This is a genomic window from Anoxybacteroides tepidamans (genome assembly GCF_014201465.1).
GTDB classification, from domain to species: domain Bacteria; phylum Bacillota; class Bacilli; order Bacillales; family Anoxybacillaceae; genus Anoxybacteroides; species Anoxybacteroides tepidamans.
Window position 1 is genome coordinate 1 of the sequence record NZ_JACHEP010000006.1, and the last position, 57,671, is coordinate 57,671.

Here is a 57,671-nt window from a genome sequence, read left to right on the forward strand (position 1 = left end):
GAAAGTGCTCTTGCATGGGGATTCTCCTTTCGAATGTTGGATCGCACTTTCATTCTACAGGAGATCCACAAGCAAGGGCTATTTTTATGCTTACTTGATTTTATCTAGCACCACGAGTTAAAAATTATTTTTTCATTATCCTCCCTTAGTAATGTAGAAAACCGCTTATCCGAAACCCTGTTCATTTTTGGGGTATTTTAAGAAAATTGTACCAAAGACTCAACATATTTCTATGTTTATTAATAAAAAGTTTAACAAGTTCTGTTATGGTTAACAAAAAGGAAGAAGCGATGATGAATAAAAATTTTCGTTTCACGCTGTTGACTTTTTTTCATTATTTAAGCTATGATATTATATTGAACGGTTACTCTTATCCCGAGTTGGTGGAGGGACAGGCCCGATGAAACCCAGCAACCGTCACAACAATTGTACATGTGAAATGGTGCTAACCTGTGGCAAGGCAGAGCCCTTGAACGATAAGAGTGAAAGGCGCGATATGAATGCAATCACCTTTCCTCGCGGTTGAAGGAAAGGTTTTTTCGTTGATAGAAGTGGGAAAATGAGTGCCGTATCAATTCAGCGACAAGGGGCACAAGGCTCGGCCTCTCGATCATGAACAGAAAAAAGAGGAGGAAATCGACCAAATGTCAGCAAAACGCCGTTTATTTACTTCTGAATCTGTAACAGAAGGCCATCCTGATAAAATTTGTGACCAAATTTCCGATGCGATTTTAGACGCTATTTTAGCGAAAGATCCAAATGCGCGCGTCGCATGTGAAACGAGCGTAACGACTGGTTTAGTGTTAGTCAGTGGAGAAATCACGACATCCACATACGTAGATATTCCGAAAATCGTTCGTGAAACGGTTCGCGAAATTGGCTATACTCGCGCGAAATTTGGATTTGACGCTGATACGTGCGCGGTGCTAACATCCATTGACGAACAATCTCCAGATATTGCAATGGGCGTTGATAAAGCGTTGGAAGCACGCGAAGGTGAGATGACTGACGAAGAAATTGAAGCGATCGGTGCCGGCGACCAAGGTTTAATGTTCGGATTCGCTTGCAATGAAACGAAAGAACTTATGCCGCTTCCAATTTCATTAGCGCATAAACTAGCGCGCCGTTTAGCAGAAGTTCGCAAAGAAGATATTTTGCCTTACTTGCGTCCAGACGGAAAAACACAAGTGACGGTCGAATACGATGAAAACGGCAAACCGGTCCGCATCGATACGATCGTTGTGTCAACACAGCATCATCCGGAAATTACGCAAGACCAAATTGTGCGCAACATTAAAGAGCATGTCATTAAGCCGGTTGTTCCAGCAGAATTGATCGACGAAAACACGAAGTACTTCATCAACCCGACAGGCCGTTTCGTCATTGGCGGTCCACAAGGCGATGCGGGCTTAACAGGCCGTAAAATTATTGTCGATACGTACGGCGGCTACGCTCGTCACGGCGGCGGTGCATTCTCTGGAAAAGACCCGACGAAAGTGGACCGTTCGGCAGCGTATGCGGCGCGTTATGTAGCGAAAAACATTGTTGCTGCTGGTCTTGCAGATAAATGCGAAGTGCAATTAGCATACGCAATCGGCGTGGCGAAACCAGTATCGATTTCGATCGACACGTTCGGAACAGGCAAAGTGTCAGAAGATATTTTAATTGAAGTAGTACGCAATAACTTTGACCTTCGTCCAGCGGGAATTATTAAAATGCTAGATTTGCGCCGGCCGATCTACAAACAAACAGCAGCTTACGGTCATTTTGGCCGTACGGATATCGATCTTCCATGGGAGCGCACGGACAAGGCAGAAGCGTTAAAAGAACAAGCGCTTGCGTTGGCGGAGTAATGGGGATCAAAAGAGAGTTACATGTTGTAGCTCTCTTTCTTTTTTCATAGGAAAGGTGAAACGAATGGGAGAAATTTTCGACTAATATATAATAATCAATGGCTAAAATAAATGTAATGTTTCAATATCCAAATGTATGATATAATTTTTCAAGTTGAATACAAAGATGAAGTAGGTGAACGGCATGTGCGGTTTTATTGGGTGTGTTCATGACCAACCGAAAGCGATTGACGAACAATGGAAACAAACATTTGCAGAAATGAATAATATGATTACGCATCGCGGGCCTGACGATGACGGATATTTTTTTGACGATCACGTTAACTTCGGATTCAGACGGCTCAGCATTATTGATTTAGAAGCAGGGCATCAGCCATTGTCGTATGAAAACGAACGATATTGGATCATTTTTAACGGAGAAATTTATAACTACATTGAATTGCGCGAAGAACTGTTGCAACAAGGGTATGAATTTGCGACCCATTCGGATACAGAAGTGATTATCGCCCTTTACAGCCATGAAAATGAAAAAGCGGTCGAAAAGCTGCGCGGCATGTTTGCCTTCGTCATTTGGGACAAAGAAGAAAAGACGATTTTTGCGGCGCGCGACCCGTTCGGCATTAAACCATTTTTCTATATGGAACAAGACGGACGAACGTTTTTTGCGTCTGAGAAAAAAAGTATTTTACATGCTCTTGAAAATGATTTGCTAGATTATGCCGCTTTGCAGCATTATTTAACGTTCCAATATGTGCCTGAGCCGTTGACGATGTCGGTTGGGATTCAAAAACTAGAGCCCGGTCATTATATCAAAAAGAAAGTGGGTGAACCGTTAACGATTCACCGTTATTGGAAAGCGAATTTTCAGCCAGTCGTTCAATCGGAAGATGAGCTAGTGAAAGAAATTCGCGATGTCTTGTTTGATTCAGTGAAAGTGCATATGCGCAGCGATGTACCGGTTGGGTCGTTTTTATCAGGAGGCATCGACTCATCGCTGATCGCTTCGATTGCGAAGCAGTTTCATCCGAATATTAAAACGTTCTCGGTCGGTTTTGAAAGGGAAGGGTTTAGTGAAATTGATGTAGCAAAAGAAACGGCCGCAAAACTTGGCGTCGAAAATATTAGTTACGTCATTTCTCCGCAAGAATATATGGATGAATTGCCGAAAATTATGTGGCATATGGATGATCCGCTCGCAGACCCTGCGGCAGTGCCACTTTATTTCGTGGCCCGCGAAGCGAGAAAGCATGTCACCGTTGTTCTATCCGGAGAAGGGGCGGACGAGCTGTTTGGCGGCTATAACATTTATCGTGAGCCGCAATCGCTTGAAATGTTTGAACGGATGCCGAATGCAGCCAAATCGGCTTTGCGCGTGATCGCTCGCATGCTTCCAGAAGGTGTGAAAGGAAAAAGCTTTATTGAGCGCGGTCTCACCCCGATGGAAGAGCGATACATCGGTAACGCGAAAATGTACAGCGAAGAAGAAAAGCGGGAATTGTTGAAAAACTATCAAAACGGATTACACTATATGACTATTACCCATTCACTGTATCAAGAAACGCCCCACTACCCGCCGGTTAATCGAATGCAATATGTCGATATTCATACATGGCTGCGCGGCGATATTTTATTAAAGGCGGATAAAATGACGATGGCGCATTCGCTCGAGTTGCGCGTGCCGTTTTTAGATAAAGAAGTATTTGCTGTGGCAGCAAAGATTGCGCCGGAATGGAAAACGGCTCACAACACAACAAAATATATTTTACGAAAAGCGGCGGAAGGCATTGTTCCCGATCATGTATTGCACCGGAAAAAGCTAGGCTTTCCGGTTCCGATTCGCCATTGGTTAAAAAACGAGATGCATGATTGGGCGAAAACGATCATCAAAGAAAGCGATACAGATCATTTATTCCATAAAGACATGCTATACCGCCTTCTTGATGAACATTGTGCAGGCAAAGCCGATCATAGCCGGAAAATTTGGACGGTGCTCATCTTTTTAATTTGGCATCAAGTGTATGTCGAGAAAAAGTATGATTTTTCTTATTTATATAAAAAAGACGAGCAGCCGTTATCAATCTAATTTGATTGATACGTAATCGCTTGTCTTCCCATTTGCACCCAAGCGTCTAAAAAATCGGCCTTGGGTGCTTTTTTATTTTTTTCGCCTGTGAGCGGATCGTTAAAATAAATATAGTCGTTGTCGTATCCGGTAATCACGACCGAGTGTTCATAATACGTAATTTTAATCGGTCCGCTTGGCGTATTCCATTCATGAAACGTTGATTTTGGAAGTTTTCGGAATGTGCTGTTTGTAATAATCCATATCGGCGAGCCGTTGGAAAGATATTTTTGCAATTCTCTAAAGTCGCTTCCAGTTAGATTGACAATTCGGTGCGGCAAATATTGTTTGGCCAGTTCTTCAATGGGTTCATGGTATACCCCAAGTCCTGGAGTCGTCAACGAATACATATCGCCGACAAACCCGTTATGAGGGTTCCCAAAATACACTTTTCCGTTGCGGCGCTGAAATAGCGTCGGGTCTTTTTTGACTTGTTTGGCGAGTGTCACTTTATCCACTTGCATCCCTGCATCTTCAAGAAGCATTGCTAAACTCGTTACTTCGCAGCCGCGCGGCAGTTCCGGCAGCTGTTGAATGAGTGGAACATCAAGCAACACAAATGGCTTAATTTTCCCGTCTACAAAGGAAGATACGACTTGGCGTAGCTGCGCCTCTTTTTTTATAAAATCTAATTTTCCCCATTGTTCGATCGCGCTTTCAATTTGTTGTTGCCACAAGAGCGGGACGACTAAAATCGTCAAGCAAAAGGAAACGACAGCAGCTTTCCACATCGATTTAAACCAATAAATGATACCGACGCCCATGAGAATGGCGATTAATAGGAAAAGCACATGAACCGACATACAGCTAACTCCCTATTTTATAAATTCCCTACCTTATCATATCATATAGCCAGTGAAAAATATTGCAAACGGGAAGTGTTTATTGCCGTTTTTGGAGCGATTTATAATATTTCCCTTTTTCGACGTATTCGCGGCGGATGCGTGCCATTTCTTTTTCGTCTTCTTCCGTCAGCTCGCGAATCACTTTGGCCGGACGCCCGAAGGCAAGGGTGCGCGGCGGTATTTTTTTCCCTTGAGGAACGAGACTGCCGGCGCCGACAAATGCGCCTTCGCCAATTTCGGCTCCGTCTAAAATAATCGACCCCATACCGATTAATGCGTTTTTTCTAATAATAGAACTGTGTAAAATAACTTGATGACCGACTGTTACATCGTCTTCAATAATAAGTGGATGATTTGGGCTTTGGTGCAAAACCGAGTTATCTTGAATATTGACGCGGTTGCCGATGATAGTTGGCGCCACATCACCGCGAATGACCGTATTAAACCAAATACTCGTTTCTTCGCCGATCGTAACGTCGCCTGTGATGGTGACATAATCGGCAATAAATGCCGATTCAGCAATTTTTGGATATTTGTCTTTATAAGGGTAAATCATTGCTTTCTTCCTTCCTTTTGAAGTATGTATTATAAGTGTACAAACTTTTTTTATATTCGTAAATGCGATGGGGGGATTTTTAAATGTGGAAATGGGAAGCGGACGGTGCGAAAGGAGTTGTGGTCATCGTTCATGGAGCGGCGGAACATCATGGACGTTACAGATGGCTTATGGAAATGTTTCGTTTAAGCGGCTTTCATGTTGTGATGGGGGATTTGCCGGGACAAGGAACGACGACAAGAAGAAAAAGAGGACATATTCAGTCGTTTGATGAATATATCAATGAAGTAGCGGATTGGGTCGCAGCGGCGAAAGAATTTCAACTGCCGATCTTTCTTCTTGGCCATAGCATGGGCGGTCTTGTCGTGATTCGAACGTTGCAGGAAAAACGCCTTCCGGTAGACGGAGTGATTCTTTCTTCGCCGTGTTTAGGATTAGTGACATATCCGTCGAAAGGGTTAGATTTATTATCAAAAGTATTAAACTATGTTGCACCATCGATGTTGTTCGATTCAGGGTTGTCTGTAGAAATGGCGACAAGAAATGAAGAAGTTCGCGAAATGGACAAAAATGATTCCCTGTATGTGACAAAAGTGTCTGTTCGCTGGTATCGTGAACTTGTCAAAGCGATGCAGCTGGCATATCGAAATATTAGCAAATTTCCCGACATTCCGTTGTTGCTCATGCAAGGCGGAGACGATAAAATTGTTGATAAAGCCGTTGTAAAAGAATGGTTTGATCAGTTACCAATATCGGAAAAAGTGTATAAAGAGTGGAACAAGTTGTACCATGAAATTTTTAATGAACCGGAACGAGATCATGTGTTTTTGTATGCGAAAACGTTTTTAGATACACAGTTGCAATTACAACGATAAAAGGTGTGGCGTAATGCCTTTAAAAAAACGGAAGTGATTGTAACAAATGTAGCTGAGGTGAGCTTGTTGAACATCCCTACACATCCTATTAGTTTAATGAAAAATGTATATCGCAATGTGCTTCCGATTGTGCATCGTGAATTGGCCTATTGGAAGCAAAAAGCCGAAGCTATTCCGGATGACGAATTGCGGAAACAGGCGCTTGCTAGCATTCAGTCAAAAATGTTTCATTGCGAAGGTGGAGCGATTCTGTCACTGCTAGCGGAAGCGGATATGGAATCATGCATTCGTTTCATAGTCGCTTATCAAACGATTAGCGATTATCTCGATAATTTATGTGACCGCAGCACATCGCTTGACCCTCTTGATTTTCGTACATTACATAGCTCAATGCCAGATGCTTTATGCATCGATGCAACTCCTTCCAACTATTATCGTTATCGTGAAGAACAAAACGATGGCGGTTATCTTTACGAGCTTGTTCGTACATGTCAAGAAGTATTAAAGCAAGTGAAGCATTATGAAATCATTGCTCCGTTTTTGCAAGAGTTAGCGGGATATTATTGCGATTTGCAAGTGCATAAACATGTGCGAGTAGATGAACGTGTTCCGCGGTTGGAGCAATGGTTTAAGCAATATAAAGATCATCTTCCACCAATGGAATGGTATGAATTTTCGGCATGCTCCGGCTCCACGCTAGGTATTTTTTGTTTGGTTGCTTATGCGTTTACGGAATCATTTAATGAGGAAATGGCGTTGAAAGTGCGTAACGGTTATTTCCCATACATTCAAGGCTTACATATTTTGCTTGATTATTTCATTGACCAAGAAGAAGACCGCTTAGGTGGAGATTTAAACTTTTGTTTTTACTATCCGCATCATTCTTCGTTTATCGAACGATTGCGTCATTTTATGGAAGAAGCGGATAAGCATGTCCTTGGGCTGCCGAATGAGCAATTTCATCGTTTAATCAATCGCGGTTTACTTGGCTTGTATTTATCCGATGACAAAGTACAGCAACAAAAAGACATCAAGAAACTAGCAAAGCATTTAATCAAATTCGGCGGGAAAATTTCTTACTTTTTCTATTGGAACGGCCTGATATACCGAATATGGCGAAAAATGTATCCATTGTTTAGAAAATGAAAAAGCCTTTTGCCAAAAAGCAAAAGGCTTTCAGAGTGTTGTCGTTTATAATCGTCCCCCTGTCTATTAATTTTTTATAACCATCATTGATTCATTAATGCTTAACATACTGAAGGCTTGCAGCAAAGAACAGTTCTAGCACTTCAATTTTTATATAAATACAACTGGGAGGTTTAACTTATGGCGGACGAAAAAGTAGACTCCCTATTTTTTCGACTGTCGGAGGCAAGTGTGTGACTTGCCTTCGTCACGCCTTCGCGTGACAGAGGACCGAACAACCAACCGCTTCCAGACAAATGCATTTGTCTGGAAGCGGTGTTGTTCGGTCACCCGACAGTCGAAACATACCGATTACTCCATAAAAGACGAAAACGTTAAAGTTCCAAATTGCATTTATATAGTTGTGTGGGGGCGATATTGGTTTAATTGCATTCTACAATGACCGCTTCGGTTGACAGCTCATTGCTAACAGGTACATATCCTGATGTTCATCGTTTTGAAGAAGAGGCACTTTCAAATGTTTCCCCAGTTGTATTAAAGCGATACGAGGCATACCAATAACTTCATTAAAAAACACACGAGTGTTGATTATCCATTATTTTACTTGTGGAATTGTATGGCGAAACACAAGCTTTTCTGCCTCATCCCTCGAACGAGAACGCCGGCGGGCAAATGTCATTTGCCCGCAAAGCGTTCATTGTTCGAGGAGGGCATGCGTACAGCATGCCCAGTCGGCAAACGGCACGTTTGCCGACTCCGGCAGAAAAGCTAGGAATAGAGCGATGACAACTGGTTTTTATTGGTTAATCAACACGCCTGATCTTTTTTCAATCGCTACGATAAACGGGGGATTGTTAATTTGATTAATAAATTCGTAACGAAGTACGTGGGCTTTTTGTTGATCTAATGTTCGGACGTACTCAAGCAATACATCACGTTCAACCGCTCCTTCGGGATGTCCATGATAGATGACAAGGACGATAATGCCTTCAGGAGCCATGATTTGTAAAAGCTGATCAACGGCGCGAATCGTCGAATCCGGCTTTGTGACAATGCGCTTATCCCCTCCAGGCAAATAGCCTAGGTTAAAAATCGCTCCTGTAATTTTTCCATGATAATGTTCTGGAATTTTTTTTATAAGTTCGTCGTGACTTGCGTGAAATAATGTCACTTGTTCGAATGAATCATGTTCTTTTAAACGCTTAGCTGTATTTTCAATGGCTTCTGTTTGAATGTCAAAGCCAAATACATGCCCTGTCTTCCCGACACGTTTCGCTAAATAAAGGGTATCATGTCCGTTTCCTATCGTCGCGTCAACGGCGATATCACCTTCTTGGACAGCTAAATCCATCAGTATGCGAGCAAAAGGAAGAATGCGTGTCAACTTCACTTTTGTATCACTTCTTTTTTGTAATATTTTCCTTGATAACTATCACGGCGTTCCAGTTCCGCATCAATAGCATTTAACACTTCCCATTTATTGACGCTCCACATCGGTCCGATCATTAAGTCGATCGGACCGTCTCCTGTAATACGATGAACAATCATTTCCGGAGGAAGGATTTCCAGTTGGTCACATACGAGATTGACATATTCCTCGAATGATAAAAATTTTAACATTCCTTTTTCGTATTGTTTCACCATAGGCGTGCCTTTTAACAAATGCAATAAATGAATTTTAATTCCTTGCACATCAAGGTTTGCGACTGTTCTTGCGGTTTCCATCATCATGTCATAGTCTTCAAGCGGCAGTCCGTTAATAATATGAGAGCAGACGCGAATACCGTGTTTGCGAAGTTTGTTTACACCATCCACATAACATTCAAAGTCGTGGGCGCGGTTGATCAAAAGTGCGGTCCGTTCATGAACGGTTTGCAAACCGAGTTCAACCCATAAATAGGTGCGCTCGTTCAACTCGGCCAAGTATTCCACGACATCGTCGGGAAGGCAGTCAGGGCGTGTGGCAATCGACAAACCGACGACGCCATCTAGCTTTAAGACGGTTTCGTATTTTTCACGCAACACTTCCACTGGCGCATGTGTATTTGTGAACGCTTGAAAATAAGCTAAATATTTGCCGTCTTTCCATTTGGCGTGCATTTTTTCTTTAATTTCATTGAACTGGGTGACTAAATCATCCGCGCGATTGCCGGCAAAGTCGCCAGACCCGGCGGCACTGCAAAACGTGCAGCCGCCATATGCGACTGTGCCGTCACGGTTTGGGCAATCAAAGCCGCCGTCTAGCGCCACTTTAAACACTTTATGTCCGAACGTTTGCCGCAAGTGGTAATTCCATGTATGGTACCGTTTGTTGTCGTTTGTATATGGAAAAGGGTTCATATTTATCACCTTTTGCTTACATAGTTGTCATTTTATATAAATACAACTGGGAGGTTTAACTTATGGCGGATGAAAAAGTAGACTCCCTATTTTTTCGACTGTCGGCCGCAAGTCTGTGACTTGCCTTCGTCACGCCTTCGCGTGACAGAGGACCGAACAACCAACCGCTTCACAGACAAATGCATTTGTCTGGAAGCGGTGTTGTTCGGTCACCCGACAGTCGAAACATACCGATTACTCCATAAAAGCCGAAAACGTTAAAGTTCCAAATTGCATTTATATAGCATTGTAGCACGATTCGTGAGAAAAATCGACCGTTTCCAATCATTAGAGTCATAATGGGAAAATGAAATGTACACATTAAAAATTGAAAACGATTATTTTTCAGCTGGAGGGAATAAGATGGCGACGCGGCAATCGGTTGATGAATTTTTGCAGCATTGTGAAGATGTGATCCGGTATGCAAAAGAACAATACACGGAAGCACAAAGACAAGAGCACTATAACGACGAGGCGTATACAAATGCACAACAGATGCTAGAGGATGCGGTGAACAATTTAGCCCATTTGGCGTTAAGCTGCAATGCCCAGCAGCGCGAGCAGCTTCATCGCATGCGCTTGCAGCTGGAACAATTACAAAATGACATGATTTTGTTAGAGCACTAAGGGAGGCGGACTATGAAAAAACGTTCGAAGCAAAACAATCCGGAACAAAAAACGAGAAATGGGATCAACAACGCCGATGACTTTGATCCGGTGAAACAGGCGAAAAAAGCGTACGAACAAACAGGCGGACAGCCGCAAAAATCGAAGCTGCATGTGGAATAGGAAAAATTATCAATGCTTGAATCAACATCCCCTAGTTTTTGAAATGACCAAAGACTAGGGGATGAATTTTTATTTTTAATGGAAAGTTTTTAGTATTTTATCACGAGTATTGATTATCCATTATTTTACTTAAAAATACAGAATTGCTTGCCGACTCCGGCAGAAAAGCTAGGAATAGAGTCATCTAAACTGGTTTTTATTGGTTAATGAACGCGCCTAGTATTAAAAAATGATCTTGATTCTTTCCCCTACTTGCAACGAACGAATAAATTTTTTAAAATATAAAATATAAAAATATTGGCAAATAACGGTGAAAAGGAATAGTAGTGAACGAAACGGACTGCAGAGAGTTGACGGTTGGTGCGAGTCAGCCGAAGTTTGTTCACGAACTCTCCTTGGAGTTGCGGATGTGAACGGCTTGGCGCCTAGTAATGTTCGCCGTGAATCTGCGTTAAGGAGTTGAGTGAGCACGCGCTTTTGGTGTGCTAAATTGGGTGGTACCGCGGGAATGTAGCCTCTCGTCCCTTTATGAAGGGCGTGAGGTTTTTTGTTTAGTTTTTTGTCAACGCTTGTGAACTAGAAAGAGAAGGATAGGAGGAAAGTGAATGAGTTTCAATCATCGCGAGATTGAAAAGAAATGGCAGAAATATTGGGAAGAAAACAAAACGTTCAAAACGACGGAAGATGACGGAAAACGGAAATTTTACGCGCTAGACATGTTTCCGTATCCGTCCGGTGCCGGTCTTCACGTCGGCCATCCGGAAGGATACACCGCAACGGATATTTTGGCGCGCATGAAACGCATGCAAGGATATAATGTGCTTCATCCGATGGGGTGGGATGCGTTCGGTTTGCCGGCGGAGCAATATGCGCTCGATACTGGGAACGACCCGGCGGAGTTTACCGAAAAAAATATTAACAACTTCCGCCGCCAAATTAAATCGTTAGGCTTTTCTTACGACTGGGATCGCGAAGTAAATACGACCGATCCGAATTACTACAAATGGACGCAATGGATTTTCTTAAAATTGTATGAAAAAGGATTAGCGTATATGGACGAAGTGCCGGTAAACTGGTGCCCGGCATTAGGGACGGTGCTAGCGAACGAAGAAGTTATCGACGGAAAAAGTGAACGCGGGGGACACCCAGTCATCCGCAAGCCAATGAAACAATGGATGCTTCGCATTACCGCATATGCAGACCGCCTGCTTGAAGATTTAGAAGAGCTTGACTGGCCAGAAAGCATTAAAGAAATGCAGCGCAACTGGATCGGTCGCTCAGAAGGGGCGCACATTCATTTTAAAGTTGACGGCCATGATGAAACATTTACGGTCTTTACGACCCGTCCGGATACGTTATTCGGCGCGACTTACGCGGTGCTGGCTCCTGAGCATCCGCTCGTCGAAAAAATTACAACGCCTGAGCAAAAAGGGGCGGTAGAAGCATATTTACAACAAATTCAAAGCAAAAGCGATCTTGAACGCACCGATTTAGCAAAAGAAAAAACAGGGGTGTTTACAGGCGCGTATGCGGTCAACCCGGTTAACGGCGAAAAATTGCCGATTTGGATTGCCGATTATGTGCTCATGGGCTACGGAACAGGCGCGATTATGGCCGTGCCGGCGCATGACGAGCGCGACTATGAATTTGCGAAAAAATTCAATTTGCCGATTAAGGAAGTCGTTGCCGGCGGCGACATTACAAAAGAAGCGTACACAGGCGACGGGGAGCATGTCAATTCCGATTTTTTAAACGGATTAAATAAAGAAGAAGCGATGAAAAAGATGATCGAATGGCTCGAAGCGAACGGAAAAGGGGAAAAGAAAGTATCGTACCGATTGCGCGACTGGCTGTTTAGCCGCCAGCGCTACTGGGGCGAGCCGATTCCGATTATCCACTGGGAAGACGGTACGATGACGCCGGTACCGGAAGAAGAACTTCCGCTCGTCCTTCCGAAGACGGATGAAATTAAACCGTCCGGAACAGGCGAATCGCCGCTTGCGAATATTGAAGAATGGGTGAATGTTGTCGACCCGAAAACTGGGAAAAAAGGACGCCGGGAAACGAACACGATGCCGCAATGGGCGGGAAGTTGCTGGTACTACTTACGCTACATCGATCCGCACAACAGTGAGCAGCTTGCTGATCCGGAAAAATTGAAAAAATGGCTTCCGGTTGACATTTACATCGGCGGGGCGGAACATGCCGTTCTTCATTTGTTATATGCGCGTTTCTGGCATAAATTTTTATACGACATCGGCGTTGTGCCGACAAAAGAGCCGTTCCAAAAGCTGTTTAACCAAGGTATGATTCTTGGCGAAAACAACGAAAAAATGAGTAAATCAAAAGGAAACGTTGTCAATCCGGACGATATTATCGAAAGCCATGGTGCCGATACGTTGCGGCTTTATGAAATGTTTATGGGTCCGCTTGAAGCATCGATCGCGTGGTCGACGAAAGGATTGGACGGTGCGCGCCGCTTTTTAGACCGCGTCTGGCGCTTATTTGTCGAAGAAAACGGCGAATTAAATCCAAAAATCGTTGACAATCCAGAAACAGATACGCTTGAGCGCGTCTACCATCAAACGGTGAAAAAAGTAACGGAAGATTATGAAGCAATCCGTTTCAATACTGCCATTTCACAATTAATGGTATTTATTAATGAAGCGTATAAAGCGCCTGTATTGCCAAAATCATATATGGAAGGCTTCGTCAAATTGTTGTCGCCAGTTTGCCCGCATATTGCCGAAGAATTATGGGAAAAACTTGGCCATAACAATACGATTGCATATGAAGCTTGGCCGGCGTACGATGAAGCAAAACTTGTGGAAGATGAAATCGAAATCGTCGTGCAAGTGAACGGCAAAGTGCGCGCGAAATTGCATGTGCCGGCTGATGCGTCAAAAGAACAACTGGAGCAAATCGCGATGGAAGATGTAAAAATTAAAGAACAAATTGAAGGAAAAACGGTGCGCAAAGTTATTGCCGTGCCAGGAAAATTAGTCAACATTGTCGCAAACTAAAAAAGTCCGATCAGTGGGGATTATGATGAGAAAGGGGATTCGACTGTGGGAATAATGAAAGAAATCACCGCTGAAGAACTGAAAAAGAAACTGGAGAGCGGAGAGAAGCTCAACTTAATCGATGTGCGCGAAGATGAAGAAGTAGCGCACGGCATGATTCCAGGAGCGAAGCATATTAAAATGGGGGATATCCCAAATCGATTAGATGAGTTCAATCAAGACGAAGAATATATTTTCATTTGCCGCTCCGGAGCCCGCAGCGGAAATGTGTGCTACTATTTGCAGGAAATGGGCTATAAAGTATGCAACATGGCCGGCGGCATGCTCGCTTGGGACGGGGATATCGTACAAAAATAAAACACGAAGCTTTTATAGCTTCGTGTTTTTAGTTGAAAGGAATTTTTGACATAAAGAAAGAAATATATTTCCAAGGGGGAGAGGGGAATGTACAAAGTTAAAGTTTTTGATGAAGAGCATGAAAAAGATTTAGAAGCGTCGGTCAATAAGTTTTTATCGGGATTGAAAGAAGGGCAGCTGATCGACATTAAGTACGATGTCGCTTTAATGGAATCAGAAGGCGAACAAATTTATTGCTTTTCGGCGATGGTCATTTATCGAGCCTAGCTGAAAAATAGCTAGGCTCGATTATTCAATGCATATTTCGCTGCATTTATTCCAGCAAGGCGGCCGGTCACGAGCGCAGCAGTAATATTATAGCCGCCGGTGTAGCCGTGGATGTCTAAAATTTCGCCGCAAAAATAGAGCCCCTCCATCAGTTTCGAGGCCATTTCTTTCGGATGAATTTCTTTCACCGACACGCCGCCGCCGGTGACGAACGCTTTTTCAAGGGGCAATGTGCCATGAACGTAAAACGTAAACTGTTTGCAGCCGGAAACAAAGGCGCGTAGCTTTTCATGTGAGAGCGTGCTTGCCGCCGTTTGCGGGTCAATCCCGTTTTTCTCTAACAGAAACAATAAGTATCGTTCCGGAAGCAACCCTTTTAGCACATTTTTAATCGCTTTTTTCGGCTCTGCTTTCATTAAGGTTATAATGCGTTGAAAAATCTCTTCGCCATTTTGATCAGGAAGCGCGTCAATGCTCATTACTACTGCTGGTGATTTTTTTAATTCTTTCACGACAAACTGGCTGCAGCGAAGCGCCGCTGGGCCTGAGATGCCAAAATGAGTAAAAATCATATCCATTCGATGTGTGACGATCGTCTTTCCTCTTTGATTCAGCACGCTCAGCGCCACATCGCGCAACGAGAGCCCTTGTAATATCCGCTTGTGAATGAACGGCTCCTTTGATGTAATGGGCACTTCTGTTGCAAATAACTCCGTCACGGTATGCCCAGCTTTTTCCGCCCATGCGTAGCCATCCCCTGTCGAGCCGGTATGCGGCACCGATTTGCCGCCGACGGCCACGACGACGCTATGCGCAAATATGAACTCCCCAGTCTTCAATGTAACACCGGCCGTTTTTCCATTTTCATATTCAACATCAGCAACAGGACTGTTTAGACGAATATGTACGTTTAGTCTTTTTAATTCGTTAAGCAACGCACGAACAACCGATTGAGCGTTGTCTGTCACTGGAAACATCCGGCCGTGATCTTCTTCTTTCAGCTGAACGCCAAGACGTTCAAAAAAATGAATAATGTCTTCATTATTGAAGATGGAAAATGCACTATATAAAAAACGACCATTTCCGGGAATATGCTTAATGATTTCATCTATCGGCAACCGATTCGTGACATTGCAGCGCCCACCTCCGGAAATTGCGAGCTTGCGCCCAAGCTTGTCTCCTTTATCGATAAGAAGTACTTTCGCTTTTTGTTCCGCTGCCGCAATCGCTGCCATTAGTCCAGACGGACCGCCGCCAATGACGATCACATCATATTTCATTTGCTCCACCAACCTTTCTTTCTCTATTATAGTCAAGAGAAGAAAATTTCTCGACTTTATCGCGAATGTGATAAAATACAGTAGTTGTGAAAAGTTGCATTCTAGGGAAGGGATGTTATGTCATCTTCAAAATTGTTGCGTGGAACGTTTATTTTGACGTTAGGTATCATGATGTCGCGCATTCTCGGGTTAGTGTACGTATTCCCGTTTTATCAGCTTGTTGGGAAGCAAGGCGGCGCGCTTTATGCATACGGGTATGTACCTTATCAAATTTTTATTAGTCTTGCTACGGCAGGGGTACCGCTGGCGGTATCGAAATTTGTATCGAAATATAATGCGCTGGGGGAGTATCGCACCGGCTACCGGTTATTCCGTTCGGGACTATTGTTAATGACGATAACAGGTATCGTATCGTGTATGGTTCTTTATACGATCGCTCCATGGATTGCTCCGTTCGTCATTGAGGAGCAAACGAAAGGGAATTCCATCGCTGATGTCGTGACCGTTATTCGTGCGGTTAGTTTTGCTTTGATCATCGTGCCGGTAATGAGCTTAATCCGCGGCTTTTTTCAAGGCCATGAATCAATGGGACCGACCGCTCTGTCGCAAGTCGTCGAACAGCTTGTCCGCATCATTTTTTTGCTTGTTGGCTGTTACATCGTGTTGCGCATGCTCGAAGGTTCGTTAGTGACGGCGATTAGTGTGGCTACATTTGCCGCTTTTGTTGGGGCATTAGGGGGACTTGTTGTCTTAATTTGGTATTGGTGGAAGCGGAAAGCGTACTTAAACGATCTGCTGGCGCAAGACCGCGGCCAGCTTCATCCTCCTTTAAAAGAAATGTATAAGGAGTTAATTATGTACGCTGCTCCTTTCGTGTTTGTCGGATTGGCGACTCCGCTTTATCAACTTATTGACCAATTTACATTTAACCGGGCGATGGCGAGCATCGGACTTGAAAAAATTTCCGAAGAAGCGTACTCGATTTTTAACGTATGGGGGCAAAAGCTCGTTATTATTCCGGTGACGCTGGCGACATCATTTGGGCTGACGCTCATTCCGACGATTACGAAAGCGTATGTCGCCGGCGACCGGAAGTCGCTGCGAAAATATTTGAACCAAACATTCCAAGTCGTCATGTTTTTAACATTGCCTGCGGTGGTGGGAATGGCGCTTTTAGCAGAACCGGTATATGCGGCGTTTTACAGCTACGATCCGCTTGGCGAACAAGTGCTGCGCTGGTATGCGCCGGCGGCGATTTTATTTGCGCTATTTTCCGTGACAGCCGCAGTATTGCAAGGAATTAACCAACAGCGTTTCACGGTTATTAGTTTAACACTCGGGTTATTCGTGAAACTTTCGCTCAATACATTTTTGATTACAAAGTTCGCCACCGTCGGCGCGGTATTAGCGACAACGTTCGGCTATTTTGTTTCCGTGCTGTTTAATTTGTCAATTATCAAAAAATATACGAACTATCGATACAATTTTGTGATTCGACGCACCGTTTTAATAAGCATTTTTACAACGATCATGTCGATATGTGTAGCGATTGTGTTATATGTATGTGAATGGCTTTTCGATTATCAAGGGGGAAGGATGGAATCGATGGTGGTTGTTGTGATCAGTGCGATCGTTGGTGCCGGTGTGTATTTCTTTATGAGTGAACGTACTGGATTGCTCGCCTCTTTATTTGGCAACCGCTTTGCCTTTTTGCAAAGAAAAAAGCGAAGAAGGGGGTATCGTGACCAACCTTCTTCTCATTAGTTGTTTAAATTCCGTCTGTATAAGGGATGCCAAGCTGCCGTTCGACGCGCTGGAGACGGCGGTTAAGGCGATTGATTCGTTCCGCTTGCCGTTCAAGCGTTCTTTCAATGTGATTTAAACGTTGTTCAATGTTTCCTGAATAAGGGTACCCACTTGGATAACCTCCTGGTAAACTTCCAGGATATCCGCTAGGGGTGCCGCCCGGATAGCTTGGTAAACCTCCAGGATATTGTGAAGTACTAGGTTGTTGACGATAATCGTTCATGGGCAAATCTCCTTTCTGTTTTTTCCTAAGCATTGTATGTGACTTGAGGAAAATGCGGACTAGACAGACGCCCAACTTACAAAATTTTCGTAAGGGGGAGTTATATTGAGTTTGCGAATTGATAAAATGCTCGCGAATATGGGATACGGGACGCGCAAAGAAGTAAAAAAACTATTGAAATCCGGCGTCGTAAAAATTGACGATGTAATCGTGAAAGACCCGAAAACACAAGTTGATCCGACTAAACAAGTCGTGACGGTATGGGGAGAAGAAGTCGAGTATAAAGAATTTATTTATCTCATGATGAATAAGCCGCCCGGAGTGATTTCAGCGACAGAAGATATGGTGGAAGAAACGGTGATTGATTTATTGGAGGAAGAAGACCGCATCTTTGAACCATTTCCAGTTGGTCGACTAGACAAAGATACAGAAGGGCTTTTATTGATCACAAACGACGGACAGCTGGCCCATCAATTGCTGTCGCCGAAAAAGCATGTGCCCAAAACGTATTTTGCGATCATTGACGGGGAAGTGACAGAAGCGGATGTTGAAGCATTTCGCCGCGGCGTTATTCTTGATGACGGCTATGAAACGAAACCGGCGGAATTGGCTATTTTAAAATCCGGTATTCGTTCCGATGTGGAAGTAATAATTACAGAAGGAAAATTCCACCAAATTAAACGAATGTTCCAAGCAGTCGGAAAGCGGGTCATTTATTTAAAACGTATTCAAATGGGTCCTCTTTCACTTGATCCGTCGCTTGAACTCGGGGAGTATCGTGAATTAACAGATGAGGAAGTAGAATGTTTGAAAAACTTTTCGTTATTTGACACAAAAAAAGGGAACCTTTAAACGAGGTTCCTTCTCTATTTCTAAAATACACATTCCATTTTATGGCATATCGAGGCCAACCGTTTGTCTTATAACCTCTCACCTTTCTCTCTAATGACCAACTAAGAGGACATTCTCACCTTCTTATTCGTTGTCGTCCATTTGCCTTTGCTAGGGCTGCGAACTAGGTCATTATATGCTAACACGTTTAAATCGCGCTGAATCGTTCTTGGAGTGATACCGAATTCATCGACGAGTTCTTGCGTCGTCACGGTGCCTCTTTCGCTGATAAACATGTAAACAGACTTAATACGTGTTAGCATCCGATGAGTTGAAGGTTTCAAAAGACCACTCCCTATCCTTACATCATTCGCATGGCACAACATCATCGCTGCTTCTAAGATGAGAGATTATTTTTAGTTGTTTCTTTTGATTACTATTTTACACGAAAAGGGACAGAAAATGCTACATCTTTGCGTACATTTACGAAATATTGCAACATTTTTAATCTGTTTGTAACAAACGACATTATACGACCTTTTGACTTTTTTTTGTTGTCTATGGTACGTTGGCAAAGGAGAAAATCGAGAAGGAGTGAACGTATATGAACATGAACTGGATGGAAGAAGTGCTGAAGAGAAAAGAAAATCTCATTCACGATACACAACAATTTTTGCAAATTCCGAGCGTGCTCGATGAGGAAAGCGCAACCGAGAAAGCGCCGTTTGGGAAAGCAATCGATGAAGCGCTGCAGTTTTTGCTTAAGCGGGGACAAGAAGAAGGGTTTGTGGCGAAAAATGTGGACGGATTCGCTGGACATTTAGAAATGGGACAAGGAGAAGAATTAGTCGGAATTTTATGTCATGTTGACGTTGTCCCGCCGGGAGACGGTTGGACGAGTGATCCTTTTGCGGCTGACATTCGCGAGGGGAAAATATATGCCCGTGGTGCGCTCGATGACAAAGGGCCGACGATGGCGGTGTTTTATGCGATGAAAATCGTGAAAGAGCTCGGGTTGCCTCTTAACAAGCGCGTGCGTATGATTATCGGAACGGATGAAGAAAGCGAATGGCGTTGTGTCGACCATTATTTTCAACACGAAGAAATGCCGACAATGGGGTTTGCGCCGGATGCCGATTTCCCGATCATTTACGCGGAAAAAGGGATCGTTGATATTGATTTGAAGCAAGTGTCGGACGCTGCCAATGAAAAAGGTGACATTCACCTTCAATCGTTTAACGCAGGACGAAGATATAATATGGTGCCTGATTTCGCCGCGGCGGTATTGAAGGCTGGAAAAGATCGGCTTCTTGACGTCAACCGGCGGTTTCTTCAATTTTTAACGTCAAATGATTTAAAAGGAAAAGCGCTTATGCATGAAGATAATATGACGCTTCAGCTGGAAGGACTTTCCGCCCATGCGATGGAACCGGATCACGGAAAAAACGCAGGACTGTTATTGGCAAGCTTTTTAGCAAGTATGCCGCTTCACTCGCAAGCGCAATCGTTCGTTCAATTTCTTGATCGTTATTTTAGCGGCGATTCCCGCGGAAAAAAGCTTGGAGTGGCCCATTCCGACAATATTACAGGCGATGTAACGATCAATGTCGGCATTGTTTCGTATTGCGAAGAAGAGGGCGGAAAAATCGGGATCAATTTGCGTTATCCAGTGACTAATGATATCGCAAAAACGAAGCAAATCATCGAGCAAGTTGCGGCGCAGCACGGATTTACGCTTGATCATTTTAGCGATTCGAAACCGCATCATGTCGACCGGGATCATATTCTCATTCAAACGTTGCAGCGCGTATATGAAGAGCAAACAGGAGAACGCGCCGAGCTTCTGTCGATCGGCGGCGGGACATATGCCCGTTCTTTGCAAGCAGGTGTAGCGTTTGGTCCGCTTTTTCCAGGGAGACCGGACGTTGCCCATCAAAAAGACGAATATATCATCATTGATGATTTGCTGAAAGCTACCGCCATTTATGCCCAAGCAATTTATGAACTTGCGAAGTGAAAATTTTTCCAAAATATATTACAATCGAATAGAGGGCCGCTCGATGTCGGGGCGGTGTTTTTTCTGAAATGGAAAGGACGTGGGGACAGCATGGAAGTGGTAGTACGTCGCGGAGAATCGCCGCTGAAAACAATCTTTCCGCTCTTTTATTTTTTTACGTTTTTTGGATTCGGTTCGCTTTTTCCGCTTTTATCGGTGTATTTAAAAAATGAAGTGGGCCTTTCAGGTGCACAAATCGGCACCATTATGTCGATTAGCCCGATCGTCATGATTTTTGTCCAGCCGCTTTGGGGAATGATTAGCGATTATACAAGAAAGCCTGTGACAGTGCTGGCAGTGGCGCTTGTCGGCACCGCTTTCATCGGCCTGATTTATGCTTCTGTTCACCAATATATATGGATTGTGGCAGCCTCTGCGCTGTTAGCGTTTATGCAAAGCGCGATCGTTCCGCTTTCTGATAGCATTACCTTAAATTATGTGCAAAAGACAGAAGGAAACTATGGCTCGATTCGTTTATGGGGAGCGATCGGTTTTGCGGTATCGGTGTTTGTCGGTGGTTGGCTGTCCGAAAAATTTTCTCTTGTCATCATTTTTTATGTATTCGCGTTCATTTTGTTGCTATCGGCGGGGCTTGCTTGGAAGTTGCCGCGCGAAAGCCGGCCGATGAGAGTCGAAATCGGACAAGGAATGGCACAATTGTTTAAAATCCCGACGTTTGTTTTATTTTTAGCTGTGACGTTTCTTGTGTTTGGGCCCATTTATGCGAACAATTTTTACTTCGGTGTGTTTGTGAAAGAAATGGGCGGGACGCTGACAGGAGTAGGACTTGCTTTTTTATTAGCGGCTGGAAGCGAAGCACCGTTTATGAAAATTGCCGATGGCTTGATTCGTCGTTATGGAATGCTTTCTATTTTAGGGTTTGCAGCAGCGATTTCTACTCTCCGTTGGTTTTTTTACTATTTTGAACCGCCGCTTGCGCTCATTTATGCGACAACGGTTGCCCAAGGATTTTCGGTTGGATTGTTTATTCCGGCGGCGCTGCAATATGTGCGGGACATTTCTCCCGATGGCGTGAGAGTGACAGCCGTTTCTCTATATTCAGCGGTCGGCAACGGGCTAGGGAGTTGGTTTTGCACATTTGTCGGCGGATATATTTTAGAGCGCGGTCATGTTGGGGATGTTTACTTATTTTTCAGCTTATTGACATTTGTCGGGCTCGCCATTTTAGGCATGATTGTGATGATCAATCGGAAAAATGCGCGGGATATCTCGTAAAGGCGTATCTTTTTATAAAAATCCATTTGAATTTAGAAAGAAGGGGAACAATGAAAAAAACTCATTATTTTATTGCTGTTCCGTTAGCGGATGAAGTAAAGGAGAAGCTTGTGCAATGGAAAAACGAAGTAGCGCCGCATTTTCCATTTCGTACATGGGTGCATCAAGAAGATTATCATATTACATTGGCGTTTTTAGGAGAAGCTTCTTCCAGTCAGCGTCAAGCTGTTTGCGAAGCGATGGCAATGATCGGGAAAAATCACGCTCCTTTTTCATTGACGCTAGAAGGAATTAGGTTTTTCGGCAATTCGTCCGCACCGCGCATTTTATGGCAAGGGGTGAAGCGGGAAGAAGCGTTGTTTGCACTTCAGCGCGACGTATACGAAGCGTGTGTGCGGATCGGATTTCGGTTAGATGTGCGCCCGTTTACTCCGCATATTACAATCGCTCGCAAATGGGAAGGCGAAAAAAGGTTTCGCTTGGAAGAGATGCGGAACATTGTTGAAGGAAGTTTTGATGTTCATGAAATCGTGCTTTATCAAACGCATCTCGACCGGGTACCGAAATATGAGGTGATCGCTTCAGTCTCGCTTAGTAAATGAAAATAGCAGCCGTTGTGGCAAACTTTCGCTGCTTTCTTTTGCCCGTTGTTTGTTGTTGTTTTATATTATAAAGAAAGAAAGACTAATTTCGGGGGTCACGGTTGTGGGACAACTCATTAAGCTGCAAGATTATATTTCAAGATACGAAACGGATGTATATCGCTATGCAAGTGAATTTATTCGCCTTAAGAAAAAACAATGGGAAAGAATTAAAGAAGAATGGGAAAGCGGGGAAGTGAACGTGTACGCTCCTTCTGATTCTACATGGGAATGGATGGAAGAAAATCGTTCTTTGTTTCAAACGGTTAAAGGGTGGTTGAAGCGTTCAAAGGGGAAAAACGAAGAGGAGAAAAGCGAGAACGTGCTTCATAACGAAGACCGCTTTTTTTCATCGTTGTTTGTGACGGAGCCGAAAACGGTGGACGAATTGAAATTGTTATTTCTCGAAAAAGTATTCCAGCTGCAAATGAAATGGGCGAGCTCGACGTTAAAGCATGAATCGATCGTGGATAAAAAATTTTATTATGAAGAAACGCTTAAATATTTTCTACAACGGTTTCCGGATACGTATTTATGTTTATATAAGCCTGTATTTTTAGTAAAAAATGCTGCGGTCGAGTTAGATGTCATTTTATTGAGTCCGACGGCAACGTGGTGCGTGACGTTTGCGGAAGGAGAAATTATCGTTGGTTCATCTGATCGGTTTTGGACGGAGATGACGAGGGAAGAAGAAAAGAAGTTGATCAACCCGCTGCTCTCTCTTTACCGAACGGAGAAAATCATATCTGACTTATATGAGAGGTATCAAATCGAACTGCCGGTAAAAAAAGTGGTTTTAAACCGCTCTGGCTATATCGATTATCGCTATGCGCCGAATGATGTTCAGCTCATTGATAAACGATATTATGAACAATGGTTTTCTTCGTTAAGAAGTTTAACCGCTCCCCTTAAGCATGTGCAATTAAAAGCTGCTTCACATTTGCTGCAGCATTGCTACAGCCATTATTATGAGCGGCAATGGCAGGAGGAAGAGTAAATCAATTGAAGCATATAGATGAACCGATAAAAACAAGTTGTGATTGTTTCATCTATTGCTTTCTATAAGGGTGGCAACCTAACCTTATATTATTGCACTTTGATCAGTAAAATAATGGATGGTTAATGCTTGCGAGATGAAATAGGGAGGTGAAGTTTTGTTAACGGTTCATCGAACGTTTGAGGCGTATTTAGATGCGATGACAACGATCACGATTTTAGTGCCTAAATCGTATTGCCAAGGGCTCGTTCAATCTTTTACCATTCAAAAACCGAACGGAGAACGGTGCGACTTGCGGGTGGAAAAACGGCAAGATTTATGGACGAATATTAAATATGAGTGTTCCGTTGATTTCGCGATTGAAATCGGAAAAAACTATTTGATTTATGAAGAACACGGGGCGTTTACGGACTTGCAAATCGGAGCAGTGATCCGAACGGCGGAATTTGATGAGCAATTTTACTATGAAGGAAACGACCTTGGTGTGACGTACGCTCCGCACGAAACGACATTTAAACTTTGGGCGCCTACCGCAATAGAAGCGAAAGTAAAAGTATTGGATCAAAAAACAGGAACGGAAGAACAAATTCCGCTGCAACGCATCGACAAAGGAGTATGGACGGTGACGGTTTCGGGCGATCTCGAAGGGAAGTATTACACATATTTAGTATGCGTCAATCTCGTCTGGCGTGAAGCGGTTGACCCATATGCCGTTGCCGTTTCAGTTAACGGAGAATACGGAGTGATTGTCGATTTGGCGAAAACGCGTCTGCCAAAACCTTCATTGCCACCGCTTTCATCACCGACGGATGCGATCATTTATGAAACGCATATTCGCGATTTTACCATTGATCATAATAGCGGCATTGCTCATAAAGGAAAGTATTTAGGCCTAACAGAGCTTGGAACAACCGGTCCGAACCGCACCATCACAGGGCTTTCGTATTTAAAAGAGCTAGGGATTACCTATGTAGAACTGCTTCCGTTTAATGATTTTGCAGGGGTTGATGAACGGGATCCTGAGAAAGAATATAACTGGGGATATAATCCGCTTCATTATAACGCTCCTGAAGGAAGTTATGCGACGGATCCGTTTGATCCTTACGTTCGTATTTATGAATTAAAAAAAGCAATCCGCACGCTGCAAGAACAAGGGATTCGCGTGATGATGGATGTCGTCTATAATCATGTATACATTCGTGAGCAGTCGTCATTTGAAAAAATAGTTCCTGGCTATTATTTTCGCCATGATGCATACGGGATGCCATCGAACGGAACGGGTGTCGGAAACGACATCGCTTCCGAACGAAAAATGGTGCGGAAATTTATTATCGATTCGGTGCGATTTTGGCTAACGGAGTACGGAGTGGACGGCTTTCGTTTTGATTTAATGGGAATTTTAGACATCGAAACAATGAAAGAAGTAGAGGCGGTTGTCCGTAACATCGATTCTACTGCACTTTTAATTGGAGAAGGATGGGATTTGCCGACGCCTTTGCCTGATGAGAAAAAAGCAACGATTCAAAATGCAGCGAAACTTCCATCGCTCGCTTATTTTAATGATCAATTCCGCGATCATGTAAAGGGGAATACGTTTGATCTATATGAACAAGGATTTGCGCTTGGAAATGTTACGCATCGTGAGCAAGTGAAACAAGCGATTAAAGGAAGCGAAGGTCTATTTTTACAACCGACGCAAACGGTAAATTATGTGGAATCACACGACAACCATACGTTTTGGGATAAAATGAGCGTTTCTAACCGACATGAAAGCGAAACGATTCGAAAAAAACGGCAAAAGTTAGCAACAGCGATCGTGTTGTTGTCACAAGGGATTCCGTTTTTACATAGCGGCCAAGAATTTTATCGGACAAAGCAGGGAGTGGAAAATAGCTATAACGCTCCAGATGAAATCAACCAGCTTGATTGGCAACGGAAAAGCGAACATGAGGAAGACGTTCGGTACGTGCAAGGGCTGATTCAATTGCGAAAATACCACCGGGCATTTCGCTTGGCGACGGCTGCTGAAGTAGAACGCCATTTCGTGTTTGTCGAGCCGATGCCGCCATCGGTGATCGCCTACCATCTTCGACACGTCCAATCATACGGGCCGTGGAGTGACATTTTCGTCATTCATCATAACGAAGAAACAAAGGTGCGTATTTTACTTCCTGATGAAGAAGTATGGTATGTGGTCTGCGACGAAGCGAACAGCGGGACTATCCCGCTTCGTTCTGTCAAAAAAGAAATATATATTTATGGGATTGGTACAGTTGTTCTCGTAAAAGGACTTACTTGACGAGGAAAGTAAATCGCATATAAAATCTAGTAAGACAGCTGTTGTCTGAAAAAAAGCTCAGGTGATCGCTGTCTCTTATTTTTTATGAGTTGAAGGTGAACTTGCTTGGAACAGTTACTCGGAAAGGAGTGGGAGATCACTCCTGCTGGTGGGGCTACTGGAGATGCATACGTTGCTGAATATGATGGACGAAAATTATTTTTAAAACGCAACTCTTCGCCATTTCTTGCCGTTTTGTCAGCGGAAGGAATCGTTCCGAAGCTCGTCTGGACAAAGCGGATGGAGAACGGAGATGTGATTACAGCCCAGCAATGGCTGAATGGAACAGAGCTAAAGCCGCATGACATGGGGAATGAACAGGTGGCAAACTTACTGCGGAAAATCCATCGTTCACAAGATTTAGTCGAGATGTTAAAGCGATTAGGGAAAACTCCACTATCGCCGCACATGATGATTAACAACTTGCGACCGATGTTGCAGCAATGGTGCGATGAACCGTTGATTAAGCAAACGTTTGCTTGGCTAGAACAACAGCTCCCTTTAATTCGATGTGATGAATTCGCCGTTTGTCATTGTGACATGAACCATAACAATTGGTTGCTTGCCGAAGATGGACGGCTTTATTTAATTGACTGGGATGGGGCGATGATCGCGGATCCAGCGATTGATATCGGAATGTTGTTATACTCTTATATTCCGAAAGAAAAATGGGAAGATTGGCTTCGTTTTTATGGACTGGAACTGACGGACGATTTGCGGGTTCGCATGAAGTGGTATACGGTTGTGCAAACGCTATATATGCTTGGATGGCAGAAAGAAAAAAAGGCAGAAAAAGAAATGCAGCAATCGCTGCATTTCCTTGAAACAGTGCTGTCCTCTACGTAAGTTGGTCAACCCATTCTGAGAGTTGCCGTTGATGGGCAGAAATATGCGAATCTAAGTCAGCGCTATATTTTCCGGCTTGGCCATAATCATAAATGGATGGTAGCACATTTTTTACATGTGACTCGACTTGCTCATTTCCCATTAATGATTTTACAAGCCGTTCAATTTGTTCGCACTCGGATACAGTGCCGCAGCAATCGGTTTGGTGGTTCGACAAAATGTCTTTTAAGACAGTCATTTGATGCTCGTAGTTTAAAGGCATACGCACCCATCCTTTTTTCTTTACTATGTGCGAAACGTTTTTGCTTTATACAATACCGAAGCAGTCGTGTCCGCGGCTGTTTTTCTTTTTAGGCTTGCGTGTTTGTTGCGATTCGTGATATCGTTGACAACGATGACAAAGAAACAGAGGTGTTCGCATGCGTTTACGTAACAAACCTTGGGCGAAAGAAAAAATTGCCGCTTATCCGCAATATGTCATTTCGAATCCGGAACAGTATAAAGGAAGATGGCGTGAACTATTTAGAAATGACAATCCGATCCATATCGAAATCGGCACGGGAAAAGGGCAGTTTATTACAGGGATGGCGAAGGCGAATCCACATATTAATTACATCGGGATCGAGCTTTATGAAAGCGTCATCGTGTCCGCTTTAGATAAATTGATCGAGCATGATTTGCCAAATTTGCGATTGCTGAATATTAACGCGAAAGATTTAATGAATGTGTTTGCTGCTGGAGAAGTGGAACGAATTTATTTAAATTTTTCCGACCCGTGGCCAAAAAAGCGACATGAAAAGCGGCGTCTAACTTATCGTTCATTTTTAGAACTGTATGAACAAATTTTAGTCGAGGAAGGGGAAATTCATTTTAAAACGGATAATCAAGGGCTGTTTGAATATTCACTTGTCAGTTTCTCGCAATACGGGCTCGTGTTAACGTACGTGAGTTTAGACCTTCATCGCAGCAATTTTGTTGGAAATATTATGACCGAGTATGAAGAAAAATTTGCGGCGCAAGGAAATCGGATTTACCGCTGCGAAGTGAAATATCCGCCAAAAAAGTAAGGGCTGCCTTTTTGGTTGAAAGGCGGTCTTTTTTTATTTTCGAAATATTCACGGAGATGGTACACTACTTAATGAGGTGATGGGAAATGGAACAATTGCAAGTAGGCGATGTAACGATTACATGGTTAAACGGAGGGGTGACGCATTTAGACGGCGGGGCGATGTTTGGCGTTGTACCGAAACCGCTCTGGTCGAAAAAATATCCGTGCAATGAACACAACCAAATTGAATTGCGCACCGATCCGCTGTTGCTGCAAGTAGATGGAAAACATCTACTCATTGAATCAGGGATCGGCAATGGGAAGTTGTCCGAAAAGCAAAAGCGTAATTTTGGCGTTACGGAAGAGTCGAATGTGGAGCAGTCGCTTCAAAAACTTGGATTAACACCGAATGATATTGATTTCATCTTAATGACGCATATGCATTTTGATCATGCATGCGGGTTGACGAAATGGGAAGGAGAACGGCTCGTTTCGGTTTTTCCGAACGCCCAAATCGTCACATCCCAAGTAGAATGGGATGAAATGAGACAGCCGAATATTCGCTCGCGCAATACATATTGGAAAGAAAACTGGGAAGCAATTGCCGGGCAAGTCGTGACGTTTGAACAAAAAACGGAAATTGTCAGCGGTATTAAAATGGTTCATACCGGTGGCCATAGCGACGGACATTCCATCGTACTCATCGAATCAAATGGAGAGACCGTTGTTCATTTAGCGGATTTAATGCCGACGCATGCCCATCAAAATGTGTTATGGGTGCTTGCATATGATGATTATCCGATGACGTCGATTGCCCAAAAACAAAAATGGATTCCATATGCGACCGAAAAAGGGGCGTGGTTCAGCTTTTATCACGACGCTTATTATCGAGCGCTCAAATGGAACGAAAATGGCGAAATCATCGCAAGTGTGATGCGAAATCGATAAAAAAGGAAGAAGGGTCATCTCAATAAGGGCTGCCCTTCTTCTTTTATTCAAAGTTTGCTCGTTTCCATAATCGTTCCGGTGTACGCATCGATGAGAAATTCGTATTGTTCATCGTCGCGGCAAATCCCGCCTTTGTATACTTTGTAAACGATATTGTTTTTTTCGTACGTTTCTGGCTTTGTTTGAATCCATGACCCGCTGATCGGTGCGGAGCGTTGAAAAGCGGCTTTGGCCAATGAGAGCGCCTTTTCTGATGAGATCATTTTGTTGTTGCGTATGGACTGAACGGTATAGGCAACGGCGAATCCAACGACAGCGCCGACCATAAATTTTCTCCAACTCATTTTTTCTCCCTCCAAAACAGTTGTCTGTTATTTAGTATACCTAACTTTTCAAAACAATGTAGGAAAAGTGGAAAGTGGCTCGTTTGTTCGGTAAAATTAAGAATGGATATCACGAGTGTTGATTATCCATTATTTTACTAAAAAATAGAGAATCATATGGCAGAAAAGCTAGGAATAGAGCGGTGTCAACAGGTTTTTAATGGTTAATCAACACGTCTGAATGGATATAAGAAAAAGGGGTTAAGAACAAATGAATGTAGAAACGCTTCAGCTTTTTAAAACGTTGACGGAATTGCCGGGAGCACCGGGCAACGAGCATGCGGTCCGGCAATTTATGCGAAAAGAGCTGCAAAAATATGCGGATGAAGTCGTGCAAGACCGGCTTGGCGGCATTTTTGGCGTGAAGCGCGGCGATGAAAACGGGCCGGTCGTCATGGTTGCCGGACATATGGATGAAGTCGGGTTTATGGTGACTTCCATTACTGAACATGGAATGATTCGCTTTCAGCCGCTCGGCGGATGGTGGAATCAAGTGTTGCTCGCACAGCGCGTACAAATTATCACCGATTACGGTCCTGTCATTGGCGTCATCGGCTCGATTCCACCGCATTTGCTTCAAGAAGAGCAGCGAAATAAACCGATCGACATTCAACATATGCTTATCGATGTCGGTGCGGATGACCGCGAAGATGCAAAACGAATGGGAATTCGCCCCGGTCAGCAAATCGTGCCGGTTTGTCCGTTTACGCCGATGGAAAACCCGAAAAAAATTTTGGCGAAAGCGTGGGATAACCGATACGGTTGCGGGCTCGCGATTGAGTTGTTGAAAGAGTTGAAAAACGAAACGTTGCCAAACATTTTATATTCCGGAGCGACCGTTCAAGAAGAAGTTGGATTGCGCGGTGCACAAACGGCTGCCAACATGATTCAGCCAGATATTTTTTTCGCGTTAGATGCAAGTCCGGCGAACGATATGACAGGAGACAAAAAAGAATTCGGCCATCTTGGCAAAGGAGCGCTTGTTCGCATTTATGACCGTTCGATGGTGACGCATCGAGGCATGCGCGAATTTGTGTTAGATACGGCGGAAACGCATCGTATTCCATACCAATTTTTTATTTCTCCGGGCGCAACAGACGCAGGGCGCGTACATATCACAAACAATGGCATTCCTTCAGCGGTCATCGGCATTTGTTCCCGCTATATTCACTCGCATGCTTCGATTATTCACGTCGACGACTACGCCGCGGCGAAACAGCTGTTAATTGAACTAGTGAAAAAATGTGATAAAGCGACGGTTGAGGCGATTCGCCAAAATAGTTAAAGATTCGGGAAGGAATGAGAAGCATGATGATTGCCGTAGGGACGACGAACCGAGCGAAAGTAGCTGCCGTTGAAGCGGTGTTTACTGATGAATGCGATCAGATCGTGCCGGTTGCCGTCGATTCGGGAGTGGCGGCACAGCCGTTTTCCGATGAGGAGACGCGGATGGGGGCGATCCACCGTGCTAAACAGGCGTGCACTAAAGCTCAGGCTGATGTCGGCATCGGTTTAGAAGGCGGCGTCGTCGAAATGGACGGCGCGCTATGGGTATGCAATTGGGGGGCACTTGTTGACCGGAACGGTACGGTAATATGTGCCGGTGGTGCCCGTTTTCCTTTGCCTTGTGAAGTAGCGGAAGAAGTGTTGAGCGGCAAAGAATTGGGCGAGGTTATGGATGAATACACTGGGAAGCGGAATATCCGCCAAAAAGAAGGAGCAGTCGGTGTTTTTACAAATGGGTATGTCAATCGAACAGATATGTTTTGTCACATCGTCAAACTATTAGCAGGGCAATACGAATTTTTTGTCAAAACGAACGATTCACGCTATGATTAGGAAAAAGAAAGAAAGGGGACTATGTATGAAAACTATCGAAACAGCAGCGCAATATGAAGAGATCAAAAATACGAAAAAGGCTATTTTCGTTTTTTCGGCGGATTGGTGCCCAGATTGCCGGTTTATCGCGCCGGTTTTGCCGGAAATTGAGCAGACGTTTTCGGATTACGAATTTTATTACGTCGATCGTGATCAATTGCTAGAAGTTTGCCAAGCAGAAAATGTTTTTGGCATTCCAAGCTTTATCGCTTACGACAACGGAAAAGAACTCGGCCGTTTCGTCAGCAAAGACCGAAAAACGAAAGAAGAAATTGAGCAGTTTATTCGCGGATTGTAGCGAGGGAACTGTACATGAAAATGGACAGCAAAAGAATGGCGGAAGAAATCGAAAAACGATTGGCGCGAAACGATTGGACGTTTCACTTCGATAACAAAAAAGATACGTTGCGCATTGAAGATGCACGATCGAAAAAAGGAGTCACCGTTTCCTTGCCTAGCATTATTGCCAAATGGGAAGAAAAAAAAGACGGGGCGATTCAAGAAATCGTGTACTACATCGAGCAAACGCTGGACACGATGCATGAGGTGCATACGTTATCGGGAAAAGAAAAAGATATTTATCCAGTCATTCGCTCCACATCGTTTCCAACGGAAACAAGCGACGGCATTCCGCTTATTTACGACGAACATACAGCGGAAACGCGAATTTACTATGCGCTTGATTTAGGAAGTACGTATCGGCTGATTGACAAAAAGCTCGTCGAGCAGGAAAATTGGGATGTTCACCGAATTAAAGAAATCGCCCGCTTTAACGTTCGCTCATTAGACGTTGCTGTCAAAGAAGATACGGTGGCGGGAAACACGTTTTATTTTGTTAATACGAATGACGGATATGATGCAAGCCGCATATTAAACGTGCCGTTTTTGGAGAAATTTTCGAAAAATATCAAAGGAACGATGGTGCTCGCAGTGCCGCATCAAGATGTGCTAGTGATTGCCGATATTCAAAATGAGACGGGGTATGATGTGCTTGCGCAGCTGACGATGAGCTTTTTCGCAAGCGGCCGCGTGCCGATTACCGCATTATCCTTTTTGTATAAAGATGGTGGATTAGAACCGATTTTCATCTTAGGCAAAAATCGTCGCAGACGATAAACAGGGAAAGGAAGCAAAACGATGAACGTATTTTACAATCGCGATGGAATTGGTGATGTATTGCTTGTTTCTTTAAAACCAATTGACCCAGAAAAACGTACGTTTGAGAGAAAGGGAGATGTTGTTCGCATTTTTGATGAAACAACGAATGAAACAGCGGGATACAACATTTTTAACATTTCTCAATATGATGCTGTCATTGGAACTGGTACAGTGGAGGCAAACGACGAACTTGTAGGTGTGATCAACGATTTGTTAGTGAAAAACGGTTTTACGGAAAAAATAGAAGCTGATTTTTCGCCAAAGTTTGTCGTCGGGTATGTTAAGGAAAAACAAAAACATCCGAATGCCGATAAATTAAGCGTTTGCCAAGTGGACGTCGGAACGGAAGTGCTACAAATTGTATGCGGAGCGCCGAACGTTGAAGCGGGTCAAAAAGTGGTGGTAGCCAAAATCGGGGCAGTTATGCCGAGCGGCCTTGTCATTAAAGAAGCGGAATTGCGCGGCGTTCCTTCGTACGGCATGGTTTGCTCTGCCCGCGAGCTTCAACTGCCAAACGCTTCGCAAGAAAAAGGCATTCTCGTTTTGCCTGATGAATACGAAGTCGGGCAGCCGTTCATAAAATAACATGGCTTGTTCAGTCACTAGAGTGCAATCTAGTGACTTTTTTTCTAGAATAGGTAAAATAGAGAGTTGAAAAGAAAATAGAAAGAGTGAACGCTATATGAAATGGTTCAAGCGATTCGTTCGTTATTTGTTTCAAGAAGAGGAGAGGCAGCAACGTTTTGAACGGGAAGATAAACCAATTGAAAGAACTAATGCAGAGATAGACGTGAAAGTGGCCTATCAATATCCGACAGGGAAATTTCGTTTTCCGCTTATTCCTGACGAATTATCGTCGCGGCAGCCATATGATTCGCCGGTTGTGCTAGAAGAAGAGATAGAGATAACACTGAACCGTGGCACTGCCGCACCCGGAAAGCGTCCGTTTCGCCCGACAGAAGTGCCATCACCTATTTATGGGTATAAAGAACGGCCAAAACAACGGGAAGAAACAAAGATTGAGCAAGAACATCCGCTTCATGAAATAAAGCCAATGGAAAGTAGCCTCTCAACAAAAGGCGATACGGAAGAAACATGGATTATACAGGAGAATGAGGAAACTGAAGAAGTGCCAGCGAGGAATGAGCAAGAACCACAACAGGAGAAAATGTCTGATGACGTTCCAAAAGAGCCGATAAGGGAGAATGGAACGGAACAACTAGCTGTTCTTGCACTGGATGAAAAAGAGCAAGATAAACAGTTGGAAAACGAGAACGGTTCATTCCAAACCGTTAGTGAACAAGAAACGACAAAAGCAGAAGAACGAAGAATTTCATCCCGCATTCCATATAATGTGATGATGCTCAAACAAGACAGGAAAAAGTTAGAAGAAAAGAAAAAGGAAGCCGTGAGTTCCGGCTATCGTTTTCCGCCGCTTGAACTGTTGCAGCCGCCGCAGGCAAGAAAAGAAGTGGATGAGCAATGGCTTAGCGAGCAACGGGAGCGGCTAAATGAAACGTTCCAAAACTTCAATATTGGCGCAAAAGTCGTAGGTGTTACCCAAGGACCGACCGTGACAAGGTTTGAAGTACAGCCGGCGCCGGGTGTAAAAGTAAGCAAAATTACGAGTCTATCGGATGATATCAAACTCAGTTTAGCAGCGAAAGACATTCGCATTGAGGCGCCGATTTCTGGAAAAAGCACAATTGGAATCGAAGTGCCAAACGCCAAAAGCCGGCCTGTGTTCATTCGAGAGATTTTGCAAAGCGAAGCATTTCGGACGAGTCCGACTCCATTGGCGGTAGCGCTCGGGCTTGATTTATCCGGGGCGCCTGTCGTGACAGATTTAAAGAAAATGCCGCACGGATTAATCGCCGGAGCGACCGGATCGGGAAAAAGCGTCTGCATTAACGCGATGCTCGTCAGCCTGCTTTATAAAGCAGCGCCGCATGAAGTAAAATTGTTATTGATTGATCCGAAAATGGTCGAATTGGCTCCATATAATCATATTCCGCACTTAGTAAGTCCAGTGATTACGGATGCGAAAGCGGCAACAGGGGCGTTAAAATGGGCTGTCGATGAAATGGAACGAAGGTATGAACTGTTTGTCCACGCCGGAGTGCGCGATATTCAAAAATATAATGAACTGGTGAAAAAAGAGCAAACACTTGAACACTATTTGCCCTATATCGTTATTATTATCGATGAGCTAGCAGACTTAATGATGGTCGCGCCGGCGGATGTAGAAGAGGCGATTTGCCGAATCGCACAAAAAGCAAGGGCATGTGGTATTCATTTAATTGTGGCGACGCAACGGCCGTCGGTCGATGTTATTACCGGTTTAATTAAAGCGAACATTCCAACGCGCATCGCTTTTTCTGTTTCATCGCAAGTCGATTCGCGAACGATTATCGACACAAACGGGGCGGAAAAGTTGCTTGGGAGAGGCGATATGCTGTTTTTAGAAAACGGCACGTCGAAAACGGTGCGCATACAAGGAAACTTTGTATCCGATGAAGAAATTGAACGTGTCGTTGCGCATGTGAGAGAGCAAATGCCACCGGCTTATTTGTTTGAGCAGGAAGACTTTTTAAAGCAAAGTGCGTTGGCGAATGACGGCGATGAACTGTTTTATGAAGCGTGCGAATTTGTCGTGCAGCAAGGAGGCGCCTCGACGTCAAGCTTGCAGCGTCGTTTTCGCATCGGCTATAATCGAGCAGCGCGGCTCATTGAAATGATGGAAGAGCAAGGCATCATTTCGGAAGCGCGCGGCAGTAAACCGCGCGATGTATTGATTACCGAAGAAGAGCTGGCGCAGCTGCAAGAAAATAGTACTCCGTAAATTGGGAAATGTGGTATTCTTAAAAACAGTGAAGTGGGGATGATGAACATGATGACAGGCGAGGGAACAGAGAACATGAAGGAAATTGAGCTAAAGCTGCAAGGAAAAATTAAGCGGTTAACGAATAAAACGTTTAAATTTGACGAACGTATTCGCGACGGCTGGTTTTCGGCGGTCTATTTTTTAAAAACGCGGGAAATTGTGCGCGAATTTTGTCCAAATAATATTGTAACGATGCAATTTTTCCAAAAAGAGCATGCCGTGTTGTGCGGTACAGACGAAGTAATTGCGCTTGTAAAAACATTTGCGGACGAGCCGGAAAAGCTCGAAATTTATTCGTTGAAAGACGGCGATAAAATTAGCCCGTTTGAAACGGTGTTGACGATTACGGGACCTTATCAAAACTTCGGGTATTTGGAAGGCATTATTGACGGCATTTTAGCGCGGCGGACGTCAGTCGCAACAAACGTCTATAACGTCGTGAAAGCGGCGGCGCTGTCCGGAGTGCAAAAGCCGATTATTTTTATGGGAGATCGCGATGATCATTATACGCAGCAGGCAGGAGACGGATATGCGGCGTTCATCGGCGGTTCAACGGCACAGGCGACCCATGCGATGAACGAATGGTGGGGCAAACAAGGCATGGGGACAATGCCGCATGCGCTTATTCAACTGTTCGATGGCGATGTCGTAGCGGCAGCGAAAGCGTACTATGCGAAATATCCAGAAGATGATTTAATCGTTCTCGTCGATTACAATAACGACTGTATTACCGATGCGATTCGCGTGGCGCGCGAATTTGGCGACAAATTGAAAGGGGTGCGCGTCGATACATCAAGGACGATGATCGATCAATATTTTATTCGCCATCCGGAAGTGCTCGGAACGTTTGATCCGCGCGGTGTAAACCCTCCGCTTATTTTCGCTTTGCGCGAGGCGCTCGACCGTGAAGGCTTCCACCATGTCAAAATTGTGGTGAGCGGCGGCTTTAACGAACAGCGCATTATCGAATTTGAAAAACAAGGTGTTCCTGTCGATATGTACGGGGTAGGAAGCAGCTTGTTAAAAATTCATATCGGCTTCACGGGCGATAACGTGTTATTAAACGGCAAACACCAAGCAAAAGCGGGGCGGAGATATCGCCCGAATCCACGGTTAGAAAAAGTGGATTGAGCGGAAATACAATTTCGATTTGCGGGAAAACTGATAGAGATATCAGTTTTCTTTTTTTCCTCATAGTCTTGAACGAAAAACAGTGATATAATGATGAAATGTGAGAATACATATAACGGTTTGAAATGGCAAATTAAGATGTATGTCATATACTGTGTTACAGAAGAAGCGTCAGTGAGAAGGGGGCTGATGTGCACGAGACCGACTTGGTACTAGCCCCGGAGATAGACGATTGTTGGAGGTCTTGATATGACTGTTTACCATTTCGTTGGCATTAAAGGAACAGGAATGAGCGCGTTAGCACAAGTTCTTCATGATATGAAGTATATCGTTCAAGGTTCAGACGTAGAAAAGCGCTTTTTTACGCAAAAAGCGTTAGAGGAGCGAGGAATTCCGATTTTTCCGTTTAATAAAGAAAACATTCGGCCAGGGTATACCGTCATTGCCGGAAACGCTTTTCCCGATACGCACGAAGAAATTCAAGCGGCCTATGAATTAGGAGTGCCTGTTATTCGTTACCATCGCTTTTTAGGGGAGTTTTTACAAAAATTCACAAGCATTGCGGTCACAGGAGCGCACGGAAAAACATCGACAACAGGGCTTCTGGCTCATGTGATGCAAGGGGCGAAGCCGACATCGTATTTAATTGGAGATGGAACCGGAAAAGGGATCGAAGGAAGCACATATTTTGTGTTTGAGGCGTGTGAATATCGCCGCCATTTTTTATCGTATTTTCCGGATTATGCGATTATGACTAACATTGATTTTGACCATCCAGATTATTTTGCGAATATCGATGATGTGTTTGCTGCGTTTCAAGAAATGGCGATGCAAGTGAAAAAAGGAATTATTGCGTGCGGGGATGACGAGCACTTGCAAAAAATTCAAGCAAAAGTGCCAGTGTTGTTTTATGGCTTTGGCGACGACAACGATTTCCAAGCGCGCAATGTCGTGAAAACGACGGAAGGGACGTCGTTTGATGTGTTCGTGCGCAATACGTATTTTGCGTCGTTTGAAATCCCGCGCTTCGGTGATCATAATGTGTTAAATGCGTTGGCGGTCATTGCACTTTGTCATTATGAAGAGATTGATCTTCACATTATTCAAGAGCGGCTTAAAACGTTCCAAGGAGTGAAGCGCCGCTTTAGTGAAAAGCAGGTTGGCGATCAAATTTTAATTGACGATTATGCTCATCATCCACGGGAAATTGTCGCGACGATCGATGCAGCGAGACAAAAATATCCGAATCGGGAAATTGTCGCGATTTTCCAGCCGCACACGTATACGCGGACGCAAACGTTTTTACAAGAATTTGCGGAAAGCTTGCAACGGGCAGATCAAGTGTATTTGTGCGACATTTTCGGTTCTGCACGGGAGCATCAAGGCAAACTTTCGGTCCACGACTTGCAAGCAAAAATTCCGAATGCCCGTCTCATCCAAGAAGACGATACATCTATATTGAAACAACATCCGCACGCGGTGTTGATTTTTATGGGAGCGGGGGACATTCAAAAGTTTCAAGAAGCATATGAACAGATCATACATTTATAACACCAAGGAATGTTGCGCCTTGGTGTTTTTTCTGTAAATGAAAGAAGCGATCTTTTCAATCCATTTTTTGTGACGAGTATCATTTCATGGAATAACATCAAGTAAGCTGATGATTTACTCGCATTCATCTGTGCTTGTGCTGTCTCGAATATGATATACTAAGCAATTTCGCTTCATTTGTTGAATGCATGTTTTTGCAGGAATTTGTCGATAACATGTCGAATAGCTTTTAAGAAATGGTGCATCGAGGAGGAAAAATCGTGAAAATTATTTTATACTTAAGTGTAGCGTTAATTGCTATTGTCTTTTTTATTTTAGCGATCTATTTAATTAAAACGTTAAAAACCGTACAAGGAACATTGCAAAGTTTGACGAAAACGATCGAAGAGATGGAAAAACAAATTCAAGAAATCGGCACGGAAACGGCGCAGCTGCTTCATAAAACAAACGCCGTTGCCGATGATGTGCAAAAAAAGATCGAGAGTTTAAATGTGATGTTTGATGCTGTGAAGCAAGTAGGTTCCACTGTACAAACGTTTAACGATTCATTAACGAAAAAATGGACGGCAAATGAACAAAAAATTGTTCAAGCAGTGCAATGGGGCAATGCTTTTTTAGAAATATGGGGAAAATGGAAAGAGAAAAAGAAAAGAAAAGTAAAGGAAGGTGTGGAAGATGGCAAAAAATAGTGGTGGATTTTTATTTGGTGCGATTGTTGGCGGTGTTGTTGGAGCTGCGACAGCGATCTTTTTAACGAGTGAAAAAGGAAAGAAATGGATTGCGGAGATGAACGAAAAGGAAGCGCTTGAGCCGATCAAAACGGCCGCGAGCGAGTGGCTCGAAATCGCAAAAGAAAAAACAAAGGAAATGGCGAAGTGTGTTCCGGCAGCGAAGACAGAACCAAACAAGAATTTAAAGCCGGAAAAAGCGGAGGTGACGTCGATTCCGATTCCAATGCAGAGTAATAATATTGAAAAGCTGTTGAAAGAAACAGAAGAAGCATTCAACGATGCTGAACAAAAATTGCATCACCATGAAACGGAGTGAGAAACGTGGGGAAACAAAAATTGGAAAATGTTGAACAATTCCAGCAAGTGCTCAGTCAGGGGAAGCGCTTTTTGCTCATCAAACATAGCCTGACATGTCCGATCAGCCGAGCTGCTTTTCATGAATATGAGAAGTTTGCGGCGGATTATCCGGACGTAGACACGTATTATTTGTTCGTACAGGAAGCGCGTCCGCTTTCAAATTATATTGCGGAAATGTCCGGAGTCAAGCACGAGTCTCCGCAGGCGCTTCTATTTGAAAACGGCGCTGTTACATGGCATACGTCGCATTGGAACATTACATATGATGCGTTGAAAAAACAAGTAGGCTGAACCTAGAATTTAGGCTCAGCCTTTTTTCATATATGTGATTTGTTTTCAAAGTCAGTCGCTTTCACTTTTTTATTGGACTTCTACGTTTTCCCACAAAATTTCTAAATGATCTCCCGGTGCAAGCGGCTCGTAAAACGTGACGGGCTCACCATTTTTCAGCAATGTGAACGTCCTCGATGCAGACGCTGGAATATCGACTTGGACGTAGTTGAAAATATCTTGAAAAATAAACGGCTCGATTTTTTTTTCGATTAATTCAAGCGCGGCCCCGTTTTCAACGATATCATCTTCTTTTAGCAATTGCCCTTTATAATAAAACTCCGCGGCCGTTTTAAAAAGAGTAACGATTTCTCCGTTAAACCGGACAGGAATCGAATGGGTAAGACGAATTTGTTTTGCCTCAGCAAGCTCACGAACGGTTGGTGCTGCTTGGCTGATGATTTCAATCATATCGCCATCTTCAAAACTAGACGATGGTTTTACTTCGATCCGATTTTTATAAAGCGCACCGGAAAATGGTTTGATTTCTACAACTGCATCGTTAATCCGTACCGTAAATGGAGTAGCATCTTTCAATAAGTGAGAAAGATGCAGCTCTGCTAGCAATTCCTCGATCGTTTCCGGCATGTTCACAACGATGACATCGCGGTCATTGACGTTATTGTCAGGAGAGGCAACTTGTCCGTTTTGATATACGGTTGCCTTTACTTCGTACCGTTCACCGTTAATGGTGACGGCTTTGTGCGGCAGTTCGTCGATTAAATCTTTTAACTGAATCGAGGCCGGATCACCGTCCCTTCCTTTTTGGACGACAATTTGATCGCCGTCTTGAACTGGGGTGTCCAAAGAGGCCGGATCGCCGTTTTTCATGATCAGCGGCGGCTGTCCGTACGTTCCCGGAATGGTGACCGTTTGTCCATTGACGGTGACGAAGAGCGCCATCCCCGGTTTTCCGTACAGTTTGTGAAGCGGAATGCCGCTGGTGAGCAAACAATCGCCGATCGTGAGCTGCTTCATATCAAATAACCGAATAAGCTGATCGTTCACGTAAACGCTGACGTATTGTACAGGATTTTGTTTGGCGGCAATCGCAATGCCAACCGGTGTGACAAGCTCGGGACCGCGCGCTTTCATATCTGGCGTAACATGCAGCTTTTGAATCGCTTCCACGCCGCGGATGGCGACACGGTTTTCCGGCAGCTGAAGCCTGTGGGCAAGCCGCTTCGGCAATTCCGGTGTTAAGCTGCCGCCGCCGACTAACATGACCGCTTTTGGCGATTTTCCGCCGTTTAGTGCTAAAATTTCCTCGCTGATCGCATGGGCAAGGCGATCGATCGCATCGGAAACCGCGGCGATCATCTCTTTGCGCGACACTTCTGTTTCGAAGCCTAAAATATCGGTAATCGTCACTGTTTCGTTCGTTGAAAGTTCCCGCTTTGCTTTTTCAGCGAGCGGAAAATCAAGCAAATATTGATCAGAAATCGCCTCCGTAATTTCGTCGCCAGCAATCGGCACCATTCCGTAAGCGACGACCGTGCCAAGATCGGTAATGGCGATATCAGAAGTGCCCGCACCGATATCGACAAGCGCCACGTTTAAGCGGCGCATCGTTGGCGGAATCAATACGTTAATGGCCGCAATCGGCTCAAGTGTCAACGCTTCCATTTCGAGATTTGCACGTTGCAAAGCGGCAAGAAGAGATTCAACGACAATTTTTGGCAAAAAAGTAGCAATGACTTCGACCGTTGCTTCCGTTCCTTGCTGATCAATCAAACTTCCGATTTCTTGTCCGTCGATTTTATAATGGACGACCGAATAGCCGACACAATAGTAATGATGGCTTTGTTCTTGCTGTTGTGATGCGAGCTTCGCTTGCGCTTGCTGCACAGCGCTCAACTCTAAGTGTATCACGTCCTCTTTCGTCATCATCGGTTTCCCAGCGATCCAAAGCGTCGTTTCTGCCCGCTCGGTTTTTAATGCTCTTCCGGCGGCAGCGACGGAAACTTTTTTTAAAGGACCATATTTTTGTTCTAATTCCTCTTTGATCTCCATAATGATTTTAGCGACGGCCGGCACATCATGAATTTGCCCGTCAAGCATGGCCCGTTCATCATGTTCTTTCATGATCATGTCTAAAACTTGATAAGTGCCATCTTTTTCTTGTAAAATAACTCCAACAACGGAACGTGTCCCTATATCTAGTGCGAAAATAGATGCTTCATGATTCACGGACAATTCACCTTCTTTAGAAAAATGTCATAAAATACTTTATCGCTTAAAAGCGTTTAATCATTAAAGTTTTTTCGTGACAATCGTATTCATATGCATTATAATAATGTCTAATTACTAGAAATGTATCATATTTTTCAGTTTTTATAAACTTAAGAAAGGATGAGAATGCATGAGTAATGAAAGATTAGACGAGTTGCGCGCAAGGGTAGACGAGGTGAATTTGCAAATTTTAAAGCTGATTAACGAGCGGGGACGTCTCGTTCAAGAAATCGGGAAGATTAAAGAAACACAAGGGACATACCGCTATGATCCGGTTCGTGAGCGCAAAATGCTTGATTTAATTCTTGAACACAATGATGGGCCGTTTGAGACAGCGACATTAAAACATATTTTTAAAGAAATTTTTAAAGCCGGTTTAGAATTGCAAGAAGATGACCATCGAAAAGCGCTGCTCGTTTCGCGCAAGAAAAAACCAGAAGATACGATTGTTGATGTAAAAGGAGAAAAAATTGGCGATGGCAAGCAATATTTTGTTATGGGACCGTGTGCGGTAGAAAGCTATGAGCAAGTTGCTGCGGTGGCGGAAGCAGTCAAAAAGCATGGCTTGAAGTTATTGCGCGGCGGCGCTTACAAGCCAAGAACATCGCCATATGATTTCCAAGGGCTCGGGTTAGAAGGATTAAAAATCTTAAAACGAATCGCCGATGAGTACGATTTAGCGGTCATTAGTGAAATCGTCACACCAGCAGATATCGAGTTAGCGTTGGATTACATTGACGTCATTCAAATCGGCGCCCGCAATATGCAAAACTTTGAATTGTTGAAAGCGGCAGGGCAAGTGAAAAAGCCGGTATTGCTAAAGCGCGGATTAGCGGCGACGATTGAAGAATTTATTAATGCTGCGGAATACATTATGTCGCAAGGAAACGACCAAATCATCCTTTGCGAGCGCGGCATTCGCACGTATGAACGGGCGACACGAAATACGCTTGATATTTCGGCAGTGCCAATTTTAAAGAAAGAAACGCATTTGCCGGTATTTGTCGATGTGACGCATTCGACGGGACGACGCGACTTATTGCTTCCTTGTGCGAAAGCGGCACTGGCGATCGGCGCAGACGGCGTCATGGCCGAAGTTCATCCAGATCCGGCAGTAGCGTTGTCAGATTCAGCACAACAAATGGACATCGACCAATTCAACGAATTCATGGAAGAATTAAAATCGTTCCAGCGTCAAATGGTGCGAGTATAGCTGACTGCCCCCTTCACTTGTGCGATGCGCAGGTGGAGGGGTTTTTTGCATTTAATTATGAAAACATTTGCAATTTATTTGCCAAGACGTTGCGATTAGGCCATAATGTATCGTATGATAAATCTACATAAATAGGCAAGATTTACGGTGTGAGAAAATAGATCGAGGAGTGAAAGGAAATGAATGTAACGATTTATGATGTGGCGCGGGAAGCGAATGTGTCGATGGCGACTGTATCGCGCGTAGTTAATGGAAACCCGAATGTGAAACCATCCACAAGAAAAAAAGTGTTGGAAGCGATTGAGCGGTTAGGATACCGGCCGAATGCGGTCGCCCGCGGGCTTGCGAGCAAAAAAACGACAACGGTCGGCGTGATTATCCCAGACATTTCGAGCATCTTTTTCGCTGAATTGGCTCGCGGGATTGAAGACATTGCCACGATGTATAAGTATAATATCATTTTAAGCAACTCTGACCAAAATAAAGACAAAGAACTTCATTTGTTAAATACGATGCTAGCAAAACAAGTCGATGGAATTTTGTTCATGGGTGGCAATATTACGGATGAGCATGTAAACGAATTTCAAAAATCGTCGGTTCCGATTGTGCTAGCGGCAACCATTGAAGCGAACCACACGATTCCGTCTGTTAATATCGACTACGAACAAGCAGCATTTGAAGCGGCCATGCATTTGCTTGACAAAGGAAATAAGCGTATTGCCTACATCGCAGGCCCAGCGGATGACCCGATCAATCAAAAGAAATTAGCGGGATATCGCCGCGCGTTGGCAGAACGTGGCGTTGCGTATGACGAAACGCTTGTGATCGAAGGTGATTATTCGTACGATTCAGGCATTGAAGCGTACGAAAAAATCACGGAATTAAAGGAAAGACCAACGGCGGTGTTTGCTGGAACGGATGAGATGGCTCTTGGCATTATCCATGGCGCGCAAGATCATGGCGTTCAAGTGCCGGAACAATTGGAAGTCATCGGTTTTGATAATACAAGGCTGGCGACGATGGTGCGCCCGCGCTTAACAACGGTCGTCCAGCCAATGTATGACATCGGTGCCGTCGCGATGCGCCTGCTCACAAAATACATGAATAAAGAACATGTCGAGAATCATATCGTCGTCTTGCCGCACCGCATTGAATATCGGGAGTCGACGAAATAAATTAAGAAAAGCGGAGGCGCTCCAATTTCGCACAAGAGAGCTAGGCGGCGCAGTTAGACATTAATTATACTTTCTTACGAAATAAAGCCTATGAGTGTTCATAGGCTTTGTTTTATGTTTTGCCGCTGGCTGCGAATCGGATAGAGCGCTTTCTCAACGGTTTGCGCGTTTTTCTCGGTAATTTCCGCTTTGCGTGGGATTGGCGGATACAATGTTTCTGGGTCGTCCCACTCAGGCGGCAGCGGAACGGGAGAAAGCGGCTGCCATTTATCGAGCCATGCCTTCGGGAGGCTGCCTGAAATGTTTGATTGTTCAGTCATTTCTAACCAGATGAGCGCCCAAGCGCGCGGTACGACCCGCCAAATATCATATCCTCCCCCGCCTACGGCAACCCAGCGGCCGTCACAATATTGATGGGCGATTTCATGCGCGATTTTCGGAATTTCCCGATACGTTTTCATCGTGACCGATAAATGAGTAAGTGGATCATAATAATGCGCATCGGCTCCATTTTGCGTTAAAATAATATCCGGTTTAAAAAAAGCGGCAATTTCCCGAAATGCTTGCGTATATGCCTTTAACCATGAATCATCTTCGGTAAACGCATCGACCGGAATGTTAAACGAAAAGCCATACCCTTTACCTTGCCCCCGTTCTGTAATATTTCCGGTTCCGGGAAATAAATATCTTCCCGTTTCGTGAATCGAAAACGTACAAACGTTCGGATCATCGTAAAACGCCCATTGCACACCATCTCCGTGGTGGGCGTCCGTATCGACATATAAGATGCGGAGTCCGTATCGCTCTTGCATATATTTAATCGCCACGGCGCTGTCGTTGTAAATACAAAATCCTGACGCTTTGCCGCGAAAGCCGTGGTGAAGCCCTCCGCCTAAACTTAAGGCGTGTTTCGCTTTCCCAGATAATACGTAATCGACGGCGGTTAATGTCGCGCCTACTAGCAGCGCGCTTGCTTCATGCATATTCGGAAAAATTGGGGTGTCTTCTGTTCCTAATCCATAATTTAACGCGACATCTTCGGACAATCGACCTTGTCCAGCAGCTTTTACTGCTTCGATGTAAGCGCGGTCATGAATCAGTTCAAGCTCTTCGTCTGTCGCCATTCGCGGGAAAATGACTTGTTCGTCGTCCAAAGCCTTCATTTCTCGCAACAAATCGTACGTTAATTTAACACGGAGTTGATTAAACGGATGGGCATTATGAAATTTATATAATTGGAAATCATCTGAGTATATGAACACGCAATCTTTTTTCATGATGAAACCCCCGGTAAATTCGGCCACAATACTGTGTAGCCCTCACTTTTTAAATCGGCAATAATTCCGGTAGGGTTCATCGTCTGAATGCGGAATACGAGAATTTTATAGCGTTCATCTTTGTCTGGATAGACGAGGACACTTGAGATATTGACGTTTCTTTTCCCAAAAATGGCAGCGACTTCGCTTAACATGCCGCTTAAGTTCGGCACTTTTACTTCGATTTGCGAACCGGGCTGATGAGCTCCAGTCAATTGGACGAGCGTGTGCAATAAATCTGTTTCCGTGACAATTCCTACTAACTTTCCATCTTTCGTAATCGGCAAGCAGCTAATGCGATATTCATAAAATAAAGCGGCGATTTCTTCGACGAAATCGAGAGGGTGTCCTGTAATGACATCCGTTTTCATAATGGTGCTTACCGGTTTTTGAAAATCTTCTAAATGTTCGCACGCATGAAAAATCGATGGGCTCGCATCACGAATGTCGCGATCTGTTACAATGCCGATCACATGGTTTTCATCATCGACGATCGGAATGTGGCGAATGTGGTGCTGCTTTAACAGTTGCATCGCTTCTGCAATTGTATGGTGAGGCTGAAGTGTCGCCACATTCGTTTTCATAATTTGCTCAACAATCATCCCTACTCCCCCTTCGTTGTCGCGCCCTAAAATTTAATACATAAAACGATTCATAAACCGGAGCCGGTCAAATTTTTGAATCGATTGTTGATCGACCCGTTTACCGATGCGGGCCATTAAACAGTTTGCCGGATGTGAACATATTTCTGGATCATCGGTAGCATACCAAACGAGGCCGCCGGCATTCATCATTTTTTCCATGACTTTTCTGTATTCCCATACGTTGAGTCCCGTTCGCTTTAAATCCCAATGCCAGTAATATTCGGTTGTAATGATAATGTAATCTTCCATCGCATCATCCATCATTGAAACGATCAGGAGATTTTTGCCGACTTGGTAGCCGCGAAATTCAGGAATCACTTCGATTGCCCCTAATTCAATTAAATTTTCCATATTACCTTCTGACCAACGTTCTAGCGGATCGGGGTAAAGGAAAGTGACGTAGCCAACGATCGTTTGCTGATGGCGCGCAATGATGATTCTTCCTTCAGGAAGTCTGGCGATGTCGATTAATGCCTTATGTTGCTGTTCGGGTTGGCGGAATGCGGTCAAATCATGGTGAAATTCATAGGAAGCTAGTTTCTCGGCAGGCACCGGTCCTTCAATGATAAGCGTGCCTTTTGGCGTTTTTAATTCTTTTGCATTATATGTTTTTTTATGTTTCATTCAGCCACCACCTGATTATTCTTTTTCTATTTTCATTATACATAAAAAAAGATTGGTTAAAGCGTTTTCAAAAAAATTTCTTTATTTCTAATGAAAAATTTTTAAAAAATTGAGAATTCGAAAAAGTTGTACTATAATGGGAATGTAATCACTTACATAAAGGGGGAACTAGGGGAATGAAAGTAGAGATGTTGCCGGTCATACAAGGGGACCACAATTTAAAAAACTATGAAGAAACATATCGAAATTTTGATTGGTCAGAAGTAGAGAAGCAATTTTCATGGGCTGAAACCGGCCGGGTGAACATGGCTTATGAAGCGATTGACCGTCATGTCGAAACGTTCCGGAAAAATAAAGTAGCGCTTTACTATCGGGATGCGTCAAGAGAAGAAAAGTATACATTTAAAGAAATGAAGGAATTATCAAATAAAGCAGCCAACGTGTTCAAACAAGTCGCGGATGTGGAAAAAGGAGATCGTGTTTTCATTTTCATGCCGCGCTCTCCGGAATTGTATTTTGCCGTTCTTGGCGCAATTAAAATCGGTGCGATTGTCGGTCCATTGTTCGAAGCGTTCATGGAAGGGGCGGTGCGCGACCGCTTAGAAGATAGCGAAGCAAAAGTGATTGTGACGACGCCAGAATTGCTTCCGCGCGTTCCGGTCAATGAGCTTCCTGCATTAAAGCACGTTTTATTAGTAGGCGACAACATTATAGAAGAAGGGCCATATATCGATTTCAAAAAGCGGATGAACGAAGCGAGTAAACATTTTGATATTGAGTGGGTCGATCGGCAAGATGGTTTAATTTTGCATTATACGTCCGGATCGACAGGAAAACCAAAAGGAGTATTGCATGTTCATAACGCGATGATTCAGCATTATCAAACGGCGAAATGGGTGCTCGATTTAAAAGAAGATGATGTGTATTGGTGTACGGCGGACCCTGGCTGGGTGACGGGAACATCATACGGCATTTTCGGTCCGTGGCTATGCGGTGCTTCTAACGTTATTGTCGGCGGCCGCTTCAGCCCGGAAACATGGTATAAAACGATTGAAGATTACGGCGTAACTGTTTGGTATAGCGCTCCAACGGCGTTTCGTATGTTGATGGGAGCGGGCGATGAACTTGTCAAAAAATTTGATTTAAGCTCGTTGCGCCACATTTTAAGTGTCGGTGAGCCGCTCAATCCAGAAGTGGTGCGCTGGGGCATGAAAGTATTCAACCGCCGCATTCATGATACGTGGTGGATGACAGAAACGGGAGCTCAGCTCATTTGTAACTATCCGTGCATGGAAATTAAGCCGGGATCGATGGGCAAGCCGATTCCGGGGGTCAAAGCGGCGATTATCGACGACAACGGAAACGAATTGCCGCCTTACCGCATGGGGAATTTAGCGATTCGCAAAGGATGGCCATCGATGATGAAGATGATTTGGAACAATCCGCAAAAATACGAATCGTATTTTATCGGCGATTGGTACGTTTCTGGGGATTCGGCTTACATGGATGAAGACGGCTATTTCTGGTTCCAAGGCCGCATCGATGACGTCATTATGACATCTGGTGAGCGCGTCGGTCCGTTTGAAGTAGAAAGCAAGCTTGTCGAGCATCCAGCGGTAGCAGAAGCTGGAGTCATCGGAAAACCAGATCCGGTTCGCGGCGAGATCATTAAAGCGTTTATTTCGCTTCGTGACGGATATGAGCCTTCCGAGGAACTCATTGAAGATATTCGCCAGTTTGTGAAAAAAGGATTAGCGGCTCATGCGGCGCCGAGAGAAATCGAGTTCCGCGATAAATTGCCGAAAACACGCAGCGGTAAAATTATGCGTCGCGTATTAAAAGCATGGGAATTGAATTTGCCGACAGGCGATTTGTCGACAATGGAAGACTAAAAAGCAAAGGGGGCTGACGTTTGAGGTCAGTCCCTTTGCTTTCGTCTACTGCTCATTTTGATTTGTTGTTGCATTGTCCGTTTTTTCTTGTGTGTTTACTGGTGTAGCAAGAGAAATAAGATTGGACGGTAAAGATTCATTTCCGCTAATATCTACAGCGGTGACGTAATAGACGCCAGCTGCAGAAGGAATGGTAAACGACGGCGACGGGCCAGCTTTGATGGCGGCAGCTACTTGAAACGGCAAGCCTTCTTGTTCCGCACGATACACGCGATAGCCGACGACATCTAGCTCGCGATGTGCTGTCCATGTCAACGTTTTTCCAGACAATTGCGCCACAGGCGGGTCGGGACGTTTGCCGTTTTCTTTCAACTCCGCAAAGACAGCAACGTTTTTCCATTGCGCTGAATCTGGGAATAGTTTCGTAAGATCAGTATCTTTTATTCCCCATTCTTCGAGCACTTGTGCATTAAATCCTACCCCTTCGCTTGTAAATTCTTGTGGCGTTGTCGGAAGTGCCGCGTACCGTTTTCCATTGACTTCGACAAATTTTCCGCTCGTTAACGAACGATCCTCTTTTGTCGGCACAAATTTGGTGTTATATAAATCGTAGCTGACTAAACCAGCTTTTTCGCACATCGCAGACGGAATGAGCCCTGATACTGTGCAGTAGGCGCGGCGGACGATTCCGCCCGGCATGTTGAATCGCTGCTTAGGAGCGATTAAGTTCGGCTTTACGTCATACGCAGCGTTCATGAGCTGCGCCCATAATAATAAATTTCGTTTGCTGTAGGATAAGCCTTTATATTTAAGTTCTAACGGCCGCGGCGTATCGTATCCCATCCAAACGCCAAAGGTAACATTCGGGTTCGTCGCAACAAACCATGCATCTTTATTGTCTTGTCCTGTTCCAGTTTTTCCTGCCCAATCGGCTTGGAATTTTAAAAACGATGGAAGGGCCGCCGCTGTTCCTTGGCGAATGACGTCTCTCATCATATCAATCGTTAAATACGCGGTTTGTGGCGAAAAGACGTTGACTGGCTCGCTTTTATGTTCATAGACGATTTGTCCGTCTTTGGCAACAATTTTTTCGATTAAATACGCATCGACAAATGTGCCGTAATTGCCGAACGTTGTATAAGCGTTCACGTTTTCCTCGACCGTTACTCCTTTTGTTAATGCCCCGAGTGCCATCGATAAGTTGGTGGCGTCTGCTTTTATTAAACTAGTAAATCCCATTTTTTCTAAATACGTAATCGGGCGCTGACCGATTGTTTTCATGTACGTGCGCACAGCTGGAATGTTGTAGGAATATTGCAGCGCGCGACGAACCGATACGAATCCATGAGTTTTTCGATCCGCATTTTTCGGGCTATACGTGCCACTTGAAGTTCGAACGTGCAGCTCGACATCAGGAATGACAGATCCTGGTTGAACGATCCCCATTTCCATTGCCGGTGCATAAACTAAAAGCGGTTTCATCGTTGAGCCGTTCGAGCGGTAGGCTTGCGTTGCGTGATTCAACTGCTCGCGGCGATAATCTCGACCGCCTACGAAACTGATAATTCGTCCCGTTCGATTCTCGATTAGCATCGCTCCGACTTCGACCGGTTCAACTTTTGTGATGATTTTTCCTGTTTTCTTATCTTTTTCTCTTCTGATAATGTCGCTTCCGAAATACGGATATTTCGCAACAACCGCTTGCATCCGGTCGTAAATGTCTTTATCGATCGTCGTATAAATATCATATCCGTTTTGCCGCAGTTGTTTTTCGGCTTTTGCCATGTATTCTTCAGACAGTGAACGGTTATTTTGCAAATCCTTTTTCTCATAGCCGTCTTTTTTCGCTAACACAGTGGCTAAAATCTCTTTTGCCCGTTGTTCAATTTCCATTGTTAGCCACGGATATTTTTCAAACGGCGATGGCTTCGGTGGAGCGAAATGCCGAACAACGTCATATTTCAACGCTTCTTCATATTGTTTTTCGGAAATGTATCCGGCTTTTTTCATCCTCTTTAAGACGGTTTTCATGCGCTGCAACGCTGGCGAAAGATCTTTTTTCACTTCCCCGTCGCTCGTAAACGGGGTATACCCGAACGGGCTTTGCGGCAGTCCAGCTAAAAATGCTGCTTGCGCCAGATTCAACTCTTTCGCATCGACGCCGAATACGCCTTGGGCGGCTGCTTGGATGCCGGCGATGTTGCGCCCGGATGAATTTCTCCCAAATGGGACCACATTTAAATATGCCTCTAAAATTTCGTTTTTGTTAAAAAAATGTTCAAGGCGAAGCGCAAGCAAGATTTCTTTTGCTTTTCGTTCAAATGATACTTCGTTTGTTAAAATTTGATTTTTGACGAGCTGCTGTGTTAACGTACTTCCACCGGTTCTTGTTGAGGAATTCGTTGCTTCTTGAAATAAAGCGCGCACAATCGCTTTTGGGACGACTCCGTTATGTTCGTAAAAATATTCATCTTCTGTCGCGATGATCGCTTTGATCACGTAAGGAGAAACGTCTTTTAATGATATTTCTTCTCTTTCTAAATCGGAACGAAAGCTTCCTAAGTACACTTGGTTTGCAAAATAAATATGGGTTGTTTCTTCATAGTTATAAATATCTTTTTTCATTTCTTTATAAGATGGAATGTCCATATCTTTCACTAAAGAGGCAAAATAGCCAGCTCCGATGCCAAGAGAAAAACAAACGGCACCGATGAATAAAACGAGCAATACAAGGAACACGTTCCAAGCAATTTCATAAGTAATGTATAAACGGCGCAACGTTTTTTGAAGGGAAAACGTGTGTTTCACCTGCTCCATATCGACCCTCCGTGTAAGTAAAAAATCCTTGTGTCTGAAAATTAGTTTTATTATATCATATCAAATGTCTAATATTATGTTTTTTTGACATTTTTTCTCCAGATGGTTTGACAATTGAGGTTGATTATGATAAAAACATGTATATCAAAAGTAGAATAAAAAAAAGCAATGACAGGAACTTAGTAGTGGTTATCTCCCTGTTTCAGAGAGCTAGTGGGTCGGTGCGAACTAGCACAAAGATAAGCATGAATTACCTCCTCGAGCTTCTTTTGCGAACGGCATCGCCCAGTAGCAAAAGACGGTCATACCGTTATCGAAATGAAGTGAGGGAGCTTTATGCTCTCTAAGTAGGGTGGTACCGCGATCAACACTCGTCCCTTCGTTTGAGGGGGCGAGTTTTATTTTGTTTAAAGAGGTGAAATGAATGGATCTATTAAAAGAGTTAGAGTGGCGTGGTCTTATTAACCAAGTTACGGATCAAGAAGGATTAGAAAAACTGTTATCGGAGGAAAAAGTAAGCCTATATTGCGGATTCGATCCAACCGCAGACAGCCTGCACATCGGAAGTTTATTGCCGATCTTAACGTTAAGACGGTTTCAATTAGCAGGTCATCGTCCGATTGCTCTTGTCGGAGGAGCAACAGGGCTTATTGGCGACCCGAGCGGCAAAAAAAGCGAACGAACATTGAACGCGAAAGAAGTCGTCGAGCAATGGAGCGAAAAAATCAAAGAACAATTGTCTCGCTTTTTAGATTTTGAAGCGGTTGATAATCCTGCGAAAATTGCGAACAATTATGACTGGATCGGTTCTCTTGATGTCATTTCGTTTTTGCGCGATGTCGGCAAGCATTTTGGTTTAAATTACATGTTGGCAAAAGAATCGGTACAATCTCGTATTGAAACGGGGATTTCCTTCACCGAGTTTAGCTATATGATTCTACAATCGCTTGATTTTCTGAAACTCTATCAAAGCGAAAATTGCAAATTGCAAATCGGCGGTAGCGACCAATGGGGGAACATTACGGCAGGATTAGAGTTGATTCGGAAAACAGAAGAAGATGCAAAAGCGTTTGGCTTGACGATTCCGCTTGTGACAAAAGCAGACGGAACGAAATTCGGAAAAACGGAAAGCGGCACAATTTGGTTAGACAGAGAAAAAACATCCCCGTATGAGTTTTATCAATTCTGGATTAACACGGATGACCGCGATGTCATTAAATATTTAAAATACTTCACGTTCTTATCAAAAGAAGAGATCGAGCAATTGGAAAGAGAACTGCAAGAAGCACCAGAAAAGCGGACGGCGCAAAAAGCATTGGCGGAAGAAGTCACGAAGCTTGTGCACGGAGAAGAAGCGCTCGGGCAAGCGGTGAAAATTTCCGAGGCGCTCTTTAGCGGCAGCATTTCCGAGTTAACGGCCGATGAGATTGAACAAGGATTTAAAGACGTTCCTTCGTTCGAGTACAATGGAGCAGAAATCGCATTGGTCGAGTTGCTTGTAATGGCCAATATCGTTCCATCGAAACGTCAAGCGCGTGAAGATATCGCAAATGGAGCGATTTATGTCAATGGCGAACGAGTGAAAGACGTCAATAAAGTTTTAACAAAAGAAGATCGGATTGAAGGGCGATTTACCGTCATTCGTCGCGGAAAGAAAAAATATCATCTCATCCGTTACCAATAACCAAAATCAAAAACCCTCTGGAACTCCAGAGGGTTTTTGATTAACGAGAGTAGAACTCAACGATTAATGCTTCGTTAATTTCAGCTGGTAACTCAGAGCGTTCAGGGAAACGAGTATATGTTCCTTCTAATTTGTCAGCATCTAACGTCAAGTAGTCAGGAACAAAGTTGTTCACTTCTAACGCTTCTTTAATGATTTGAAGGTTGCGAGATTTTTCACGAACCGAAATTGTTTGTCCAGGTTTGACGCGATAAGATGGAATGTCCACGCGATTGCCATTGACTAAAATATGGCCGTGGTTTACTAATTGGCGAGCTTGACGGCGTGTGCGCGCAAAGCCTAAACGGTAAACAAGGTTATCAAGGCGAGATTCAAGAAGAATCATGAAGTTTTCACCGTGTTTACCAGCCATTTTGCCAGCTTCTTCGAACGTTTTACGGAATTGACGTTCATTTACGCCGTACATATGGCGAAGTTTTTGTTTTTCTTGTAATTGTAAACCGTACTCAGAAAGTTTTTTGCGTTGACCTGGACCGTGTTGCCCTGGCGGATAAGGACGTTTTTGCAGTTCTTTACCTGTACCGCTTAGCGAGATGCCGAGGCGGCGAGAAATTTTCCAAGTTGGACCTGTGTAACGAGCCATTATATGCTCCTCCTTCGCTTTTATTTTAGGTAAAATAAAAGCAGACGTGCATCAACAATTATGGCCATTTTGTTTTCATGTATCCTCGCTCTAGCAGCTAAGAGTTACACGATACACCTCTCGACAGAGGAACAAAATGAGCGCATAAAGGTGACCACTAAGGCTGCTATATTTTACACAGAGGCTATTATATGATTTTTATAAAATAAAGTCAATATTTTATTTATTTGTTTTACATTCGTATGGTATAATAAAAGATGTAATTTTTTGAAAAAATTTTTCTAATTTTCTAATTGGTTGTAGTGTATATATTTTATTTATGGAGACTATAGATGCGGGTGAATGAAGCGATGAAAGCACAAGAGAAAGAGGCGTATGCAGCGTTTAAGGAAAAGTTTTTTGATTGGTTGTTGTCATATGAAGAATACGATCAGTTTTCGAGAATCATGATGAGCTTGTTTTTATTATTGAAACAGGAACTGATGATAAAAGAAGTAACGTTATTTTTGTTAGATCCTTTCAAAAAATCCTTTTATCCTGAGGTAACGACGAGGAATGAAGAGCTTTTTTGCGACATTTTGCCTACCGCTGAATTTCAAGCAACCGATCCGAAACGAAAAATACATATTCATGAAACTGAACAATGTACGATAGCGCAAATTTTCCTTCAACAACCGGAAGAATTTATGGGTGTTTTGCAGCTCGTGTATGAAAAAGAACAATGCCCTAGCGAAGCGTTTCTTGAACAGATTGAAGCCGATTTGTCCCGCTTATTTCGCAAAATGAAAAAAATTTCGCGGGGGTTGAGCGAAGAAAAACGATATGAACGCCTTCATCATTTTACAGCTAAAATTCATGCATCAATGAAAATCGAAGATGTATTAGAAGAAATTATTGATACGTTGCAAGAAGTATACCCTTCGTTTACGTACTATTTGTTTTTGTCCCACGATCATCAATACCATGATCGTCTGCCGATTAAAACGCTTATGTTTGAACATGCCGATGAAAATATGGCAGCGATGCAGGCATTTTTGACGGGGAAAATCCAGCTTGAGGACTCGATTTCGCTTCAACGATCCATTTTATACGCACCGATTAAAGGCGCCCAAGGCGTTTACGGAGTCATTGAAATTATTGCACCACATATTATGGAATTTCCGAAAAGCGAAATGAACTTTATCTCGTTATTGGCGAACACTGCGGGAAGCGCACTTGAAAATGCGAAATTATATGAGCAGTCGCGCAGGCTCGTGGCGGATTTGCAGCTGATTAACGAAACGATGCATTGCCTTAATGCGAACTTGCGCTTGCAAGATGCGCTAGAGTTTATGGTGAATCAAATTAAGCGGTCATTTGAAGCCGAAGAAGTCGGTTTTTTCCTGTTTGATCAAGAAAAGAAAAAATTGCTGCCTGGAAGTACACCTTTTTTCCAAACTCGACAAGCGAAAAAATATATTGAGTTTGTGTCAAAACGAATTCGCACCGAGCGCGATATGGTATTTTTAGGGGATGCGAAAATTCATACGTCGCCGTCTACCCTTGCCTTCCGTTCGTTAATGGCCGTTCCGATGGTGCAAAACGGCATGTTAAAAGGAGTTGCGATTGTATTGCACCGTGAACCGTATCATTTTACGTTTGAAATGTTTAAATTGCTGCAATCGCTTATTCATCATTCCACGCTTGCTTTTGCGAATGCGATGCTGCGCGAAGAGCTCGAAAGCCTTGTGATCACCGATTATTTGACGAAATTGTATTCGCGCCATTATTTGGATGAACAGCTGCAAAAATCGATGGAGACAGATGCATTTGGCACATTTATTTTAATCGACATCGATAACTTCAAGGGAATTAATGACACATACGGCCATCAAACGGGAGATGATGTCATTATCCAAGTGGCGAACATCATTAAGCAAAACATCCGCGAAAATGATATCGGCGCGCGCTGGGGCGGCGAAGAATTGGCGATTTATTTGCCAAAAGTCTCTTTGACAACAGGCGTGACGATCGCGAATCGCTTAGCGGCAAAAGTGAGACAAGAAACGAATCCCCCGGTGACAGTTTCTTGCGGTGTTTCGTATTGGAAAAAAAATCGCCATGAAGAAGCCACTGATTTATTTAAACGAGCCGATGAGGCGCTGTATATGGCCAAACGTTCGGGAAAAAACTGTGTGTTCGTCAAAGACTACCACCACCAATACAAAGCGTAGAAAAGGAATCCGTTTTGATGGATTCCTTTTTTCGCGAACTTTATACAGAAGCAACTAAGACTTCGACAAATTTTTCTAAATAGCGCTGATCGATGTCGTCAAAACGATTTTTAATCGGGCTATCAATATCTAAAACCCCGATCACGTTTCCATTTTTGATCATCGGAACAACGATTTCCGACTGGGATGCGGCGTCGCAGGCAATATGTCCGGGAAACAGGTGCACATCAGGGACAAGTTCTGTTTTTTGATTTTTCGCCGCCGTTCCACATACCCCTTTGCCGAACGGAATGCGGACACATGCTGGCAATCCTTGAAACGGCCCTAATACCAATTGTTCTCCTTCGGCTAAATAAAAGCCGACCCAATTAATGTTTTTTAAAAATTGGTTAAGTAAGGCCGAAGCATTGGCTAAATTAGCGATAAAGTTCGTTTCCCCGTCAATAAGTGCTTGTAGTTGTTTAATGACTAATTCATAATTTTCTTCCCGTGTTCCATTATAGCTGATGGCGTGAAACAACGATATCATCTCCTTATTAAACGTGTGTTTGAGCAGTTTCTTTCTCAAGACGAGCTATACGTTTATGGTTATGACGTAAAGGTTCGGGTTCAAGCGAAAAATGCTTCAGCAATCATCATATCTTTTCCTTGATGCAAATCGTTGGCGCAATGAGCATCCGAACCATATACGAGTGGAATGTTTCGCTTCATCGCTTCACGGACGATCCAATGCGGCGGATACGGCTCTTGGCAAAGCGGTTTTTGAACGCCCGCACCATTATAGTCCAGCTCATAACGACGATGTTTGATTTCATCAAGAATGTGTAAAATTTGTTCTTTCATAGTTGCAGAACAAGGAAATTGCTTTTGAAATTTGTGAACGAGCGTCATATGGCCGATGCGCTTCGGTTTATATGAACCAAGATCGGCGCGAATCGATTGCAATAAGGCTTGATAATAAGCTTCATAAACGAGAGAAACCGATCCAAATGCTTCGACCATTGCGGCAAACATGTCAGGGCTGTAATCTAAGCAAAAATATTGATCGCCAAAAGGAAGAAAATGCACCGATAAAATGCTATCGTCTAATTCAGGGCCGATTTCTTCAAGAAAACGCGCCGTTTCTTCTTCATAGCCGACAATAAAATCGACTTCGAGTCCGATGCGGATCGCAATATCGTTTTTGTACTGTTTTTTCAAGTCGTTCAGCGTTGATAAATACAAGTCAAGCTGTTCAATGGCCATGGCGCTGTCTTGGTCAGGAGTCGGATCGATAAATGCTGGTGGAAGCGGGGCATGCTCGGTAAATGAAATGTCTGTATATCCTAACTCGATGGCTCGTTCGATATATTGTTCTAAAGAATCACGGCTTCCGTGTGGGCAAAACGGTGTATGAATATGTCCGTCGCGCAAAACAATCCCTCCATTCTATTACATATTGAAAAAAATGCAGATTCCTGTAAAAAAAATTAAAAATTTTGGTCAAAAAATGTCGTTAACATGGTATCATAAAAACATTAAAAAAACATTCTGTCAATGTTTTTGCCTTCTCCATAAACCGTTCTTTCTTTATTTGACTAACTCGGGTGCAAGGGGGCTTCTTATGGAAATTGCAATCACGGTTTTACTCCTCGTTAGCGGAGGAATGATATATAACTACGCTTACCGAAAGAAAATATATCGAGAAATTGACCGATTAGAAGCATGGAAAATTGCCATTATGAACCGGCCGATTACGGACGAACTTTCTAAAGTGAAGCAGTTGAATATGACGGGAGAAACGGAACAGTTGTTTGAGCGGTGGCGCCAGCTGTGGGATGACATCGTTGCAACGAGACTTCCAGCAGTGGAGGAAAAGCTGTTTGATGTAGAGGAGTTTCTTGATAAATATCGCTATACAAAAGCGAAAGGCGTATTGCGAGATATCGAGCAGATGCTTCGGAAAACAGAGGAAGATATTCAAACGATTCTCCACGAGCTTGATGAACTCGTAGGCAGTGAAGAGCAAAACCGAACCGAGATCGAGCAGCTGAAAACCGTTTATCGCGATGCGAAAAAAACGTTGCTCGCCTATCGTCATACATTTGGATCTGCTGAGGAAAAGCTAACCGAAAAACTTGAGAGCATTCATCATGAGTTTCAAAGATTTGAAGAATTGACGAATGCGGGTAACTATTTAGCGGCAAGGGAAGTGGTCCTTTTCTTGAAAAAGGAATTGAACGGATTTTCACAAATGCTTCAAGACATTCCTGAGATGCTTACCGAATGTCAATCGACGATTCCCGCGCAGCTTGCAGAACTTTTGGATGGGTATAAAGAAATGGAAGAAGCGGGCTATATTCTTGGCCATCTC

General features: G+C 43.7%; 53 protein-coding genes, 1 riboswitch and 2 other annotated features (1 of these 56 running past the window's edge). Of the genes, 36 read left to right on the forward strand and 17 right to left on the reverse strand.

Translation table 11 applies throughout. The features are described from left to right. Window positions 1-367 precede the first annotated feature (367 nt). Window positions 368-483, forward strand: a riboswitch (SAM riboswitch). Window positions 484-644: 161 nt separating this feature from the next. Together metK and asnB are read left to right on the forward strand one after the other, a co-directional pair. Beyond that, complete coding sequence (gene metK, locus HNQ34_RS07415) at window positions 645-1,853, forward strand: methionine adenosyltransferase (protein WP_183253146.1); 1,209 nt, start codon at window positions 645-647, stop codon at window positions 1,851-1,853. Window positions 1,854-2,037: 184 nt separating this feature from the next. Then, complete coding sequence (gene asnB, locus HNQ34_RS07420) at window positions 2,038-3,936, forward strand: asparagine synthase (glutamine-hydrolyzing) (RefSeq protein WP_183253147.1); 1,899 nt, start codon at window positions 2,038-2,040, stop codon at window positions 3,934-3,936. Here the strand turns inward: asnB and HNQ34_RS07425 are convergent. Together HNQ34_RS07425 and HNQ34_RS07430 are read right to left on the reverse strand one after the other, a co-directional pair. Further along, the gene (locus tag HNQ34_RS07425) at window positions 3,933-4,778 is read right to left on the reverse strand and encodes a C39 family peptidase (RefSeq protein ID WP_183253148.1); all 846 of its coding nucleotides are present in this window, start codon (window positions 4,776-4,778) and stop codon (window positions 3,933-3,935) included. The genes asnB and HNQ34_RS07425 overlap by 4 nt on opposite strands. Window positions 4,779-4,857: 79 nt before the next feature. Continuing rightward, window positions 4,858-5,376, reverse strand: coding sequence for a gamma carbonic anhydrase (locus HNQ34_RS07430; RefSeq protein WP_183253150.1), 519 nt, complete (start codon window positions 5,374-5,376; stop codon window positions 4,858-4,860). Between the two features lie 83 nt (window positions 5,377-5,459). On the opposite strand from HNQ34_RS07430, the gene HNQ34_RS07435 reads away from it, so the two are divergent. Beyond that, window positions 5,460-6,251, forward strand: a complete 792-nt coding sequence (locus HNQ34_RS07435; protein WP_183253152.1) for an alpha/beta hydrolase — start codon at window positions 5,460-5,462, stop codon at window positions 6,249-6,251. A gap of 66 nt (window positions 6,252-6,317) precedes the next feature. Continuing rightward, the gene (locus tag HNQ34_RS07440; RefSeq protein WP_183253154.1) at window positions 6,318-7,397 is read left to right on the forward strand and encodes a tetraprenyl-beta-curcumene synthase family protein; all 1,080 of its coding nucleotides are present in this window, start codon (window positions 6,318-6,320) and stop codon (window positions 7,395-7,397) included. A gap of 796 nt (window positions 7,398-8,193) precedes the next feature. Here the strand turns inward: HNQ34_RS07440 and HNQ34_RS07445 are convergent. Continuing rightward, window positions 8,194-8,787: a class I SAM-dependent methyltransferase gene (locus tag HNQ34_RS07445; RefSeq protein WP_183253157.1), complete on the reverse strand. Its 594-nt coding sequence runs from the start codon at window positions 8,785-8,787 to the stop codon at window positions 8,194-8,196. Continuing rightward, entirely contained in the window at window positions 8,784-9,737 is a 954-nt protein-coding gene (locus HNQ34_RS07450; protein WP_221277342.1) for a TIGR01212 family radical SAM protein, read from the reverse strand. The genes HNQ34_RS07445 and HNQ34_RS07450 overlap by 4 nt, the downstream gene beginning before the upstream one ends. A gap of 402 nt (window positions 9,738-10,139) precedes the next feature. Here HNQ34_RS07450 and HNQ34_RS07455 point away from each other — a divergent pair, with 402 nt between their 5' ends. The 5 genes from HNQ34_RS07455 (at window position 10,140) to HNQ34_RS07475 (ending at window position 14,212) form a co-directional block, all read left to right on the forward strand. Beyond that, a complete protein-coding gene (locus HNQ34_RS07455) occupies window positions 10,140-10,403 on the forward strand; it encodes a YtzC family protein (RefSeq protein WP_183253361.1) in 264 nt (87 codons plus the stop codon). Window positions 10,404-10,415: 12 nt separating this feature from the next. Further along, window positions 10,416-10,565: a glycogen biosynthesis protein GlgD gene (locus tag HNQ34_RS07460; RefSeq protein WP_183253160.1), complete on the forward strand. Its 150-nt coding sequence runs from the start codon at window positions 10,416-10,418 to the stop codon at window positions 10,563-10,565. A gap of 301 nt (window positions 10,566-10,866) precedes the next feature. Beyond that, window positions 10,867-11,094, forward strand: a binding site (T-box leader). A gap of 76 nt (window positions 11,095-11,170) precedes the next feature. Further along, complete coding sequence (gene leuS, locus HNQ34_RS07465) at window positions 11,171-13,588, forward strand: leucine--tRNA ligase (RefSeq protein WP_183253162.1); 2,418 nt, start codon at window positions 11,171-11,173, stop codon at window positions 13,586-13,588. Window positions 13,589-13,642: 54 nt separating this feature from the next. Further along, window positions 13,643-13,945: a rhodanese-like domain-containing protein gene (locus HNQ34_RS07470; RefSeq protein ID WP_221277348.1), complete on the forward strand. Its 303-nt coding sequence runs from the start codon at window positions 13,643-13,645 to the stop codon at window positions 13,943-13,945. Window positions 13,946-14,032: 87 nt separating this feature from the next. Then, complete coding sequence (locus HNQ34_RS07475; protein ID WP_183253167.1) at window positions 14,033-14,212, forward strand: sporulation protein Cse60; 180 nt, start codon at window positions 14,033-14,035, stop codon at window positions 14,210-14,212. An 11-nt stretch (window positions 14,213-14,223) separates the two neighbouring features. On the opposite strand, the gene HNQ34_RS07480 is transcribed toward HNQ34_RS07475, so the two are convergent. Continuing rightward, complete coding sequence (locus HNQ34_RS07480) at window positions 14,224-15,492, reverse strand: BaiN/RdsA family NAD(P)/FAD-dependent oxidoreductase (RefSeq protein ID WP_183253169.1); 1,269 nt, start codon at window positions 15,490-15,492, stop codon at window positions 14,224-14,226. A gap of 117 nt (window positions 15,493-15,609) precedes the next feature. On the opposite strand from HNQ34_RS07480, the gene HNQ34_RS07485 reads away from it, so the two are divergent. Beyond that, window positions 15,610-17,256, forward strand: coding sequence for a putative polysaccharide biosynthesis protein (locus HNQ34_RS07485; protein WP_183253171.1), 1,647 nt, complete (start codon window positions 15,610-15,612; stop codon window positions 17,254-17,256). 4 nt (window positions 17,257-17,260) lie between these two features. On the opposite strand, the gene HNQ34_RS07490 is transcribed toward HNQ34_RS07485, so the two are convergent. Next, window positions 17,261-17,521 (reverse strand): hypothetical protein, encoded by a 261-nt coding sequence (locus HNQ34_RS07490; protein WP_183253174.1) that lies wholly within the window; start codon window positions 17,519-17,521, stop codon window positions 17,261-17,263. Between the two features lie 105 nt (window positions 17,522-17,626). On the opposite strand from HNQ34_RS07490, the gene HNQ34_RS07495 reads away from it, so the two are divergent. Then, window positions 17,627-18,373, forward strand: a complete 747-nt coding sequence (locus tag HNQ34_RS07495) for a pseudouridine synthase (RefSeq protein ID WP_183253176.1) — start codon at window positions 17,627-17,629, stop codon at window positions 18,371-18,373. Between the two features lie 101 nt (window positions 18,374-18,474). Here HNQ34_RS07495 and HNQ34_RS07500 read toward each other — a convergent pair whose 3' ends face one another. Beyond that, the gene (locus tag HNQ34_RS07500) at window positions 18,475-18,696 is read right to left on the reverse strand and encodes a DeoR family transcriptional regulator (protein ID WP_080862041.1); all 222 of its coding nucleotides are present in this window, start codon (window positions 18,694-18,696) and stop codon (window positions 18,475-18,477) included. A 260-nt stretch (window positions 18,697-18,956) separates the two neighbouring features. Between HNQ34_RS07500 and pepV the strand changes: the two genes are divergently transcribed. From pepV to HNQ34_RS07530, 6 genes are all read left to right on the forward strand, one after another. Then, complete coding sequence (pepV, locus tag HNQ34_RS07505; RefSeq protein WP_183253178.1) at window positions 18,957-20,369, forward strand: dipeptidase PepV; 1,413 nt, start codon at window positions 18,957-18,959, stop codon at window positions 20,367-20,369. Between the two features lie 90 nt (window positions 20,370-20,459). Further along, the gene (locus HNQ34_RS07510) at window positions 20,460-21,644 is read left to right on the forward strand and encodes an MFS transporter (RefSeq protein WP_183253180.1); all 1,185 of its coding nucleotides are present in this window, start codon (window positions 20,460-20,462) and stop codon (window positions 21,642-21,644) included. Between the two features lie 50 nt (window positions 21,645-21,694). Next, the gene (gene thpR, locus HNQ34_RS07515) at window positions 21,695-22,246 is read left to right on the forward strand and encodes an RNA 2',3'-cyclic phosphodiesterase (protein ID WP_183253182.1); all 552 of its coding nucleotides are present in this window, start codon (window positions 21,695-21,697) and stop codon (window positions 22,244-22,246) included. Between the two features lie 103 nt (window positions 22,247-22,349). After that, window positions 22,350-23,282 (forward strand): nuclease-related domain-containing protein, encoded by a 933-nt coding sequence (locus HNQ34_RS07520; protein ID WP_183253184.1) that lies wholly within the window; start codon window positions 22,350-22,352, stop codon window positions 23,280-23,282. Window positions 23,283-23,439: 157 nt separating this feature from the next. Next, entirely contained in the window at window positions 23,440-25,581 is a 2,142-nt protein-coding gene (gene pulA, locus HNQ34_RS07525) for a type I pullulanase (RefSeq protein ID WP_183253186.1), read from the forward strand. Between the two features lie 105 nt (window positions 25,582-25,686). Continuing rightward, window positions 25,687-26,466: a phosphotransferase family protein gene (locus tag HNQ34_RS07530; protein ID WP_183253188.1), complete on the forward strand. Its 780-nt coding sequence runs from the start codon at window positions 25,687-25,689 to the stop codon at window positions 26,464-26,466. On the opposite strand, the gene HNQ34_RS07535 is transcribed toward HNQ34_RS07530, so the two are convergent. Then, window positions 26,459-26,728: a YtzH-like family protein gene (locus HNQ34_RS07535; protein WP_183253190.1), complete on the reverse strand. Its 270-nt coding sequence runs from the start codon at window positions 26,726-26,728 to the stop codon at window positions 26,459-26,461. The two genes, HNQ34_RS07530 and HNQ34_RS07535, sit on opposite strands and share 8 nt — an antisense overlap. A 157-nt stretch (window positions 26,729-26,885) precedes the next feature. Here HNQ34_RS07535 and trmB point away from each other — a divergent pair, with 157 nt between their 5' ends. Continuing rightward, window positions 26,886-27,533: a tRNA (guanosine(46)-N7)-methyltransferase TrmB gene (gene trmB / locus HNQ34_RS07540; protein ID WP_183253192.1), complete on the forward strand. Its 648-nt coding sequence runs from the start codon at window positions 26,886-26,888 to the stop codon at window positions 27,531-27,533. A gap of 86 nt (window positions 27,534-27,619) precedes the next feature. Next, window positions 27,620-28,462 (forward strand): YtnP family quorum-quenching lactonase, encoded by an 843-nt coding sequence (locus HNQ34_RS07545; protein WP_183253194.1) that lies wholly within the window; start codon window positions 27,620-27,622, stop codon window positions 28,460-28,462. 47 nt (window positions 28,463-28,509) lie between these two features. Here the strand turns inward: HNQ34_RS07545 and HNQ34_RS07550 are convergent, their stop codons facing one another. Continuing rightward, on the reverse strand, window positions 28,510-28,806 hold the full coding sequence (locus tag HNQ34_RS07550; RefSeq protein WP_183253196.1) for a PepSY domain-containing protein: 297 nt from the start codon (window positions 28,804-28,806) through the stop codon (window positions 28,510-28,512). Between the two features lie 250 nt (window positions 28,807-29,056). Here HNQ34_RS07550 and HNQ34_RS07555 point away from each other — a divergent pair, with 250 nt between their 5' ends. The 11 genes from HNQ34_RS07555 (at window position 29,057) to ytxJ (ending at window position 38,826) form a co-directional block, all read left to right on the forward strand. Beyond that, on the forward strand, window positions 29,057-30,130 hold the full coding sequence (locus HNQ34_RS07555) for a M42 family metallopeptidase (RefSeq protein ID WP_183253199.1): 1,074 nt from the start codon (window positions 29,057-29,059) through the stop codon (window positions 30,128-30,130). 23 nt (window positions 30,131-30,153) lie between these two features. Beyond that, window positions 30,154-30,684 (forward strand): DUF84 family protein, encoded by a 531-nt coding sequence (locus HNQ34_RS07560; RefSeq protein ID WP_183253201.1) that lies wholly within the window; start codon window positions 30,154-30,156, stop codon window positions 30,682-30,684. 25 nt (window positions 30,685-30,709) lie between these two features. Next, a complete protein-coding gene (locus HNQ34_RS07565) occupies window positions 30,710-31,021 on the forward strand; it encodes a thioredoxin family protein (RefSeq protein ID WP_183253203.1) in 312 nt (103 codons plus the stop codon). A 20-nt stretch (window positions 31,022-31,041) separates the two neighbouring features. Continuing rightward, window positions 31,042-31,839: a DUF1444 domain-containing protein gene (locus tag HNQ34_RS07570; RefSeq protein WP_183253363.1), complete on the forward strand. Its 798-nt coding sequence runs from the start codon at window positions 31,042-31,044 to the stop codon at window positions 31,837-31,839. A gap of 21 nt (window positions 31,840-31,860) precedes the next feature. Continuing rightward, window positions 31,861-32,466 (forward strand): YtpR family tRNA-binding protein, encoded by a 606-nt coding sequence (gene ytpR / locus HNQ34_RS07575; protein ID WP_183253205.1) that lies wholly within the window; start codon window positions 31,861-31,863, stop codon window positions 32,464-32,466. Between the two features lie 97 nt (window positions 32,467-32,563). Next, on the forward strand, window positions 32,564-34,723 hold the full coding sequence (locus tag HNQ34_RS07580) for a DNA translocase FtsK (RefSeq protein WP_183253208.1): 2,160 nt from the start codon (window positions 32,564-32,566) through the stop codon (window positions 34,721-34,723). Between the two features lie 75 nt (window positions 34,724-34,798). Further along, window positions 34,799-35,896: a nicotinate phosphoribosyltransferase gene (locus HNQ34_RS07585; RefSeq protein WP_183253365.1), complete on the forward strand. Its 1,098-nt coding sequence runs from the start codon at window positions 34,799-34,801 to the stop codon at window positions 35,894-35,896. 249 nt (window positions 35,897-36,145) lie between these two features. Continuing rightward, complete coding sequence (murC, locus tag HNQ34_RS07590) at window positions 36,146-37,447, forward strand: UDP-N-acetylmuramate--L-alanine ligase (protein ID WP_183253210.1); 1,302 nt, start codon at window positions 36,146-36,148, stop codon at window positions 37,445-37,447. Between the two features lie 260 nt (window positions 37,448-37,707). Further along, entirely contained in the window at window positions 37,708-38,136 is a 429-nt protein-coding gene (locus tag HNQ34_RS07595; RefSeq protein ID WP_183253212.1) for a DUF948 domain-containing protein, read from the forward strand. After that, window positions 38,123-38,494 (forward strand): YtxH domain-containing protein, encoded by a 372-nt coding sequence (locus tag HNQ34_RS07600; protein ID WP_183253214.1) that lies wholly within the window; start codon window positions 38,123-38,125, stop codon window positions 38,492-38,494. The genes HNQ34_RS07595 and HNQ34_RS07600 overlap by 14 nt, the downstream gene beginning before the upstream one ends. A 5-nt stretch (window positions 38,495-38,499) precedes the next feature. Then, window positions 38,500-38,826, forward strand: a complete 327-nt coding sequence (ytxJ, locus tag HNQ34_RS07605) for a bacillithiol system redox-active protein YtxJ (protein ID WP_183253216.1) — start codon at window positions 38,500-38,502, stop codon at window positions 38,824-38,826. A 69-nt stretch (window positions 38,827-38,895) separates the two neighbouring features. On the opposite strand, the gene HNQ34_RS07610 is transcribed toward ytxJ, so the two are convergent. Further along, a complete protein-coding gene (locus HNQ34_RS07610; RefSeq protein ID WP_312856107.1) occupies window positions 38,896-41,055 on the reverse strand; it encodes a cell division protein FtsA in 2,160 nt (719 codons plus the stop codon). 172 nt (window positions 41,056-41,227) lie between these two features. On the opposite strand from HNQ34_RS07610, the gene HNQ34_RS07615 reads away from it, so the two are divergent. Further along, window positions 41,228-42,310 carry a bifunctional 3-deoxy-7-phosphoheptulonate synthase/chorismate mutase gene (locus tag HNQ34_RS07615; RefSeq protein WP_183253218.1) on the forward strand — a complete coding sequence of 361 codons (1,083 nt, stop codon included), beginning with the start codon at window positions 41,228-41,230 and terminating at the stop codon, window positions 42,308-42,310. A 179-nt stretch (window positions 42,311-42,489) separates the two neighbouring features. Next, window positions 42,490-43,485, forward strand: coding sequence for a catabolite control protein A (gene ccpA, locus HNQ34_RS07620; RefSeq protein WP_183253221.1), 996 nt, complete (start codon window positions 42,490-42,492; stop codon window positions 43,483-43,485). Window positions 43,486-43,583: 98 nt separating this feature from the next. Here the strand turns inward: ccpA and HNQ34_RS07625 are convergent, their stop codons facing one another. Genes HNQ34_RS07625 through HNQ34_RS07635 form a run of 3 tightly spaced genes read right to left on the reverse strand, consistent with a single transcriptional unit; the run spans window position 43,584 to window position 46,069 of the window. Beyond that, window positions 43,584-44,762, reverse strand: a complete 1,179-nt coding sequence (locus HNQ34_RS07625; protein WP_183253223.1) for an acetoin utilization protein AcuC — start codon at window positions 44,760-44,762, stop codon at window positions 43,584-43,586. Further along, window positions 44,759-45,403 carry an acetoin utilization AcuB family protein gene (locus tag HNQ34_RS07630; protein WP_183253225.1) on the reverse strand — a complete coding sequence of 215 codons (645 nt, stop codon included), beginning with the start codon at window positions 45,401-45,403 and terminating at the stop codon, window positions 44,759-44,761. Before HNQ34_RS07630 ends, HNQ34_RS07625 begins: the two co-directional genes overlap by 4 nt. A 33-nt stretch (window positions 45,404-45,436) precedes the next feature. Beyond that, on the reverse strand, window positions 45,437-46,069 hold the full coding sequence (locus HNQ34_RS07635; protein WP_183253227.1) for a GNAT family N-acetyltransferase: 633 nt from the start codon (window positions 46,067-46,069) through the stop codon (window positions 45,437-45,439). Window positions 46,070-46,245: 176 nt separating this feature from the next. Between HNQ34_RS07635 and acsA the strand changes: the two genes are divergently transcribed. Further along, window positions 46,246-47,961, forward strand: a complete 1,716-nt coding sequence (acsA, locus tag HNQ34_RS07640) for an acetate--CoA ligase (protein ID WP_183253229.1) — start codon at window positions 46,246-46,248, stop codon at window positions 47,959-47,961. Between the two features lie 45 nt (window positions 47,962-48,006). On the opposite strand, the gene HNQ34_RS07645 is transcribed toward acsA, so the two are convergent. Beyond that, window positions 48,007-50,778: a transglycosylase domain-containing protein gene (locus HNQ34_RS07645; RefSeq protein ID WP_183253231.1), complete on the reverse strand. Its 2,772-nt coding sequence runs from the start codon at window positions 50,776-50,778 to the stop codon at window positions 48,007-48,009. 159 nt (window positions 50,779-50,937) lie between these two features. Next, window positions 50,938-51,160: a binding site (T-box leader), on the forward strand. A 42-nt stretch (window positions 51,161-51,202) separates the two neighbouring features. Between HNQ34_RS07645 and tyrS the strand changes: the two genes are divergently transcribed. After that, complete coding sequence (gene tyrS / locus HNQ34_RS07650; protein ID WP_183253233.1) at window positions 51,203-52,462, forward strand: tyrosine--tRNA ligase; 1,260 nt, start codon at window positions 51,203-51,205, stop codon at window positions 52,460-52,462. A gap of 40 nt (window positions 52,463-52,502) precedes the next feature. Here tyrS and rpsD read toward each other — a convergent pair whose 3' ends face one another. Beyond that, a complete protein-coding gene (rpsD, locus tag HNQ34_RS07655; protein WP_183253235.1) occupies window positions 52,503-53,105 on the reverse strand; it encodes a 30S ribosomal protein S4 in 603 nt (200 codons plus the stop codon). 350 nt (window positions 53,106-53,455) lie between these two features. Between rpsD and HNQ34_RS07660 the strand changes: the two genes are divergently transcribed. Further along, complete coding sequence (locus tag HNQ34_RS07660; RefSeq protein WP_183253369.1) at window positions 53,456-55,318, forward strand: sensor domain-containing diguanylate cyclase; 1,863 nt, start codon at window positions 53,456-53,458, stop codon at window positions 55,316-55,318. Between the two features lie 40 nt (window positions 55,319-55,358). On the opposite strand, the gene HNQ34_RS07665 is transcribed toward HNQ34_RS07660, so the two are convergent. Next, window positions 55,359-55,838, reverse strand: coding sequence for a GAF domain-containing protein (locus HNQ34_RS07665; protein WP_183253237.1), 480 nt, complete (start codon window positions 55,836-55,838; stop codon window positions 55,359-55,361). Between the two features lie 89 nt (window positions 55,839-55,927). Continuing rightward, entirely contained in the window at window positions 55,928-56,731 is an 804-nt protein-coding gene (gene hisJ / locus HNQ34_RS07670; protein ID WP_183253239.1) for a histidinol-phosphatase HisJ, read from the reverse strand. A gap of 190 nt (window positions 56,732-56,921) precedes the next feature. Here hisJ and ezrA point away from each other — a divergent pair, with 190 nt between their 5' ends. Then, window positions 56,922-57,671, forward strand: the 5' portion of a protein-coding gene (gene ezrA, locus HNQ34_RS07675) for a septation ring formation regulator EzrA (RefSeq protein ID WP_183253241.1). The gene runs 954 nt beyond the window's last position; the window shows 750 of its 1,704 coding nt (coding positions 1-750); its start codon is at window positions 56,922-56,924; its stop codon lies off the right edge, out of view.

Excerpts from the sequence above, each read along its gene's own strand:
- HNQ34_RS07490 (WP_183253174.1), bottom strand. The coding sequence starts at position 17,521 with ATGAACGATTATCGTCAACAACCTAGTACTTCACAATATCCTGGAGGT.
- HNQ34_RS07625 (WP_183253223.1), bottom strand. The coding sequence starts at position 44,762 with ATGAAAAAAGATTGCGTGTTCATATACTCAGATGATTTCCAATTATAT.
- HNQ34_RS07570 (WP_183253363.1), top strand. The coding sequence starts at position 31,042 with ATGGACAGCAAAAGAATGGCGGAAGAAATCGAAAAACGATTGGCGCGA.
- HNQ34_RS07485 (WP_183253171.1), top strand. The coding sequence starts at position 15,610 with ATGTCATCTTCAAAATTGTTGCGTGGAACGTTTATTTTGACGTTAGGT.
- HNQ34_RS07600 (WP_183253214.1), top strand. The coding sequence starts at position 38,123 with ATGGCAAAAAATAGTGGTGGATTTTTATTTGGTGCGATTGTTGGCGGT.
- HNQ34_RS07510 (WP_183253180.1), top strand. The coding sequence starts at position 20,460 with ATGGAAGTGGTAGTACGTCGCGGAGAATCGCCGCTGAAAACAATCTTT.
- HNQ34_RS07550 (WP_183253196.1), bottom strand. The coding sequence starts at position 28,806 with ATGAGTTGGAGAAAATTTATGGTCGGCGCTGTCGTTGGATTCGCCGTT.
- thpR (WP_183253182.1), top strand. The coding sequence starts at position 21,695 with ATGAAAAAAACTCATTATTTTATTGCTGTTCCGTTAGCGGATGAAGTA.
- HNQ34_RS07580 (WP_183253208.1), top strand. The coding sequence starts at position 32,564 with ATGAAATGGTTCAAGCGATTCGTTCGTTATTTGTTTCAAGAAGAGGAG.
- HNQ34_RS07565 (WP_183253203.1), top strand. The coding sequence starts at position 30,710 with ATGAAAACTATCGAAACAGCAGCGCAATATGAAGAGATCAAAAATACG.
- HNQ34_RS07430 (WP_183253150.1), bottom strand. The coding sequence starts at position 5,376 with ATGATTTACCCTTATAAAGACAAATATCCAAAAATTGCTGAATCGGCA.
- HNQ34_RS07585 (WP_183253365.1), top strand. The coding sequence starts at position 34,799 with ATGAAGGAAATTGAGCTAAAGCTGCAAGGAAAAATTAAGCGGTTAACG.
- HNQ34_RS07435 (WP_183253152.1), top strand. The coding sequence starts at position 5,460 with ATGTGGAAATGGGAAGCGGACGGTGCGAAAGGAGTTGTGGTCATCGTT.
- ccpA (WP_183253221.1), top strand. The coding sequence starts at position 42,490 with ATGAATGTAACGATTTATGATGTGGCGCGGGAAGCGAATGTGTCGATG.
- acsA (WP_183253229.1), top strand. The coding sequence starts at position 46,246 with ATGAAAGTAGAGATGTTGCCGGTCATACAAGGGGACCACAATTTAAAA.
- HNQ34_RS07660 (WP_183253369.1), top strand. The coding sequence starts at position 53,456 with ATGAAAGCACAAGAGAAAGAGGCGTATGCAGCGTTTAAGGAAAAGTTT.
- HNQ34_RS07545 (WP_183253194.1), top strand. The coding sequence starts at position 27,620 with ATGGAACAATTGCAAGTAGGCGATGTAACGATTACATGGTTAAACGGA.
- tyrS (WP_183253233.1), top strand. The coding sequence starts at position 51,203 with ATGGATCTATTAAAAGAGTTAGAGTGGCGTGGTCTTATTAACCAAGTT.
- HNQ34_RS07555 (WP_183253199.1), top strand. The coding sequence starts at position 29,057 with ATGAATGTAGAAACGCTTCAGCTTTTTAAAACGTTGACGGAATTGCCG.
- pepV (WP_183253178.1), top strand. The coding sequence starts at position 18,957 with ATGAACATGAACTGGATGGAAGAAGTGCTGAAGAGAAAAGAAAATCTC.
- HNQ34_RS07470 (WP_221277348.1), top strand. The coding sequence starts at position 13,643 with ATGAAAGAAATCACCGCTGAAGAACTGAAAAAGAAACTGGAGAGCGGA.
- HNQ34_RS07630 (WP_183253225.1), bottom strand. The coding sequence starts at position 45,403 with ATGATTGTTGAGCAAATTATGAAAACGAATGTGGCGACACTTCAGCCT.
- HNQ34_RS07455 (WP_183253361.1), top strand. The coding sequence starts at position 10,140 with ATGGCGACGCGGCAATCGGTTGATGAATTTTTGCAGCATTGTGAAGAT.
- HNQ34_RS07560 (WP_183253201.1), top strand. The coding sequence starts at position 30,154 with ATGATGATTGCCGTAGGGACGACGAACCGAGCGAAAGTAGCTGCCGTT.
- HNQ34_RS07645 (WP_183253231.1), bottom strand. The coding sequence starts at position 50,778 with ATGGAGCAGGTGAAACACACGTTTTCCCTTCAAAAAACGTTGCGCCGT.
- asnB (WP_183253147.1), top strand. The coding sequence starts at position 2,038 with ATGTGCGGTTTTATTGGGTGTGTTCATGACCAACCGAAAGCGATTGAC.
- HNQ34_RS07480 (WP_183253169.1), bottom strand. The coding sequence starts at position 15,492 with ATGAAATATGATGTGATCGTCATTGGCGGCGGTCCGTCTGGACTAATG.
- trmB (WP_183253192.1), top strand. The coding sequence starts at position 26,886 with ATGCGTTTACGTAACAAACCTTGGGCGAAAGAAAAAATTGCCGCTTAT.
- HNQ34_RS07450 (WP_221277342.1), bottom strand. The coding sequence starts at position 9,737 with ATGAACCCTTTTCCATATACAAACGACAACAAACGGTACCATACATGG.
- ytpR (WP_183253205.1), top strand. The coding sequence starts at position 31,861 with ATGAACGTATTTTACAATCGCGATGGAATTGGTGATGTATTGCTTGTT.
- leuS (WP_183253162.1), top strand. The coding sequence starts at position 11,171 with ATGAGTTTCAATCATCGCGAGATTGAAAAGAAATGGCAGAAATATTGG.
- murC (WP_183253210.1), top strand. The coding sequence starts at position 36,146 with ATGACTGTTTACCATTTCGTTGGCATTAAAGGAACAGGAATGAGCGCG.
- rpsD (WP_183253235.1), bottom strand. The coding sequence starts at position 53,105 with ATGGCTCGTTACACAGGTCCAACTTGGAAAATTTCTCGCCGCCTCGGC.
- HNQ34_RS07535 (WP_183253190.1), bottom strand. The coding sequence starts at position 26,728 with ATGCCTTTAAACTACGAGCATCAAATGACTGTCTTAAAAGACATTTTG.
- metK (WP_183253146.1), top strand. The coding sequence starts at position 645 with ATGTCAGCAAAACGCCGTTTATTTACTTCTGAATCTGTAACAGAAGGC.
- HNQ34_RS07460 (WP_183253160.1), top strand. The coding sequence starts at position 10,416 with ATGAAAAAACGTTCGAAGCAAAACAATCCGGAACAAAAAACGAGAAAT.
- HNQ34_RS07615 (WP_183253218.1), top strand. The coding sequence starts at position 41,228 with ATGAGTAATGAAAGATTAGACGAGTTGCGCGCAAGGGTAGACGAGGTG.
- HNQ34_RS07425 (WP_183253148.1), bottom strand. The coding sequence starts at position 4,778 with ATGTCGGTTCATGTGCTTTTCCTATTAATCGCCATTCTCATGGGCGTC.
- HNQ34_RS07475 (WP_183253167.1), top strand. The coding sequence starts at position 14,033 with ATGTACAAAGTTAAAGTTTTTGATGAAGAGCATGAAAAAGATTTAGAA.
- HNQ34_RS07635 (WP_183253227.1), bottom strand. The coding sequence starts at position 46,069 with ATGAAACATAAAAAAACATATAATGCAAAAGAATTAAAAACGCCAAAA.